Source organism: Rothia amarae (assembly GCF_042677725.1).
Taxonomy (GTDB): domain Bacteria; phylum Actinomycetota; class Actinomycetes; order Actinomycetales; family Micrococcaceae; genus Rothia; species Rothia amarae.
The window spans coordinates 381,358-439,028 of record NZ_JBHUCN010000013.1 but is presented as its reverse complement, the minus strand read 5'-3'; the positions used below and the strand labels follow the sequence as shown (position 1 = coordinate 439,028).

The 57,671-nt window shown below is 50.1% G+C and carries 50 protein-coding genes (1 of these 50 running past the window's edge); 6 read left to right on the top strand and 44 right to left on the bottom strand.

Translation table 11 applies throughout. The annotated features are described in order from the left end of the window. Positions 1 to 8: 8 nt before the first annotated feature. Positions 9 to 896, bottom strand: coding sequence for a DegV family protein (locus ACFR81_RS08830; protein ID WP_068171155.1), 888 nt, complete (start codon positions 894 to 896; stop codon positions 9 to 11). Between the two features lie 55 nt (positions 897 to 951). Continuing rightward, positions 952 to 3,447 (bottom strand): leucine--tRNA ligase, encoded by a 2,496-nt coding sequence (leuS, locus tag ACFR81_RS08825; RefSeq protein WP_068171283.1) that lies wholly within the window; start codon positions 3,445 to 3,447, stop codon positions 952 to 954. Positions 3,448 to 3,627: 180 nt separating this feature from the next. Between leuS and ACFR81_RS08820 the strand changes: the two genes are divergently transcribed. Beyond that, a complete protein-coding gene (locus ACFR81_RS08820; RefSeq protein ID WP_068171157.1) occupies positions 3,628 to 4,539 on the top strand; it encodes an alpha/beta fold hydrolase in 912 nt (303 codons plus the stop codon). Continuing rightward, complete coding sequence (locus ACFR81_RS08815; protein ID WP_343874863.1) at positions 4,524 to 5,606, top strand: glycosyltransferase family 4 protein; 1,083 nt, start codon at positions 4,524 to 4,526, stop codon at positions 5,604 to 5,606. Before ACFR81_RS08820 ends, ACFR81_RS08815 begins: the two co-directional genes overlap by 16 nt. 9 nt (positions 5,607 to 5,615) lie before the next feature. On the opposite strand, the gene ACFR81_RS08810 is transcribed toward ACFR81_RS08815, so the two are convergent. From ACFR81_RS08810 to hisS, 29 genes are all read right to left on the bottom strand, one after another. Next, positions 5,616 to 7,664: a primosomal protein N' gene (locus ACFR81_RS08810; RefSeq protein WP_343874865.1), complete on the bottom strand. Its 2,049-nt coding sequence runs from the start codon at positions 7,662 to 7,664 to the stop codon at positions 5,616 to 5,618. A gap of 9 nt (positions 7,665 to 7,673) precedes the next feature. After that, a complete protein-coding gene (gene metK / locus ACFR81_RS08805) occupies positions 7,674 to 8,879 on the bottom strand; it encodes a methionine adenosyltransferase (RefSeq protein ID WP_145176778.1) in 1,206 nt (401 codons plus the stop codon). A gap of 9 nt (positions 8,880 to 8,888) precedes the next feature. Continuing rightward, positions 8,889 to 10,169 carry a bifunctional phosphopantothenoylcysteine decarboxylase/phosphopantothenate--cysteine ligase CoaBC gene (gene coaBC / locus ACFR81_RS08800; protein WP_343874869.1) on the bottom strand — a complete coding sequence of 427 codons (1,281 nt, stop codon included), beginning with the start codon at positions 10,167 to 10,169 and terminating at the stop codon, positions 8,889 to 8,891. A 19-nt stretch (positions 10,170 to 10,188) separates the two neighbouring features. After that, a complete protein-coding gene (rpoZ, locus tag ACFR81_RS08795) occupies positions 10,189 to 10,584 on the bottom strand; it encodes a DNA-directed RNA polymerase subunit omega (protein WP_083147249.1) in 396 nt (131 codons plus the stop codon). Positions 10,585 to 10,722: 138 nt separating this feature from the next. Further along, a complete protein-coding gene (gmk, locus tag ACFR81_RS08790) occupies positions 10,723 to 11,292 on the bottom strand; it encodes a guanylate kinase (protein WP_233126014.1) in 570 nt (189 codons plus the stop codon). 9 nt (positions 11,293 to 11,301) lie between these two features. Beyond that, positions 11,302 to 11,616: an integration host factor, actinobacterial type gene (gene mihF, locus ACFR81_RS08785; RefSeq protein WP_068171176.1), complete on the bottom strand. Its 315-nt coding sequence runs from the start codon at positions 11,614 to 11,616 to the stop codon at positions 11,302 to 11,304. A gap of 223 nt (positions 11,617 to 11,839) precedes the next feature. Then, a complete protein-coding gene (gene pyrF, locus ACFR81_RS08780; RefSeq protein ID WP_068171179.1) occupies positions 11,840 to 12,691 on the bottom strand; it encodes an orotidine-5'-phosphate decarboxylase in 852 nt (283 codons plus the stop codon). Positions 12,692 to 12,693: 2 nt separating this feature from the next. Then, on the bottom strand, positions 12,694 to 15,996 hold the full coding sequence (carB, locus tag ACFR81_RS08775; RefSeq protein WP_068171182.1) for a carbamoyl-phosphate synthase large subunit: 3,303 nt from the start codon (positions 15,994 to 15,996) through the stop codon (positions 12,694 to 12,696). A 24-nt stretch (positions 15,997 to 16,020) separates the two neighbouring features. Next, positions 16,021 to 17,184: a glutamine-hydrolyzing carbamoyl-phosphate synthase small subunit gene (gene carA / locus ACFR81_RS08770; protein ID WP_343875541.1), complete on the bottom strand. Its 1,164-nt coding sequence runs from the start codon at positions 17,182 to 17,184 to the stop codon at positions 16,021 to 16,023. Positions 17,185 to 17,226: 42 nt separating this feature from the next. Then, positions 17,227 to 17,748 (bottom strand): PH-like domain-containing protein, encoded by a 522-nt coding sequence (locus ACFR81_RS08765; protein ID WP_343874875.1) that lies wholly within the window; start codon positions 17,746 to 17,748, stop codon positions 17,227 to 17,229. A gap of 10 nt (positions 17,749 to 17,758) precedes the next feature. Further along, the gene (locus tag ACFR81_RS08760) at positions 17,759 to 19,069 is read right to left on the bottom strand and encodes a dihydroorotase (protein ID WP_343874877.1); all 1,311 of its coding nucleotides are present in this window, start codon (positions 19,067 to 19,069) and stop codon (positions 17,759 to 17,761) included. 15 nt (positions 19,070 to 19,084) lie between these two features. Continuing rightward, entirely contained in the window at positions 19,085 to 20,065 is a 981-nt protein-coding gene (locus tag ACFR81_RS08755) for an aspartate carbamoyltransferase catalytic subunit (RefSeq protein ID WP_343874880.1), read from the bottom strand. Between the two features lie 3 nt (positions 20,066 to 20,068). Further along, entirely contained in the window at positions 20,069 to 20,644 is a 576-nt protein-coding gene (gene pyrR / locus ACFR81_RS08750) for a bifunctional pyr operon transcriptional regulator/uracil phosphoribosyltransferase PyrR (protein ID WP_343874882.1), read from the bottom strand. A gap of 161 nt (positions 20,645 to 20,805) precedes the next feature. Then, positions 20,806 to 21,216, bottom strand: a complete 411-nt coding sequence (nusB, locus tag ACFR81_RS08745) for a transcription antitermination factor NusB (protein ID WP_068171192.1) — start codon at positions 21,214 to 21,216, stop codon at positions 20,806 to 20,808. Between the two features lie 10 nt (positions 21,217 to 21,226). Then, positions 21,227 to 21,790 (bottom strand): elongation factor P, encoded by a 564-nt coding sequence (gene efp, locus ACFR81_RS08740; protein WP_068171196.1) that lies wholly within the window; start codon positions 21,788 to 21,790, stop codon positions 21,227 to 21,229. A gap of 127 nt (positions 21,791 to 21,917) precedes the next feature. Further along, positions 21,918 to 23,015 carry a 3-dehydroquinate synthase gene (gene aroB, locus ACFR81_RS08735; RefSeq protein WP_068171199.1) on the bottom strand — a complete coding sequence of 366 codons (1,098 nt, stop codon included), beginning with the start codon at positions 23,013 to 23,015 and terminating at the stop codon, positions 21,918 to 21,920. After that, positions 23,008 to 23,595: a shikimate kinase gene (locus ACFR81_RS08730; protein WP_343874887.1), complete on the bottom strand. Its 588-nt coding sequence runs from the start codon at positions 23,593 to 23,595 to the stop codon at positions 23,008 to 23,010. Before ACFR81_RS08730 ends, aroB begins: the two co-directional genes overlap by 8 nt. 51 nt (positions 23,596 to 23,646) lie before the next feature. Then, complete coding sequence (aroC, locus tag ACFR81_RS08725; RefSeq protein WP_343874889.1) at positions 23,647 to 24,861, bottom strand: chorismate synthase; 1,215 nt, start codon at positions 24,859 to 24,861, stop codon at positions 23,647 to 23,649. Positions 24,862 to 24,965: 104 nt separating this feature from the next. Continuing rightward, positions 24,966 to 25,862, bottom strand: a complete 897-nt coding sequence (locus tag ACFR81_RS08720) for a shikimate dehydrogenase family protein (RefSeq protein WP_343874891.1) — start codon at positions 25,860 to 25,862, stop codon at positions 24,966 to 24,968. 34 nt (positions 25,863 to 25,896) lie between these two features. Next, the gene (gene mltG / locus ACFR81_RS08715; protein ID WP_233126017.1) at positions 25,897 to 27,096 is read right to left on the bottom strand and encodes an endolytic transglycosylase MltG; all 1,200 of its coding nucleotides are present in this window, start codon (positions 27,094 to 27,096) and stop codon (positions 25,897 to 25,899) included. Then, positions 27,093 to 27,650, bottom strand: a complete 558-nt coding sequence (ruvX, locus tag ACFR81_RS08710) for a Holliday junction resolvase RuvX (RefSeq protein ID WP_083147252.1) — start codon at positions 27,648 to 27,650, stop codon at positions 27,093 to 27,095. Before ruvX ends, mltG begins: the two co-directional genes overlap by 4 nt. Positions 27,651 to 27,655: 5 nt before the next feature. Next, a complete protein-coding gene (gene alaS, locus ACFR81_RS08705; RefSeq protein WP_145176798.1) occupies positions 27,656 to 30,340 on the bottom strand; it encodes an alanine--tRNA ligase in 2,685 nt (894 codons plus the stop codon). Between the two features lie 63 nt (positions 30,341 to 30,403). Further along, positions 30,404 to 30,910, bottom strand: coding sequence for a hypothetical protein (locus ACFR81_RS08700; protein WP_068171214.1), 507 nt, complete (start codon positions 30,908 to 30,910; stop codon positions 30,404 to 30,406). After that, positions 30,907 to 31,302 (bottom strand): DUF948 domain-containing protein, encoded by a 396-nt coding sequence (locus ACFR81_RS08695; RefSeq protein WP_068171215.1) that lies wholly within the window; start codon positions 31,300 to 31,302, stop codon positions 30,907 to 30,909. The genes ACFR81_RS08700 and ACFR81_RS08695 overlap by 4 nt, the downstream gene beginning before the upstream one ends. Positions 31,303 to 31,499: 197 nt before the next feature. Continuing rightward, on the bottom strand, positions 31,500 to 32,132 hold the full coding sequence (gene rpsD / locus ACFR81_RS08690; protein WP_068171218.1) for a 30S ribosomal protein S4: 633 nt from the start codon (positions 32,130 to 32,132) through the stop codon (positions 31,500 to 31,502). Between the two features lie 260 nt (positions 32,133 to 32,392). After that, complete coding sequence (locus ACFR81_RS08685) at positions 32,393 to 33,745, bottom strand: replication-associated recombination protein A (protein ID WP_186303229.1); 1,353 nt, start codon at positions 33,743 to 33,745, stop codon at positions 32,393 to 32,395. A gap of 52 nt (positions 33,746 to 33,797) precedes the next feature. Beyond that, positions 33,798 to 34,232 (bottom strand): D-aminoacyl-tRNA deacylase, encoded by a 435-nt coding sequence (dtd, locus tag ACFR81_RS08680; RefSeq protein ID WP_068171223.1) that lies wholly within the window; start codon positions 34,230 to 34,232, stop codon positions 33,798 to 33,800. A gap of 190 nt (positions 34,233 to 34,422) precedes the next feature. Continuing rightward, positions 34,423 to 36,195, bottom strand: a complete 1,773-nt coding sequence (aspS, locus tag ACFR81_RS08675) for an aspartate--tRNA ligase (RefSeq protein WP_145176810.1) — start codon at positions 36,193 to 36,195, stop codon at positions 34,423 to 34,425. Positions 36,196 to 36,278: 83 nt separating this feature from the next. Then, positions 36,279 to 37,628 (bottom strand): histidine--tRNA ligase, encoded by a 1,350-nt coding sequence (gene hisS, locus ACFR81_RS08670; RefSeq protein WP_343874897.1) that lies wholly within the window; start codon positions 37,626 to 37,628, stop codon positions 36,279 to 36,281. A 511-nt stretch (positions 37,629 to 38,139) separates the two neighbouring features. Here hisS and ACFR81_RS08665 point away from each other — a divergent pair. Together ACFR81_RS08665 and ACFR81_RS08660 are read left to right on the top strand one after the other, a co-directional pair. After that, complete coding sequence (locus ACFR81_RS08665; protein ID WP_343874899.1) at positions 38,140 to 39,426, top strand: DUF349 domain-containing protein; 1,287 nt, start codon at positions 38,140 to 38,142, stop codon at positions 39,424 to 39,426. 128 nt (positions 39,427 to 39,554) lie between these two features. After that, positions 39,555 to 40,346, top strand: a complete 792-nt coding sequence (locus ACFR81_RS08660) for a type IV toxin-antitoxin system AbiEi family antitoxin (protein WP_343874902.1) — start codon at positions 39,555 to 39,557, stop codon at positions 40,344 to 40,346. Positions 40,347 to 40,348: 2 nt separating this feature from the next. On the opposite strand, the gene ACFR81_RS08655 is transcribed toward ACFR81_RS08660, so the two are convergent. The 10 genes from ACFR81_RS08655 to ACFR81_RS08610 all read right to left on the bottom strand — a co-directional run bounded on the left by ACFR81_RS08655 (position 40,349) and on the right by ACFR81_RS08610 (position 51,637). Further along, positions 40,349 to 42,748 carry a RelA/SpoT family protein gene (locus ACFR81_RS08655; protein ID WP_343874905.1) on the bottom strand — a complete coding sequence of 800 codons (2,400 nt, stop codon included), beginning with the start codon at positions 42,746 to 42,748 and terminating at the stop codon, positions 40,349 to 40,351. Between the two features lie 128 nt (positions 42,749 to 42,876). After that, positions 42,877 to 43,947, bottom strand: coding sequence for a protein translocase subunit SecF (gene secF, locus ACFR81_RS08650; protein WP_083147253.1), 1,071 nt, complete (start codon positions 43,945 to 43,947; stop codon positions 42,877 to 42,879). Positions 43,948 to 43,949: 2 nt separating this feature from the next. Continuing rightward, positions 43,950 to 45,662 (bottom strand): protein translocase subunit SecD, encoded by a 1,713-nt coding sequence (secD, locus tag ACFR81_RS08645; RefSeq protein WP_343874910.1) that lies wholly within the window; start codon positions 45,660 to 45,662, stop codon positions 43,950 to 43,952. A gap of 65 nt (positions 45,663 to 45,727) precedes the next feature. Next, complete coding sequence (gene yajC / locus ACFR81_RS08640; RefSeq protein ID WP_151144791.1) at positions 45,728 to 46,183, bottom strand: preprotein translocase subunit YajC; 456 nt, start codon at positions 46,181 to 46,183, stop codon at positions 45,728 to 45,730. 97 nt (positions 46,184 to 46,280) lie between these two features. Continuing rightward, on the bottom strand, positions 46,281 to 47,336 hold the full coding sequence (gene ruvB, locus ACFR81_RS08635; RefSeq protein ID WP_343874914.1) for a Holliday junction branch migration DNA helicase RuvB: 1,056 nt from the start codon (positions 47,334 to 47,336) through the stop codon (positions 46,281 to 46,283). 27 nt (positions 47,337 to 47,363) lie between these two features. Further along, positions 47,364 to 47,984, bottom strand: a complete 621-nt coding sequence (ruvA, locus tag ACFR81_RS08630) for a Holliday junction branch migration protein RuvA (protein ID WP_343874916.1) — start codon at positions 47,982 to 47,984, stop codon at positions 47,364 to 47,366. A 26-nt stretch (positions 47,985 to 48,010) separates the two neighbouring features. Next, positions 48,011 to 48,700 (bottom strand): crossover junction endodeoxyribonuclease RuvC, encoded by a 690-nt coding sequence (gene ruvC / locus ACFR81_RS08625; protein ID WP_343874919.1) that lies wholly within the window; start codon positions 48,698 to 48,700, stop codon positions 48,011 to 48,013. 12 nt (positions 48,701 to 48,712) lie between these two features. Beyond that, positions 48,713 to 49,471, bottom strand: coding sequence for a YebC/PmpR family DNA-binding transcriptional regulator (locus tag ACFR81_RS08620; RefSeq protein ID WP_068171255.1), 759 nt, complete (start codon positions 49,469 to 49,471; stop codon positions 48,713 to 48,715). 133 nt (positions 49,472 to 49,604) lie between these two features. Then, on the bottom strand, positions 49,605 to 50,336 hold the full coding sequence (locus ACFR81_RS08615; RefSeq protein WP_343874922.1) for a type 1 glutamine amidotransferase: 732 nt from the start codon (positions 50,334 to 50,336) through the stop codon (positions 49,605 to 49,607). Continuing rightward, positions 50,336 to 51,637 (bottom strand): Mur ligase family protein, encoded by a 1,302-nt coding sequence (locus tag ACFR81_RS08610; RefSeq protein WP_145176846.1) that lies wholly within the window; start codon positions 51,635 to 51,637, stop codon positions 50,336 to 50,338. Before ACFR81_RS08610 ends, ACFR81_RS08615 begins: the two co-directional genes overlap by 1 nt. Before the next feature lie 240 nt (positions 51,638 to 51,877). On the opposite strand from ACFR81_RS08610, the gene ACFR81_RS08605 reads away from it, so the two are divergent. Beyond that, on the top strand, positions 51,878 to 52,894 hold the full coding sequence (locus ACFR81_RS08605) for a hypothetical protein (RefSeq protein ID WP_343874925.1): 1,017 nt from the start codon (positions 51,878 to 51,880) through the stop codon (positions 52,892 to 52,894). 2 nt (positions 52,895 to 52,896) lie between these two features. Here the strand turns inward: ACFR81_RS08605 and ACFR81_RS08600 are convergent, their stop codons facing one another. Then, on the bottom strand, positions 52,897 to 53,445 hold the full coding sequence (locus ACFR81_RS08600; protein ID WP_343874928.1) for an HIT family protein: 549 nt from the start codon (positions 53,443 to 53,445) through the stop codon (positions 52,897 to 52,899). 88 nt (positions 53,446 to 53,533) lie between these two features. Here ACFR81_RS08600 and ACFR81_RS08595 point away from each other — a divergent pair, with 88 nt between their 5' ends. Then, positions 53,534 to 53,935 (top strand): nitronate monooxygenase, encoded by a 402-nt coding sequence (locus tag ACFR81_RS08595; protein ID WP_343874931.1) that lies wholly within the window; start codon positions 53,534 to 53,536, stop codon positions 53,933 to 53,935. A gap of 355 nt (positions 53,936 to 54,290) precedes the next feature. Here the strand turns inward: ACFR81_RS08595 and ACFR81_RS08590 are convergent, their stop codons facing one another. Both ACFR81_RS08590 and thrS read right to left on the bottom strand, forming a co-directional pair. Beyond that, a complete protein-coding gene (locus ACFR81_RS08590) occupies positions 54,291 to 55,526 on the bottom strand; it encodes a hypothetical protein (RefSeq protein ID WP_343874934.1) in 1,236 nt (411 codons plus the stop codon). A 251-nt stretch (positions 55,527 to 55,777) separates the two neighbouring features. Further along, positions 55,778 to 57,671: the 3' portion of a threonine--tRNA ligase gene (gene thrS / locus ACFR81_RS08585; RefSeq protein WP_343874937.1), read on the bottom strand. Its footprint extends 119 nt past the window's final position; 1,894 of the gene's 2,013 nt are visible here — the last part of the coding sequence; the start codon falls outside the window, past its right edge; the stop codon is at positions 55,778 to 55,780.

Here is a 57,671-nt window from a genome sequence, read left to right as displayed (position 1 = left end):
GCAGATTGTTAATAGACAGCCACCGCTAAGGCTCCTAACCCTGTGTGCGCGCAGAGTACCGCAGGTAGGGGCGAAATAAGAATATTCGACGAAAACTCGTTTGCCTCAATCCAGCTTTCTAACTCGGATCGGTTAGCTGAAAAATGTGCCCCCACAATAGCTCCGGTAGCAATTGGAGTTCGTTCATGCTCAGGATAAAACTCAACTGCATGGCGTCGATCGCTTTCCCTCTTGCAATGAGCAGCAAGGAGGTCTTTGGCTCGTTCTATTGTTCGAGGGCGCTCTAGATATATCAATTTTCCATCTTCGACCGTGGCAACAGGACGAATTTGGAGGAGCTGCCCCACACGCGCTAAAGCAGGACTAACACGCCCTCCCCTTTTTAACGCATCGAGTGTTGGAATATAAAAGAAGAGCTGAATATTCTCACAGATTTCGTGGGCGATTTCTGCCAGTTCTCGCGGGTTTTCAAGGGTTTGCGCCAACTCATGGATTTTCAGTACTGCCCACCCCAGGGCTAGCGCTACTGTCTGGGAATCTACCACAATGATTTTTGCTGAAAAATCTTTTGCTGCAGTCCGAGCTACATCATAGGTACTAGATAACTCAGAGGAAAGATGTAACGAGAGAACCGTTTCAAAGCCCTGGTTCAGCAAATCTCGGTAGGTATTTTGAAATGCACCGATTGACGGGCTGGCTGTCTTAATAGTGTGACCTAACGCATGGGCGAGAGCAATGCGTTCACCTACTTCATCCTCTGAAAGATGACCAAGACTGCTTCCTTCAATCTCTACCGAAAGCGGCACCACTGCAAAACCTCCACACTTCTGAAGTTTGAGAATCATTTCAGAAGGAAGGGCAGCAGAAGAGTCCGTAACAATCGCAATTTTTTGCATACGAAGATTAGTGGCGGATACGAATATTCATTCGTACCCGCCACTTCGCCTTTAATTAGATAACGATATTGACGAGTTTTGGAGCTCGGACAATCACCTTGCGCACCGTAGCATCGCCAATAATTTTTTGAATAGTTTCAGACGCCACAGCAAGAGCTTCCAAATCCTGCTCAGAAATATCCTTCGAGACTTCCAAGCGATCTTTGACTTTGCCCTTGATCTGGACGATAGCGGTTACCGTATCATCAATCAGTTGAGCTTCATCAATTGCGGGCCAGCCAGCTTCGAGAACCGGCTGGGTATGCCCGAGCATGTGCCAGATATCTTCTGCTGTATAAGGAGCGTAAAGAGACAGTAAAATAGCAATTGCTTCAGCGGCTTCACGCACTGCGGGATCTGCCGAACCAGCACCAGAATCAATGGCCTTGCGGGTAGCGTTCACCAATTCCATGGTGCGTGCAACGAGAACGTTGAATTTACCATTTTCAACCTGTTCTGCGGCGTCGTGCATCGTGCGGTGGACTAGCTGATGCAACTTCTTATCACCGGTTGCAAAATCGACGCCAGGTTCACTGGTGACATCTTGACCAATACGCCAGGCACGGGCCAGAAACTTCTGGGCGCCGCCGGGAGATACATCTGCCCAGTCGACGTCGTCCTCCGGCGGAGAAGCAAACACCATGGTGGTACGCACTGCATCGACGCCAAACTGATCTAGCTGTTCGCCAAGATTAACACCATTACCCAGGGACTTTGACATCGCCTTACCCTGGTTGAGTACCTGCCCCTGGTTCATTAATTTCTTAAAAGGCTCACCGTGCTCAATCAATCCTAAGTCACGCACTACCTTGGTGAAGAAACGTGCATAAAGCAAATGCAAAATAGCATGCTCGACGCCGCCGACATACATGTCGACCGATCCCCACTTCTTCATTTCTGCAGGGTCAAAAGGACCGCCCTCAAACTGTGGAGAAACATAGCGCAGGAAATACCAGGATGAATCGACAAAGGTATCCATCGTGTCTGAATCGCGCTTAGCCGGTTTGCCGCACTGAGGACAATCTACTGAGTTCCAAGCATCGTCAGCAGCCAAGGGTGACTGTCCCTGAGGAGCCAGGTCTTCGCCCTTCAGGTTATCGGGCAACGTCACGGGTAGCTGATCCTCAGGTACCAAGACCTCGCCGCAATCCTCGCAGTGAATTACAGGGATCGGCGTGCCCCAAAAACGCTGACGTGATAGCAACCAGTCACGCAAACGGTAGATAGTTTTACCTTCACCGGTTCCCGAAGCTTCAATAATCTCAATCGCTTTCTGAAGCGCTTCCTTCTGAGGAAGTCCCGAAAGCTCGCCGGAATTGATGAGAGTTCCCTCTCCGGTGGTGGCAATACCGGTTTCAGCTGGGTCTTCCTCACCAGTTTCAATAACAGTGACAACAGGAATATCGAACTTCTTCGCGAAATCAAGATCGCGCTGATCATGCGCAGGAACAGCCATAATTGCGCCTGTACCATAATCTGCCAGAACATAATCCGATGCCCAAATGGGAAGCTTCTCACCCGTCAAAGGATTCACGGCATAGCGCCCGGTGAAGACACCGGTCTTCTCGCGCTCAGTAGACTGACGGTCAATATCAGACAAAGCCTTAATAGACTCCCGATAGGCCTCAAGCTCTTCCCTCTTCTCCTCAGATACAATTTCCAAAGCTAAATCTGAGTCAGCAGCAACCACAAAGAAAGTAGCACCGTAAAGGGTATCTGGTCGAGTGGTAAAGACGGTAATATCCGTTGCGCCCTGGCTCCCTTGCGCTTCTATAGCAAAACGGACTTCCGCTCCCTCCGAACGTCCAATCCAGTTTCTCTGCATAGCCAAAACACGATCGGGCCACTGACCCTCTAGCTGCTTCATATCTTCAAGCAGCTCTTCAGCGTAGTCAGTAATCTTGAAGTACCACTGATTCAAGGACTTCTTAGTAACAGCTGTACCGCACCGCTCACACTCGCCATTGACCACCTGTTCATTGGCAAGCACAGTCTGATCCTTAGGGCACCAATTCACCTGAGAATACTTGCGGTACGCAAGACCCCTCTTATAGAACTGCTCAAAAAGCCACTGAGTCCAACGATAATATTCAGGATCAGATGTATGCAGACGACGAGACCAGTCCACCATAATGCCATAACGCTTAAAAGAATTAGCCTGAGTCTCAATATTCTTATAGGTCCACTCTTTCGGATGAGTATTATTCTTAATCGCCGCATTTTCTGCAGGCAAACCAAAAGAATCCCAGCCGATAGGATGCAGAACATCAAAGCCCTGCTGCTTCCAATAACGCGCATTCACGTCCCCAATCGCAAATGCCTCCGCGTGTCCCATATGCAAATCCCCAGAAGGATAGGGGAACATATCCAGAACGTAACGGCGCTCCTTAGCGGGATCGTTAGTGGGTGAAAAGACTCCTGTCTCCTCCCAATAAGGCTGCCACTTAGCCTCAATTTCCTGGAAGTCGTAGGACTTTTCTTGAGATTCTGCAGGTTCTACCTCAGCTGACACAGCGGTAATTCCTTCAATTCGATGGGTGATAACGCGGTACACGTTCCCGGTGCAACCGCGAACGTGTACATTCCTACACATTCTAGCTTGAAACCCAAAGACGAGCAGGCACCAAAGATGGCAGGGTAAAGTGCTATTAAACAAACTTCTACCCACATACGTGAGATGCGAGCACGCTAGATGAGTGAACAAGGCGAAATTTTTGAACCTATCCCGCAAAATGTATCTGCAGGTACAGAGCACGTTACGTGCATCCTAGGCGCTCGCACACGCTACTGGGAGTATGGAAAACTTGACGGCACTCCCCTCGTTTTAGTGCACGGTTTTCGCGGCGACCACCACGGGTTAGAACTGATTACCCACTATCTCGCGCAGTTTAGAGTAATTGTTCCTGATTTGCCTGGGTTTGGAAAAAGCGATGCTCTCCCCGGCATCCAACATCATCTCTCAACCTATGCTGCTTGGTTAGATGAATTTCTGCACCATGTGGTGAAGCAAGAAACTATTTATCTGGTAGGCCATAGTTTTGGGTCCATAGTATGTAGCTACTTTGCCGCTAATAGACCCGAACGGATCCGTCGTCTTGCTCTGATTAATCCCATTAGCCAGCCTGCTCTGGAGGGCAACCAAAAGGTGTTGTCTCGTTTAGCTGATCTTTACTATTCAGCTGGAGAAAAACTTCCGGCCCCGTTAGGGTTCAGCCTTCTGAGGTCGTCCATTGTAACTATGCTTTCAAGCAAATTCATGGCCAAAAACAAGGATAAGAAACTCCAACGGTATATTGATGGTCAGCATCATGCCTACTTTGGAAACTTCACATCACGCCGGGCTCTGCTCGAAGCCTATCGAACTTCAGTGAGTGAAACAGCTGCCCGCTATGCCCCTTCAATTCTTATCCCAACTCTCATGATTGTGGCAGAAAAAGACGATTTGGGCACTCTAGAGACCCAGCATTCTATGGCTCAGAGCATCCCCCACTGCACCCTGAAAATCATCCCGCGGGTAGGGCACCTCATCCACTACGAAACCCCCCGACGCGCGGCCCACCTGATCTCAGATTTTTTTGAAGGAAACTCATGCGATTACTCATAGACGCACGCTACGTTCGCGTTGGATTTCACGACGGCATCAGCCGCTATACTGCTTCCCTCCTCCAAGCCCTATATGACCTCAAGCAAAAAGATCACCCCCTTACCCATGATATCGACATCGTCATGGCGGTGAGTGAAGACGGTCAACTGCAGATGCTCCCCCCTTTTCCCCATCTCAGACTGCACTCTCCCACAGGTGTACTCGAACCCTTCAGCGCGCTGATTCTCAACCGATATCGCCCCGATATAGTGTTTTCCCCCATGCAAACCATGGGTAGCTGGGGTAGAAAATTCAAGTTAGTCCTCACCCTCCACGACCTGATTTACTACTCTTATCCCCAACCACCCAGCTTTCTTCCCTTACCCGTGCAATGGGGCTGGCGCCTCTTCCATCAAACTTATTCTCCCCAGCGTTTTCTTCTCAACGGCGCCGACGCTGTCACCACGGTTTCCCACACCACCGCAGCACTGATTCGCACCCACCGGCTTACCCGCCGTCCTCTCTGGATCATCCCTAATGCTCCACAACAAGTAGAAACAGGAACACCCTTACCCCAGAGTCAACGAACTAAGAAACTCATCTATATGGGTTCTTTCATGCCCTACAAAAATGTAGAAACCCTTCTACAAGCCATGCATGAATTACCGGAGTACGAACTCCATCTCCTCTCAAAAATTCCTGCCGCCCGACAAACAGAACTAGAGCCGCTCACCGCACCAAACACCCACTTCCACCACGGTGTAACTGATGCTGAATATCGCCAACTTCTTCACGATAGTTTTGCACTCTTGACTGCATCCAAGGCAGAGGGCTACGGGTTGCCCGTCGTCGAAGCTCAATCGGCGGGGTGCCCCGTCGTCATCAGCGACATAGAAATATTCCAGGAAATCGCGCCTCACAGCCTTCGATTCGACACAGATAACCCTTACGGTCTCGTCAAAAAAATCAGAGAGCTTGAAAACCCCGACACCTACGCCAGCGCCCAAAAGTTAGGACGACTCGATGCCGCTCAATACAGCTGGGAAAAATCGGCGCTAGAGTTATTGGGTCACCTCAAAAACCTCTAACACGATGGTTTACAAAATATCCAGACCATCGCATTTGATGTTGACCGGCTCCATCTTTAGTGCGGCATTTGACGCCCGGTGGGCCCGCAACGCGCCCGTTACTGCATCGCCCTGGGCGTAGCTGAAAAATAAAAGAGCCTGAAAACGGTCCTCATCTGAAAAATCATCTACTTCGATAGGACCGCGCTGGGTAACACCGGCTGGCATATTAAGAGTTTCTAAGAAGTGAATGATGCCCTTTTCAGTACCTGTAATGGTGGCGGTTCGTACAGCAGGGGGAAGCTTCAGTTCTGCTCGCTCATCTAATTCCCAGAGCGCAAATCGAGCTGGATCCCACCGTTTCAATGCCTCAACCGCAGGCGAATGGCTAGCAGTTATGACAACCTGACCCCCCTCAGCAAAGGAACGGGTCAACGCGGCCGCATTGAGCCACTTACGCAAAGCAACCTCAGGGGCGCGAAGGGAATCTCTTTGTAGCATCGAATCAGCATCGAGCAGAATGGTGGCAGCATATCCTCGCGGTGCAACTGGCTCAGCACCAGGAGTCGCAACAACTAACGCAGGATAATCCCCAATTTTTGCCACAACGTTTTCCCCGCTTGAAGAAATAACGGGAACATTGGGAAAGGCCCGTCCTAGTTCTTCAGCAGTTCTGATTGCCCCTGCCACATTGTGTCGAAATTGATCAAATCCACACTCCCCGCATTGCCAATGGCTGGCTAAGCGTCCGCACCACCCGCAGGCTGGCACTTGACCCTGACTATGGATAATCAATGGCCCATGACACTCACTACAGCGGGCTGCCATGCGGCATCTCTGGCAGGATAACGCCGGTAAATATCCGCTGCGGGAGACCTGAATCAATACCGGTCCCCGAGTGAGCCCATCTCGCGCTGTCTCAAAAGCCAAGTGAGGAATTCGCGCGGTTGCCGCCAAGGGATCCCGCGCTAGCTGATAATCGGAGCCAGTATCGACGACGCGCGGGGTGTGCTCGCGTACCACCTCACGCGGTGCTGCCAGAAAACTTGCCCATCGGCTTCTGACCAGACGCGCAGTTTCGCTACTCATGCTAAAGCCAGCAAACAGAGCTGCCGCCCGGTGCTCCGTAGCTCTGATCAGTAAAACATCGCGGGCATGGCAGTAAGGGGCTCTTTGCTCGATGAGGTTGGAGTCACCGTCGTCCCACATCATCACCAATCCCAAATTATCTACGGGCGCGTAGGCGGCAGATCGAGTGCCTAACACAACTGGTGTATTGCCCCATTTGACGTTCAGATATGCACGGTAGCGGTCCGTCGGCTTATCAGCTGAGGTAAGCCGCGCTATCAGTGATTGATCTATCCGCTGACTCACAGCAGTATAAAGTCGGTCTAAGTCTTTGATATTGGGAACTACTGCAACAACAGATTTGCCTTGGTGTGCAGTCTGTTGAATCGCAATTGCAAACAAATCTTCCCAGGAGCCTTCATCGTCTGCAGGCAAGACGGTCAAAACAGCCCGTGTGGGTGCGCCCTCCCCCAAATCTTCAATAAATTCGGGTCCACCCGTATAGTGGGAATAATTTTCTGGGTCTGCTGGCGGAGCAACCTCAGGGAGCGACTCGACTTTCTCCAAAGTTTTCTCCACGCTCGCGATACGTGGCGGAACCGCCAATCGAAGAACGTTCGACATCACATTGGCATAGCGTTCTGCCAGTCGCTCCGCTAAATCAAAGATATCCTCAGTGACTACAGAAATAGGGGAAACGACGTCGTCAATAAATTTCAGTCTACCCATAAATTTTGTGTGCTGAATTCTCCGGCGAATATATCCAGTGAGCTTTTGTTCTCCTAGATGAACGCGAACCCGCACACCGATTTGAGCACTCTCATCTAGTTCTAGAGGCACTAGGTAATCGAAATATCTATCTAGATGCGGAACATCTGTTTCTAGCAAGACCTGCGCCACGGGTAGCTCAGGTGCAACTGGACGACCACCAAAGCTCGAAGCGGGCTCCAACCCCTGAATCCCCTCAAACAAATCAGTTTGAAGGGATTCAAGGTTTTCGCTGTGAGTCATAGACCTATTTTAGCCATTAACAACGGAGAGTAAATCATCTTTTCGGTCTGTCCGCTCCCAGGTAAAGTTCGCATTTTCACGCCCAAAGTGACCGTTTGCCGCGGTTTGTGCGTAAATGGGGCGTCGCAAATCTAGATCTCGAATAATTGCCAGGGGGCGCAAGTCAAAGACTTCTCGGATAGCGTTCTCAATTTTTTCCGGAGCAACTTTTTCCGTGCCGAATGTTTCGACATACAACCCAACGGGTGATGCCTGCCCGATAGCATATGCAACCTGAACTTCTGCACGATCAGCCAATCCAGCTGCCACCACGTTCTTTGCCACCCAGCGCATTGCATAAGCAGCGGATCGGTCAACCTTAGAAGGGTCCTTACCAGAAAACGCGCCACCGCCGTGGCGGGAGAAACCGCCGTAGGTATCGACAATAATCTTACGACCGGTCAAACCGGCGTCACCCACAGGTCCTCCCTGAACAAACTGACCTGCGGGGTTAATGATGTATTTGGTGTGAGAGGTATCAAGGTCTAATCCATCAAGAACCGGAGAAATAACATGATTTCTGATATCGGTTTCAAGATCCCTCAAATCGTAATCGCGGACATGCTGAGTGGATACCACTACAGTGTCAACTGAAACGGGGCGGTCGCCGTCATATCCCAAGGTAACCTGAGTCTTGCCGTCTGGTCGTAGGCCTTCTAGCGAGCCATCCTTGCGAACGGAGGTCAGGCGTTCTGAGAGACGATGTGCTAGCCAGATAGGAGCTGGCATGAGAACATCTGTCTCATTCGACGCGTAGCCGAACATGATGCCCTGATCTCCTGCGCCCTGCTTATCCAGTTCGTCATCGGATCCCTGTCGAGTTTCCAAAGAATTGTATACGCCTGCGTTGATATCAGGAGACTGCTCGCCGATAGAGACAGAGACGCCACAGAACTCCCCGTCAAAACCATGGGTGGAGGAATTATAGCCAATATCTAAGATTGTTTGACGCACAATAGAAGGAATCTCTACATAAGCGTTAGTCGTTACTTCGCCAGCCACATGGACTTGACCGGTGGTAACCATTGTTTCCACGGCAACATTGGAATGAGGATCTTTTTCTAGGAGTGCGTCCAGAATAGAGTCCGAAATCTGGTCACAGATTTTATCGGGGTGTCCCTCTGTTACCGATTCACTGGTAAACAATCTTAAATGAGAGGTATTAGAAGAAGTCACGTATCTACTCTACTCGCTAACTCGCTGGGAAGAACTGGTCAAAGGTTCACTGAGATGCTGGGCCACTGCCAGCAACAGCTCTAAAGAAACTTCTTCCTTAGTTCCCTCACAATGAATCTCTTGATTATTAAATTTACTCAGGATAGTCAACGCATTACTATCAGTGCCGAACCCCGCATTGTTGCTGACGTCGTTGACGGCGAGAAAATCACAGCCTTTACGCACAAGCTTTTCTCGTCCGAGAGACAGATAACTCTTCTCTGCAGATCCTGTTTCTGCGGCGAACCCAACGATGACGGCTGGTTGTTGCTGTTTCTCCTGCTGACGTCGCACCACTATCTCACGCAGAATATCAGGGTTGCGAACCAGCTCGATGGTTGGAGCATCATTGGTATCGGCGTTTTTCTTTATCTTAAATTCTTCATATGCCACCGGTCTGAAATCAGCTACTGCTGCTGCCATGATAAGAATGTCGGCATCTCGGGATAAATTCTCAACCTGTTTTTTGAGTTCCAATGCAGTAGATACTCTGACCGTAGAAATATCTTCTGGAATATCAATATCAACATGTGCACAGATGAGTTTAACCTCTGCACCCATTCGTTGAGCCACTTGGGCAAGGGCTATCCCCTGCTTTCCCGATGACTTATTACCCAAGAACCTTACCGGATCAAGCGGCTCGCGGGTACCGCCTGCTGTAATAACAACACGCTTACCATCTAACGCTAAGGTATTGGAATCTGTCAGGGAAGAGAGTTCCCCACGTTTTTTGATTACTTCCAATGCGGCGGAGAAAATGTCTTCAGGTTCAGGCATTCTCCCCACGCCCGAATCAGGGCCGGTTAAGCGTCCATGCGCAGGTGGGATAATTTCATAACCAAAAGAGCGTAGTCTCTGCACATTTTCTTGCGTGGCTGGATGCTCCCACATCTGCGTGTGCATAGCAGGAGCCAAGATGACGGGAGCATGAGTTGTCAAAACCGTAGCAGTCAGTAAATCGTCTGCACGACCCTGCGCTAATCGAGACATTAAATCAGCGGTTGCAGGAGCGATAACCACTGCATCAGCTTCATCAGCTTGACGGACATGGTTTACATCCTCCACCCGCTCAAAAACTGAGGTGGAGACAGGATTCGAACTCAGAGCTTCCAGCGTGGGCTTACCAATGAACTGAAGAGCCGCTTCAGTGGGCATGGCGATTACTTCATGACCAGCTTTAGAGAATAAGCGAAGGAGCATCGTGGCTTTATAAGCCGCGATGCCCCCTCCAATACCAACTACAATACGCATCTTATCTGAGACGGTACGCTTACTCTGAAGCCTCTGCTGAAGGATCTACGTACTCAACCTCAGCAGCCGAACCAAATTCTTCAAGATAGAAATCACCGGCAAGGAAAGCCGAAGGTTCAGCATCATGAATCAAGTCGCCGTTTTCGTCGAACTTTCCATCAACAACATGGTGGTTCTGAATGAGACCTTCGTTGATTTCACGCATAGCAACGGAAAGCGACTTCTCATTGGGCTCGCTATCCACCAACGGACCAACATGATCAAATAGGTTGTCATGTAGCTGTGAGTAGTAAGCATTAATCTGGCGGGCACGACGAGCGCCAAAAATCACCAAACCATACTTGGACTCCGCCTTCTCGATGAGGGCATCCGCGCTGGGATTGATGATTCCTTCTTCATTGTGTGCGTTTGCCACGAATACTCCAATAAAAATTGATCACTGCATACTCTGATTTAAGCATGCACAAGACAAAGGACAAGTATATCGAACACTAGCTGTTTTTGCATTAAAAAACCTGTGCTCTCCAGGTGGGGAGAAGCACAGGTTTTTGTTTTAGGACCGAGATATACCCATGAGCTGAATAATTTGCTCAGCCGCTGTTGCGACGTCGTCGTTAATCACGGTGTGGTCAAATTCAGGTTCCGCAGCCAATTCAATTTTGGCAGTTTCTAAACGTGCCTCTTGTTCTTGGGCTGATTCGGTACCTCTTCCCACGAGGCGATTCACGAGTTCATTCCAACTAGGAGGAGCAAGGAAAATGAGGTTTGCTTCAGGCATGTTATTGCGAATTTGCCGGGCACCTTGCAAGTCAATTTCCAACAACACTGGACGGTTCGCTTCCAATGCCCTGTTGACCATAGACCGCATCGTGCCGTATCGATAGCTGTTATGAACCTGAGCCCATTCAAGCATTTGGCGATTCTCCACCATCGAATCGAATTCCTCATCCGATACAAAGTAATAGTGAACGCCTTCTTCTTCCCCCGGTCGCGGATCGCGTGTGGTGGCTGAAACTGAGAACCAAACTTCGGGATAATGCTCCCGAATATATTGAGAGACGGTTCCCTTGCCGACTGCCGTGGGGCCTGCCAGCACCGTCAATTGATTCTTTATTTCAGTCACGTATATCGCCTACCGTTCTAGATAATCAATGAGTGCGCGGCGCTGGTGAACACCTAGTCCACGCAGGCGGCGCGATGTTGCAATATTCAACTCCCGCAGAATTGCCTCTGCGCGAACTTCCCCGATGCTGGGCAGAGCCATCAGCAAATCGGTTACTTTGAGTCTACTCACTGCTTCATCAGAATCGGAACGCTCAAGAACTTCAGAGATGGTGATTTTACGATTCTTGATGGAATCTTTTACTTCTGCGCGGATAGTGCGTGCAACTTTTGCTTTTTCGCGAGCTGCTGCGCGTTCTTCTTCGGTGAGTGGGCGAAGTGCCATTTTTATTCCCCTTTGTAGGTATAAGCGAAGTGATTAATAGGTGCGAACCTTTCCGAAAACAAATGTGGAACGTACCCTTAGGAACGTTCCACATTGCCTATCGGTTAGCTTTAATCTAACACTTAGGGGGACATAGTTTTTTGTATTACTTGTGAGTAACTACTTTGTTTGTACTAACCAATTCAGAATTCAATCAAATAAACGACGACGCCATATTGAAGTGTCAGCTATTAGATTTCAATAAGTCCGAATTTGCTAATTCGATCGAATCAATGAGAGCTTCAACACATGGACCGTGTCGTAGGATTCCACGGCTTGAATTGACCAAAATCTGGCTCTCACTACCGTGAAAAGTAGCGAATAGCGACGCCGCACTTGCTCCTTGAGCACCATAGCCAGGTGCCAAAATAGGTCCGTTGAATTGAGATAAATCAATCTCCAGCTCACGCAGGGCTTCTCCCACCGTGGCGCCTACAACCAATCCGCAAGAGCCCATTGTTTCGAATCCTTGCCGTGAGTTTTCTTCCGTAGCGGCTTCGATGATTTGTTTGGCGACTGAATTAGTCTGCCCTACATGCTGAATGGTTTTACCCTCGGGATTAGAAGTCAGAGCTAATACAAAAGTACCTTTATCATGCTGCTGCGCTAGGTCTAATGCAGGGCGAAGAGACTCGAAACCCAAATAAGGGCTGAGAGTCACTGAATCAGTGGAAAGAGGGCTTCTCTCCCCCAGCCAGGTATCTGCATAGGCAGACATGGTAGATCCGATATCTCCCCTCTTTGCATCGGCAATCATCAAGATATTCAGTTGTCGCGCTTCAGCCAGCACCTCTTCCAAGACTTTAAAACCCTCTGAACCATGTCGTTCAAAAAGCGCTACCTGAGGCTTGACTGCAGCGACCCGTCCCCGAGCGGCGTCCAAGATCTTTTCCGAGAAAGTTGCCAGAGCTGCAGGGGTATCTTCCAGCCCCCACTGCTGCAACAATCCAGGGTGGGGATCGATGCCCACACATAACTGCCCCGATGACTTCATTGCCTGAGCTAGCCGATCCCCAAAACCTAGATTCGTGTTCATAATTAGCCACGTGCCTTCTGAGCGTCGAGTAAGGAAGATTCATGTTGCTGGAGGCTCATGACTTCCCAGCTCGGCTCACGCATTGCCTGTATACCCTGTACCGCTGCGCCAAATTCGGACACGGTGGTTACAATCGGGACACCCAAGGAAGTGGCTGCTGCTCGAATCTCATAGCCATCTCCTCGCGCCTGTCCGCCTCCGCTAGGCGAATTGAGAATCAACGCGATTTCTCCGGCATTAATCATGTCTACAATAGATTTCTCACCGTTCTGGGTTTCTTGGATCTTAGGAACAACAGTGGAAGAAATGCCATTACGACGCAGCACATCGGCAGTCCCCCCGGTAGAAACAATTTCAAACCCAAGATTCTCTAGCATGCGCACGTAAATAATAGAACTGCGCTTATCCTTGTTGGCAACCGAAACAAATACTTTACCTTCGGTGGGAAGGGGCGCTCCAATGGCTGCCTCCGCTTTAGCAAAAGCAGCGTCGAAGTTGCGGTGCAAGCCCATAACTTCGCCCGTCGAACGCATCTCTGGGCTCAGCAGGGAATCCACAACGATGCCTTCTGGAGTGCGGAAACGGCTGAAGGGCAGAACAGCTTCTTTGACCGCGATGGCGGTCTCTGCAGGCAACGAAGCGCCGTCCATTGCCGTGGGCAGAATGCCTTCTTTTTTCAGATCAGTAATAGTCTTACCCGTTCCGATGAGAGCGGCCGCCTTAGCCATTTGTACGCCCGTTGCCTTCGAAACAAAAGGAACGGTGCGTGATGCACGGGGATTCGCCTCAATTACGTAGAGAATATCCGACTGAAGAGCAAACTGGATATTGATGAGACCCTTGACGCCAACACCTTGAGCAATTTTGAATGTAGCATCCTTGACTCGATCGATGACGTCGGGAGCCAATGTAATCGGTGGCAGTGTACATGCAGAGTCGCCTGAGTGAATGCCAGCTTCTTCGATGTGCTCCATGACGCCGCCAAGGTACATCTCTTCGCCGTCGTAGAGTGCGTCTACGTCAATTTCGATGGCGTCCTCAAGGAACTTATCGATGAGCGCAGGTTGCGAGGGAGAAACCTCGGTTGCATTTTCTAAATAGCGTGCGAGCTGTTCTTCCTCATACACAATTTCCATTCCGCGACCGCCCAACACATAGGACGGGCGAACTAGTACGGGGTAGCCAATTTCATCCGCAATACGCTTCGCGTTCTCGAAAGTATAGGCAGTCCCGTTCTTGGGCGAGAGAAGATTTGCATTTTCCAGAACACGGGAGAATTCACCGCGATCTTCGGCAAGATCAATAGCTTCAGGGGTGGTGCCAAGAATCGGAATTCCTGCGTCCTTCAAAGCCTGGGCAAGCTTCAACGGAGTCTGACCACCTAGCTGTACGAAGACACCCAGGAGACCGCCGGTTCGACGTTCAGCTTCTACAATTTCCAGAACATCCTCAAGGGTGAGCGGCTCAAAGTACAGGCGAGTTGAAATGTCGTAGTCGGTCGAAACTGTTTCGGGATTGCAGTTAACCATGACAGTTTCATAGCCTGCCTGGCGCAGCACCATGGAGGCATGCACACAGGAATAATCAAATTCAATACCCTGGCCGATGCGGTTCGGACCGGAACCCAGAATCATGATTGAAGGCTTTTCGTGTTCTGCGACTTCATCTTCTAAGTCATATGAAGAGTAGTGATAGGGCGTGAAAGCTTCGAATTCTGCTGCACAGGTATCCACAGTCTTGAAGACTGGGCGGATATTAAGTGCATGACGAATACCGCGGACTACTTCTTCGCTGTGTCCGCAAATCTCGCCGATTTGTGCATCAGAGAACCCGTGGCGCTTAGCCAGATGTAGCGAACTTTCGTCGAGAGAGCCCTGAGTGATTTCTTCAGCGACTTCGTTCAGAAGCTGTAGCTGATCGATAAACCAGGGATCAATCTTTGTTGCTTCATGAATTTGTTCGAGAGTCGCTCCCGCCAGCAACGCGCGCTGTACCTGGTGAATACGCTCGGTGGTAGGGACTTTCATCGCTTCGAGCAACTCATTAATCTGATCCGCTGAAAGATTCTCCTTCTTGAAAGAGAAAGATGATCCCTTCTGCTCCAGCGATCGCATTGCTTTTTGAAGTGCCTCAGTGAAGTTACGGCCCATTGCCATCGCTTCGCCTACAGACTTCATAGTGGTAGTCAACGTAGAGTCAGCCGCGGGGAATTTCTCGAAAGCGAAGCGGGGAACCTTCACGACGACGTAGTCGAGGGTTGGCTCGAAGGACGCCGGTGTCTTCTGGGTGATATCGTTGGGAATTTCATCCAGAGTGTAACCCAAAGACAGCTTGGTAGCGATTTTTGCAATCGGGAAACCAGTGGCTTTCGATGCTAGCGCGGACGAGCGAGATACACGAGGGTTCATTTCAATAACAATGATGCGACCGGTCTGTGGGTCAACCGCGAACTGGATGTTGCATCCACCAGTGTCCACGCCGACTTCACGAATAACGTTGATAGAAATATCGCGTAGCTTCTGATATTCGCGATCGGTCAGAGTGAGTGCAGGTGCTACGGTGATGGAATCGCCTGTATGCACGCCCACAGGGTCGAAGTTCTCGATAGAGCAGACAACTACCACGTTGTCGTTCTTATCGCGCATCATTTCCAGTTCGTATTCTTTCCATCCGAGGATGGATTCCTCAAGCAGAACCTCGCTGGTGGGGCTGTACTGGATACCCGCGCCGGCAATGCGGTAAAGGTCTTCTTCGTTGTAGGCAAGACCTGAGCCGAGACCACCCATGGTAAAGGATGGGCGAACAACCATGGGGTATCCGAGGATTTCAGCAGCCTTCAACGCCTCTTCCATCGAGTGCACAATTTCAGATCGCGCGGATTCGCCGCCGGCACGTTCTACCACGCCTTTGAAGGCTTCGCGGTTTTCGCCGAGGTTGATAGCCTCAATGTTTGCTCCGATAAGCTCTACGTTGTACTTTTCCAGCACACCTGCGGCATCAAGTTCGATGGCTGCGTTCAATGCAGTCTGGCCGCCGAGGGTTGGCAGGATAGCGTCGGGCTTTTCCTCGGCGATGATCTTCTCGATAACCTCGGGAATGATGGGTTCGATGTAGGTTGCATCGGCGAACTCGGGGTCAGTCATGATGGTCGCGGGATTCGAGTTGACGAGAATGACGCGCACGCCTTCTTCTTTCAACACGCGTAGTGCCTGCGTACCAGAGTAATCAAACTCTGCTGCCTGTCCAATAACAATCGGGCCGGAACCAATTACCAGAACGGAATTGAGATCTTTTCTGCGTGGCATAATCTATTATTTCCTTCGTTCGTCTTAGTTCTTGTGCTCGAGCATGAGGTCTACAAAGCGGTCAAAAAGGTAGGCCGCATCGTGCGGTCCCGCTGCAGCTTCTGGGTGGTACTGAACGGAAAATGCAGGAATGTCGAGGCAACGGAGTCCTTCCACCACGTTGTCGTTGAGCCCGATGTGGGAAACTTCCACCCGGCCAAATTCATTCTGGGGAGCCTCTGTAGGACCATCCAAAGGAGCATCCACTGCGAAGCCGTGATTCTGAGCGGTAATTTCTACCTTATTGGTGGTTCGGTCCATCACCGGTTGGTTGATTCCACGGTGACCAAATTTGAGCTTATATGTACCGAATCCTAAGGCTCTGCCGAGAATCTGGTTGCCAAAGCAAATACCGAAGAATGGAAGTTTTTCTCTGAGAACATTCTGAAGAAGTTCTACTTGCTCATCTGCGGTAGCCGGATCACCAGGACCATTTGAGATGAAGAAACCATCAGGATTGATCGCCCGAATATCTTCGATAGTGCTGGTAGCTGGCAAAACATGCACGCGCACGCCACGTTCAGCAAATCGCTTGGGAGTCATTGCTTTGATGCCCAAATCAAGAGCTGCAAGTTCTGCTACAACAGGCTTATCCCAGCCCCAATCCGCTGGTTCAACAACTTCGGTCTGTGAAATAGAAACCGATTCCGCTAGCTTGCGCCCGGCCATGGGCTCAGAAGCCTTAACCTTTTCTACCAGATCTGCTATGGGGCGATTAGCCTCTTCCCCACCGAAGATACCTGCACGCAGGGAACCAACATCACGCAAATGGCGGGTCAATGCGCGTGTATCAATCCCCCGGATGCCTACAACGCCCTGCTCTACTAGATGGTCGTCGAGAGAAAGTTGGGAGCGCCAGTTTGAAGGACGACGTGCGGCGTCCCGCACCACATAACCAGCTACCCAAATTTTGCGAGATTCTGCATCTTCAGCGTTCACGCCAGTGTTACCAATGTGAGGGGCCGTTTGCACGATGATTTGCCCAGCATACGAAGGGTCCGTCAATGTTTCTTGGTAGCCGGTCATGCCCGTTGAAAATACGGCTTCACCAAGGGTAGTCCCCTGAGCACCGTAGGAACGGCCACGAAAGGCTGTGCCATCTTCAAGTACCAAGACGGCGTCGTTACGCTGAGCGGTTTGGTTGGTCATCATAATGTCCTAACTGAAAGTCAGCAGCAATAGCTGTTCTGTCTAAGAATGGGGAAGTACGGTAAACGCATCAGGAGCAAGATCAAGAATCATGCGCTGAGCTGTTTTTTTGTCTTCTGAGAATTGAGTGCGAAACGCCGAGTCCACCGGGTGGTTTCCAAATAACCAGCTCACGACTAGGAGCCCGTCTTTTTCCACGAATTTTCCATTAACACCGGATTCCGTTCGGACACCTCGAATCTCTGAGGCAGAGAGATAAATGTCCTGGGCTCCATCACGAGAAATAATGAGACCGTCATCAAAAATGAAGAGTTGACCGGCTGCTTTCACGCCGAGACTTTCAGCAGAAACACGTTCTAGCCAATCGCCTTCTAGAGTTGTGCACACATAGGTTCCAGAAAAAACTGCGAGAGGATTTTTCTCATCGTACTGCAGAGGAACTTCTGAGAGTTTCCCCCAGCTTTTCTGACTTTTCTGGCGGTTGCTCCATCCCCGTTTCATGAGCGCAATCACCAAGAAAATGATGGCGATGCAGATGAGGGTTGGTATTAGTTTGCTTCCCAAACTCTGTGTCCTATCGCTGGGTATGCGGGGTTGCTAGTGCGCCGTCAAGAACTGTGGGGTGTCCTTCAAAGAAGGTTGCCCGGACGGCGCCGGGAACATGCATACTCCGGTAGGGATTATTTTTACCCTTAGTTGCCTGTTCCTGAGGATTGATAATCCGCTCTGCATGAGGATCTATCAGCACAATGTTTGCAGGTTCACCTTCTGCAAGTGGACGCCCTTGATCGGAAGCTAAACCGATTTCGGCTGGTTTAGAGCTCATAATTTCTGCAACTCGAGACCATGAAATGAGCCCGGTATCTACCAGAGTTTTTTGCACGATTGAAAGTGCCTGCTCGAGCCCTGTCATACCGTTGGCTGCGCATGCCCATTCGCAGTCCTTAGCCTCAAGTGGATGCGGGGCATGATCCGTGCCAATAATATCGATGATGCCATCAGCTACTGCCCGACGCAGAGCCATTACATCTTCCTCTGTGCGAAGAGGAGGATTTACCTTATAGACCGGATCATATGTACGCACCAGTTCATCAGTTAGCAGGAGATGGTGCGGGGTAACTTCTGCGGTGACGTTGATTCCCCGTTCCTTGGCCCAACGTACAATTTCTACCGAGCCCTTTGTTGAAAGGTGGCAAATATGGAGGCGGGAGTTCACATGTTCTGCGAGTAAGACGTCGCGTGCGATGATGGATTCTTCGGCGACGGCAGGCCAGCCAGCTAAGCCAAGTTCTGCAGAAACTTTGCCTTCATTCATTTGAGCATTTTCAGTGAGGCGGGGTTCCTGTGCATGCTGGGCAATCACGCCATTAAAGGTCTTCACATATTCAAGAGCCCGGCGCATCAGGGCTGGATCCCATACGCACATGCCGTCATCGGAGAACACTCGAACCTGGGCACGGGAATCGGCCATAGCTCCCATCTCAGAGAGTTTTTCACCTTTGAGACCTTGAGTAACAGCGCCGATTGGCTGCACTTTCACCCATCCGGAATCTTTGCCCAACTCAAGAACCTGTTCGACCACACCAGCAGTATCAGCAACAGGTTTTGAATTTGCCATGGCAAAGACTGCGGTATAACCGCCCAAAGCCGCTGCTTGTGTACCGGTTTCGACTGTCTCTGCATCTTCTTGACCAGGCTCACGAAGATGTGTATGCAAATCCACTAGGCCTGGAAGCGCTATGAGCCCCTCGCCATCCATGACGGTTGCGTCATGTGCTTCCAGTGAAGATGCGATACGTGCAATTTTTCCGTCTTCAATGAAGATATCGGAGGTATTTTCACCGAGAATTGAAACGTTTTTGATGAGGTATTTTGAAGTCATCATTAGCTCTTTCAGCATTTAGTAGGTTTGAAAATCTGCGGAAGAACCGCCGGTCATCAAGAGATAAAGTGCAGCCATTCGTACGGATACACCGTTGTTAACCTGCCGGAGAACCCAAGATTGCTGGGAATCAGCAGCAATCGAAGAAATTTCTAATCCACGATTCATGGGACCAGGATGCAAAATTGCGGTCTCTTGTTTCGATTTATCCAGCGTTCTGAATCGTTCAGGGGTAAGACCCCACAAACGTGAATATTCTTCAACGCTCGGAAAGAATGCTGCATTCATGCGTTCCATCTGGATGCGGAGCAACATGACTGCGTCCAGATCTGTTTCCATTGCTTCATCGAGACTATAGAAGACCTCGCAAGGCCAGTCTTCAACTCCGATAGGTAGCAAAGTTGGAGGGGCCACGAAAACTACTTCAGCGCCCAAGGTATGCAGCAACCACATGTTTGAGCGTGCAACGCGCGAATGCAGAATATCTCCCACGATTGCTACCCGCATGCCCTCCAGCGTTGATCCTCTTGTCGGAATGCCAGTGACCGATTCTCTGAATTGACGCAAAGTCATTGCGTCCAAGAGCGCCTGCGTGGGGTGGGCATGAGTTCCGTCGCCAGCGTTAAGAATTGGAACGTCAATCCATCCTGCTTCAGCTAAACGCTGCGGAGCTCCTGACGCACTATGGCGCACTACCACCGCATCAGCGTTGATAGCTGCTAGAGTCTGCGCAGTGTCCTTCAGGGATTCGCCCTTAGAGACCGAAGACCCTTTAGCAGCAAAATTAATAATGTCTGCCGAAAGACGCTTCTCAGCTGTTTCAAAGGAAAGACGGGTTCGAGTGGAGTCCTCAAAGAAGAGATTAACGACGGTCCGACCTTGCAAAGCTGGAAGTTTTTTGACGGTCCTCGTGCCAACTTCCCGCATGTAATCGGCAGTATCAAGAATATTGAGAGCATCCTCTAGAGAAAGATCTCGAGTGTCTAAAAGATGTTTCATGGTCTACTCCCCCGCCTTCTCAGCGTGCATAATTTCAACTCGATCTTCAACGTTGGGGGTATCGCCAAGATAAACCTTTACTTTTTCATCTGAAGATGTGGGGAGGTTCTTACCGACGAAGTCTGCTCGGATTGGTAATTCACGATGACCACGATCTACTAACACAGCAAGACGCACAATATCGGGGCGTCCATAGTCTTTCAATGCATCTAGAGCTGCTCGTATTGTACGACCGGAATACAAGACGTCGTCCACCAGCACAATTTTTTTACCATCGATTCCAACAGCAGGAAGCTGAGTGGGCTCAGGAGAACGACCGGGAATCTTCAGCAGGTCGTCTCTATACATCGTGATATCTAACTGCCCCAGGCATTGGGAAGCAGAAAAAGAAGAATCTGCCTGGGCTATTTTTTCAGCCAAACGCTGAGCGAGCGGGTACCCCTTGCGGAGAATACCCATCAGAATTATGTCTTCGCTGCCTTTATTCGCCTCAAGAATTTCATGGGCAATGCGTGTCAGCGCACGGTTGATGTCGGCTTCATTGAGTATGATGCGAGCCCTCTGCTCTGTATTACTCATATGCCGGCCTCCTTCCCCGCCTCACAGGACGGATTTAAAGGTTGCTTGCTCAATTCAATAATTTACCACGCCCCAACCCCGATGAAACCACCGACTGGCGATATGGCGTACCTGCTCATGGCAAAAATGGAGTAACGCTTTGATGCGCTACTCCATTTAATCTATGCAAGCAAAGTTGGTTTAACCTGACGCAAACGATCCAGCAAACCGTTAACAAACTTAGGTGAATCATCTGTTGAAAGAGTTCTGACCAAACCTGTTGCTTCTGAAATTGCAACAGGATCAGGAACCTCGTCGTTAAACAATAATTCCCATGTTCCCAAACGGAGAGCTACCCGGTCTACGCTAGGCATACGATCCATCGTCCAACCCTGCGAATAGGTTTCAATATATTCGCGAATTTCTTCATCATGGTCACGTACACCGCGCACCATCTGTTCAGAATAAGCTGAGATTTGAGCCGAAGTGTACATACGACGGCGAACGAGTACATCCATGATGTCGTCGTTTCTTTGTTCAGCTTCGAACAATACTTCAAGTGCCCGAAGGCGTGCTTTTGTCCGTGAGTTCACAGTATCCTAATTAGTCGTTGACGCGACCGAGATATTCACCGGTGCGAGTATCTACTTTGACTTTGGTGCCAGTTTCCAGGAACAAAGGAACCTGAATCTGAGCGCCGGTTTCAACAGTCGCAGGCTTGGTGCCACCGGTTGAGCGGTCGCCCTGTAGTCCCGGCTCGGTGTAAGTAATTTCCAAAACAACAGAAGCAGGAAGCTCAATGTAGAGGGGCAATCCTTCGTGCAATGCAATAGTTGCCATCTGTGATTCGAGCATGTAGTTAGCAGCATCGCCTACAACAGTGCTGGGAACATTAATCTGATCGTAGGTCTTGTTGTCCATGAAGACATAGTCGTCGCCGTCCTGGTAAAGGTACTGGTAGTCAGAGCGATCAACGGTTGCGGTCTCAATCTTTGCACCAGCGTTGAAAGTCTTATCAACTACTTTGCCGGAGGTAACGTTGCGCATCTTAGTGCGAACGAAGGCGCCACCTTTACCGGGCTTCACATGCTGGAATTCGATGATTGACCAGAGATTACCGTCAATCTTCAAGACGGTTCCGTTTTTAATATCGTTGGTAGTAGCCAACCGACTCTCCTATGTTTGGAATTTTCAAGTATCAAAAGATTCTTTGCCATTGTAACGCGAATAGCCGGCTCAAGGCAGAAAATATGTTTTATAGTACAGCGATAATCTGTGGTCTGTGATTCACAAGTTATTCTGAAATTTCTTGGAAGGTAGCAAAGAGAATAGATTCATCGGGCACTTCATAGATACGCGGTTTCCCAATTTCTTCTAAGACAACAAATCGCAACAGGTTGCCTCTTGTTTTTTTATCTCGACGCATGGTCTCCAAAAGTTGCGCCCATTTATCTGCGCGGTAGGTAGTGGGTAATCCTAATGAAGCGCAAATCTCTCGGGTGCGGTCTACAGTTTTCTCGTTCAAATATCCCGCAGCCAGACTGAGCTCGGCGGCAAAAACCATACCTACTGCTACTGCAGCTCCATGACGCCACTGGTAGCGTTCAGCATGTTCGATGGCGTGACCGAGGGTATGCCCGTAATTGAGGAACTCCCGGCGACCGGTTTCCTTCAAATCCTCTGAAACTACCTCAGCCTTAACTCGAATAGAGCGCTCAATGAGTTCGCGCACTACCTCAGATTGTGAGTCGCGAACTTTTTCTGGGTTATTTTCAATGAGATCAAGAATCTTAGAATCCGCGATAAACCCACATTTGATGACCTCAGCCATACCCGTGAGCAACTCATTTTCCGGCAATGTTCGTAAAGTTCCCAGTTCGCAGAGGACAGCAAGCGGAGGATAGAAAGTGCCGACAAGGTTTTTGCCCTCCGCCGTATTTATAGCGGTCTTTCCCCCGACCGCAGCATCCACCATCCCCAGCAAAGTTGTCGGGATATGAATAACCTTCACACCTCGCATCCACGTGGACGCTACGAATCCTGCCAAGTCGCTGACGGCGCCACCTCCTACAGAAATGACCGCGTCTGTTCTGGTGAAATCGTTCTGACCGAGCACCTGCCAGCAAAAACCTGCCACCTGAAGATGCTTACCTTCTTCAGCGTCGGGGATTTCAGCACTAAAAGACTCATATCCTGCAGAACGTAAATCTTCCATCACGAGTTCGCCGGTAGACCGTAAAGCCCTGGGATGAATCACCAAAATCTTTTTTACCCGATGCCCCAGAATGCTCGGTAACTGTGGCAACAAATTATCACCCACGAGAACGTCGTAATGTTCCGATGGCTGTTTACCAGAAACATGGATGGTGGTGGGTGCAGAATTTTCACTCATTGATATCTTCCTCAGAACGTTCTTTCTGCAAAAACTCATAAAGTTCCGCAGCCATCTCAGTTATGGGTCGCCCACCCCGAGCATCCAGAATATAGCTTGCAAGCTCTTCATAACGGTGGGCGCGTTGCTCAAAAATCTCTGACCACTTCTGAACCGGATGGGGTTGAAGCAGCGGTCTATTCTTATTGTGTTCAATACGTGGACGAACAGTTTCAGCATCTACCTGAATATAAACAACCTGTTCACCGCGAAGTAGACGTGCTACTGCATCGGACATAGGAGCGCCTCCTCCTAATGAAAAAACACAGTTTCTAAAATGAGGCGAGGTCAATACTTCAGAGATAACTTCGGCTTCTACCTTCCGAAAAAACTCTTCTCCTCTTTCCTCAAAAATTTCAGAAATAGGACCGTATTTTTCAACAATCAGGTGGTCAGCGTCCACAAAGCGAAACCCGTAAAAGCGGGCAAAATGCGTACCAATATACGACTTACCTGCCGCCATGGGACCAATGATAATAAGAGGGCGTTTCTTTTCTAGATAATCCTCTTGGACTTCTCTTACCTTCTGGGGATCAGGCAAGTCTCGTGAAGATAAATTAGCCTGCCCGTGGGGAATCTCGGGCGCCATGTTTTAACGATCCCAACCAGTCACATTGGATTCCCACGCAAGTTCTTGAGGAATTGCTTGAAGGTAGGTATCCATATTCCGTCGCGTTTCAGCAATGGAATCTCCCCCAAACTTTTCCAGAGCGGCCTCAGCCAAAACAAGACAAACCATAGCTTCAGCAACTACCCCTGCAGCTGGTACTGCACAAACATCGGATCGTTGATGGTGGGCACGTGCAGGTTCACCAGTGTTGGTATCGATAGTTTTTAGAGCCTTGGGAACGGTAGCGATAGGCTTCATGGCTGCGCGAACACGGAGAAGATCGCCGATAGACATGCCCCCTTCAATACCACCTGCACGATTAGAATCTCTTTTGACGCCGTCGGGACCAACACTTATTTCATCGTGAGCACCCGTACCCGGACGACGAGCAGTGAGGAAGCCGTCCCCTACTTCGACGCCCTTAATAGCTTGGATACCCATCAGGGAAGCCGCTAGACGGGCATCTAGTCTACGATCCCAATGGACATATGACCCCAGCCCAGGAGGCAATCCGTATGCAAGAACCTCAACGACACCACCAAGGGTTTCGCCATCCTTGTGCGCCTTATCAATAGTTTCAACCATCCGCTCTGAAGTTGTTACATCAAAGCAACGCAAAGGATCTTGATCTAAGTAATCAACATCAGACGGCAGGGGGCGAGGAGCATCAGATGGCGCTTCGACGTCAGCAATCGCAGTGGTGTGGCTGACAGTTGAGATACCGAGTTCTCTCAGTACCTGTGCCGCGACAACACCCAAAGCTACGCGAGTAGCAGTTTCACGTGCCGAAGCCCGTTCTAAAACAGGTCGTGCCTCATCAAATCCGTATTTTTGCATACCAGCAAAATCTGCATGTCCCGGTCGAGGACGGGTCAAAGCAGCGTTGCGGGCACGGCCCTCTAGTTGTTCCTGGTCTACCGGGTCGGCGCTCATGACGTCCACCCATTTGGGCCATTCGGTATTCGCGATTTCTATGGCGATTGGACCACCCATAGTTTTACCATGACGCACTCCACCCAAGATGCGAACTTTATCCTCTTCAAACTTCATGCGCGCCCCACGACCGTAGCCCAGTCGTCGTCGAGCAAGAGCATCTCGAACCATCTGAGAAGTAAGTTCAACACCGGCAGGTACACCTTCGATGATGCCAACCAAAGCCTCACCGTGGGATTCGCCAGATGTCAGCCAACGCAACATAAGTGGGATTCCTTCTCGTCAAATGGGTGCATAGCGCACTACTGTTTTAAATAGCCTACAAAGAATCCTCTAGAAACCAAACTTTAGGTTCAATCCATGAGGAGTTAGAGGCTAGATATTGAAGCCTCAGGATCAATAGCCCAGGTTCTCAACCGATCTCTGGGTGGAATCGAAATTGAGTCGCACATTGCGTTCATCATTTCTAGTTCATGGGGAAGCTTCTGAGAGGGGGTACCACCAATGAATAACTTAATCTGATCAATTGCTTGATAGAGAAGCATATCTTTGCCTGATACAACTGAGCCCCCTAACTCATTCCATTGAAGAGCGAGTGCAGATGGCCAGGGATCATACGACACATCTAACAAATCACCTTCAAGCACATTCGTTAATTGAGGCACCCACGAATCTGCTGCACCAGCAGGCAGAGTAGAAATGACGGTAGCATATTGGGAGGCCAGGCAAGGGAAGTATTCCAGAGGGAAAACATCTAATTTAATGTCGAGTGAATCAGCAATAGGTATTAAGGACTGAGCCTTCACCTGATTCCGCACATACATATCTACTTGCCGGGAACCTAGCACCCTCAACGCGGCTAATGCTGATGCCGCGGTATTTCCGCCCCCCAAAATAGCTCGAGGAACCTGCGAGGACCTTTGTGCTCCTGCCCAATCTAAAGCATTAAGGATTCCCGCGACATCGGTGTTATGACCATATGAAATAGGTTGTCCCTTTTCTTCACGCCAATACACCGTGTTGATTCCACCAATTGCCTGAGCAAAATCTCCTACCCTGTCTACATAGTTAAAAACTGCTTTTTTCAGTGGCATGGTAACGGAGTAACCGCGGATATTTAACTGTGCTGGGACTGTGCCGAAGCGATGTGCTATATCAGATTCGGCGGTTTCCCAGCGCGCATAGTCAATAGGTACATCCAAGAAACTGTACGCTGCCTGATGCAATAAGGGTGAGAGCGAGTGTTGGATCGGTTGACCCAACACAAACGCTCTCCCCCGAATGATGTTTTCGTTTCCCCTAGGCACACTTACCTTCATTGTGAGAACACCATTTCTCATACTCATCCACATTTTGGAGGTGTTCTGCGTAGGTTTTAGCAAACTTGGTTTCACCGGTCACCGTATTGACGGTCACCCAGAAGTAGTAATCATTCTTTTCTGGATTCGATGCAGCCTTGATAGCAGCATTCGCAGGTGAACCGATGGGGCCTACAGGCAGTCCCTTGTAGTAGAAGGTGTTGTACTTATTAGATGCATCGTTCTTCTGCTCCGTTGAGATCTGGAAGGTCTTCTTACCCAAGCCATAAGCAACGGTGGCATCGGACTGAATATAACCGCTGGTTTCACCCTCGGGATTATTCATACGGTTCTCGATGGCACCAGCAATCGCCGGATAGTCTTTCTCCAGACCTTCGAATTCGAGGATTGATGCAACAGTCAGAACATGGAAAATACGATCGTCGCCCTCCACGCCTTCTTCTTTAAGAACGTCATTCGTCTTATCTACTAACGTCTGAATAATTTGCTCTGCGGAGGCATCCTTTTCAAAGTAGTACTCTCCAGGGTGCAACCAGCCCTCAAGAGACGGGAACTTAGATGGAATCCCAAATTTTTCAGGATGCTGATCTAAATCTTTAAACTCTTGAACCGAAATACCAGTAGCCTTTGATATTGCCTCATAAGTTTCGCTCGAACGCCAGGTCTGGTTGATAGCAACATAGTTCTTATTTGCCTGATCCAGATTCAGCAACGAATGCAAGGCAGCTTCTGAGCTCATTTCCTTTTCGAGCTGGTACTCACCGGGCTGAATAAACTGTTCTTTGCCCATCTGATTGTATTCTTCGAGGAATCGACCCGCATCAGCAATCACGCCGTCTGCCTCTAGATCCGTGGCAATCTGAACGTTCGTTGCGCCGTCGGGCACAACATAGCTAACAGTGGTTCCGTTGCCGTCGCCGCGATAGTCCTTGCGTTTGAACCACCCCTGCTGAGGAGCAAGGATTGCCACAATCATCACCAGTGCAACAGAAAAAACCAAAATTGCGGTAATAAGAGTATTTCGACGGCGCGCTTTAAGGCGACGACGCTCCTCTTGGGTGTATTCATCGTGCTCAACAGAGAGCCCTAGAATACCCTCGCGCTGGTCTTCGTCATTCGAATTGAGAAGCATTCTAAGGTTCTCGGGTTCCTGCGGGCGGCGCTTTGATGAATCGCTCAACTCGGGTTCTCCGTATCCTGTTCGTCGCCAGCAGTTACATGTGCTGAATCGGCGTCTTGTATAGCTAAACTCGGGTCAATCTCAACCTTATACCCAGCTACATTTTGACCAGCTTTTAGCGAATCAACTGCAAATTGCAAAATATTGATTGCTGCAACCTGATCTACCATAGTTTTGAAATCTCGGGTGCTGACCCCTGCTTCGTGCAGCGAACGGTGGGCACTTACCGTGGTAAGACGCTCATCTACTAACCACACAGGGATAGTGATTCCCTCCTCATATAGCTCGTGTACCAAGGCTTGCGCGTAGGTTTTTGCCATTTCGGTGGAAGGGCTCTCGCCACCACGCATAGTGCGGGGTAAACCGACGAATACTTCCGTTACTTCGTTAACTCTTATCAGAGTACGAAGAACTTTACGATCCGAATTCTTTTTAGCATCGCGTCGGAGAGTCTTCAGCGGGGTGGCGAGAATTCCATCAGGGTCGCACTTTGCGACGCCGACGCGGGCATTTCCCACATCGACCCCCAAACGTACACCTCGAGTAAAAGCCACAGTTTTTATTTCGTATCGGCTATTGCTGAGCGGATGGCTACAAAAGCGTCGTCAATCTTGGACGCATCTTGACCGCCGCCTTGGGCAACGTCGTCTTTACCGCCGCCTCCGCCGCCAAGAACTCCCGCAGCTACGCGTACTAGCGCACCTGCTTTCACTCCGGCTTCACGAGCGCCCTCGTTCGTAGCAACAAGGATGACGGGGCGATTGTTATTGATGCCAATAACAGCAACCACTGCGGGGTCTTCACCCAGGCGGTTGCGAAGGTCAAGCGCTAGACCACGAACCTCATTCGCAGACAGCTCACCTGCATTGTGAAGCAGTGCGCGCACAGACCCAATGGACTCAGCCTTTTCCACCAACTTGCCGGCTTCGCTCTGAAGCTTTTCCTTACGGAGTTTCTCCAGCTCTTTTTCCGCAGTTTTCAGTTTATTCAGAGTCTGATTCAGTTTTTCAGGCAAATCGGCTGATGACTGAACCTTCAACATTCCAGTGAGCTGGTTTACCAAGGTTCGCTCAGCCGCCAGATGGTTGAAAGAGTCCAGCCCAACAAGAGCCTCCACACGACGGTTACCAGAACCTACAGACTGTTCAGTGAGCAGGGTCAAAGAACCAATTTCTGCGGAGGAGTTGACGTGGGTACCACCGCAAAGTTCTCGGGAAAAGTCACCGCCCATTTCAACTACGCGCACAACATCACCATATTTCTCACCAAAGAGACTCATAGCACCTAGCTTTTTCGCTTCGTCAAGAGGCATCTCACGGGTGATTGTAGAGAAATTGTCGCGGATAGCAGTATTTGCTACTTCTTCCACCTCGCGTTGAACTGAATCGCTCAACCCTTCATTCCAAGCAAAGTCAAAGCGGAGGTAACCTTCTTTATTGAAAGAGCCGCGCTGGGTGGCTTCATTGCCCAATACCTGGTGCAAGGCTGCGTGAATAATGTGAGTACCTGAGTGAGCCTTTTCACCGTCACGGCGACGTTGTTCGTCCACGTGCGCCACTACAGAGCTACCGGTGGCTACTTCACCTTCACGTACTACACCGCGGTGGACAGACAGACCCTTCACTGGCTGCTGCACATCTGAAATATCAATGGTGAAACCGTTACCTGAAATGACGCCTGTGTCCGCCGCCTGGCCGCCAGATTCTGCGTAGAACGGAGTTTCGTCCAATACAACTTCAATTTTCTCGCCCGCTGAAGCAGCGGGAACACTCACGCCATCCTTCAAAATTGCACGCAAAATAGTCTCAGTTTTGAGCTCTGTGTAACCAGTGAAGACCGATCCACGCTCGTTAGCTAGCTGGCGAAGAGCGGAAAGATCCTCGAATGCGCCCTTCTTAGCCTTAGCATCGGCCTGAGCGCGATGGCGCTGTTCTTCCATCAACGCACGGAATGAAGTCTCATCAACCTTCACGCCAGCTTCTTCAGCCATTTCAAGTGTGAGGTCAATGGGGAATCCGTAAGTATCATGCAGAGCAAACGCTTCTTCACCTGAAACGAGGGACTTGCCCGTTGATTTGGCGTGCTTAACAGCTTCTTCAAGACGCTCGGTGCCGGATTCGATGGTTCGCAAGAAAGCTTTTTCTTCAGCATATGCAATGCGTGAGATACGCTCGAAATCTTCTGCAACCTCTGGGTAGGCACCCTTCATTGCATCGCGCGACGCGGGGAGCAAAACGGGAAGGCACGGCTCAGATACGCCCAGAAGACGCATAGCACGGATTGCACGGCGCATCAAGCGACGTAGGATGTAACCGCGACCTTCGTTGGAAGGAATAACACCATCTGAAATCAGCATCAATGAGGAACGAATATGATCGGCGACCACACGCATCCGCACATCATTTTCGTAACCTTCATCCTGAGCTGACTCGGACCCATGGTATTTCTTGCCTGCAAGCTCTGATGCCGCATCTAGAACAGGACGAACCTGATCGGTTTCGTAGAAGTTCTCTACGCCCTGAAGCAACATAGCCAGACGCTCAACGCCCAAACCAGTATCAATATTCTTAGAAGGCAACTCTCCTAGAATCTCGAATGAATCTTTACCGGTACCTTCGCCACGCTGGTACTGCATGAAGACGAGGTTCCAGATTTCGATATAGCGATCATCGTCAGCTGCGGGGCCGCCCTCTTTACCGTAGGCGGGGCCGCGGTCGTAGAAAATTTCGGAGTCTGGCCCAGCAGGGCCGGGCTGACCTGTTGACCAGTAGTTCTCAGCCATACCCATCCGCTGGATACGAGATTCAGGGAAGCCAACCTTTTTGGTCCAAATCTCGAATGCTTCTTCATCACCCTCGTAGATGGTGACCCAGAGCCGCTCTGGATCAAGCCCGAAACCACCGGATTCTTGGGGAGAAGTGAGTAGTTCATATGCCCAAGGAATAGCGGTTTCTTTAAAGTAATCGCCGAAGGAGAAATTTCCAGCCATCTGGAAGAAGGTTCCGTGACGAGCTGTCTTACCGACTTCGTCAATATCCAACGTACGGATGCACTTCTGAACTGAAGCTGCACGGCTAAAAGGAGGAGTTTCTCGACCCAAGAAGTAAGGAATAAAGGGAACCATACCTGCAATGGTGAACATCGCACCAGGTTCATGAGAAATGAGGGATGCTGAAGGCACCGGGGTGCAACCGCGTTCCTCAAAGAAATCAATCCAGCGCTTCGTGATTTCCTGTGAAAGCATGTCGGTTTTCCTTACGTTGTGAAAAATTTCGAAAAGTTTATTGAAAGTCTATTAGTCGAAGGACTATGCAAAAAAGTCTTTGCCCAGAGTCTCGTCGCGGGCTATTCGTGCGCGGGTGGCGCTGGCTGAATCGCTGTCAGCGCCCAGTGAACTCTGCTGTGCTACCTGCGTGTCTCCGTCGATGACGTCGCGAGAAGGGTGCGAGTAATCTTGCAAGTTCTGGGGAGTATACGGAAGCTGCCATTCGTCGACCGCTCCTGGTCGGGAATCAGACTTTTGTTCAGCGAACTGATTCTTGAGCTGCGCTTCTCGCTCGTCCATGCCTCGCTTTACCTTGCCGGCAAAATCCATAGATTTCAGCGCATATGGCTGAAGGCGTTGACCCAGTGGTGAATCGAAGAATCGTGACAAGGTTCCCTCCAAATTAGTGGTTTGCGCTAATGTGCCGGGGTTCTTTCGCAGAAGTGCGGAGTTATTTTCAGCAGAAAATGGTGTGGAAGCCACCTTGGATACCGCAAAGCCAGCTACAGCTCCACCCACAATCAGGGACAAATTTTTGAGAAAACTCATTGGTCAGTACCACCTGAGGTATGCGGGTTCTGGGCTTGCTCAGTCCCGTCGTCTCCACGCATTGCTTTCTTCAAACCATAAGAAAAAGAAGCAACCTTAATGAGGGGTTGTCCTACCGTAGAGGTGACCAGCGATGAAAGTGCCGAAACATTCGCTGAAGCGTCAGAAACGTTATTGGTAATATCATCAACCTTTTCAAGCTGCGAATTGGTTGTCTGGACGGTTTTAGTGAGTTCTCCGATCAAAGGAGTAGCTTCGCCATTGAGCGAGCGAATTGTAATGATTAGCTCCTCAAATACTGCGGTCAGTTTAAGGATAGGCTTTGCCAGCAATGCCACTAGTATCGCAAAAACAAGAGCTGCAATCAGACCTGCGATATCTGCTCCGCTCATAGGCTCCTTCTTCAGACCGGTTGCCGCTAGGACAAAATGACACGATTTGATAACAATACTACGACACCACGTTGCAACAACGCACCTTTCGCGCACGAAATGCGCTTTCTCTCACGTAGAGAGGAACTGTCGACTATCCACTCGATAAACAAAAGGCCCGCATTCATTCGTGAATGGCGGGCCTTTCGAGGCTTGGATTATGCCAGGCGTGAGTAGTATTCAACTACGAGCTGCTCTTCGCAGGTCACGGGGATTTCCTCGCGCTTAGGTGCACGTTCCAGCTTTGCGTGAAGCTTTTCGATTTCCACGTTCAAGTATGCAGGGGTGTCGGGCAATACTGCCTGGTGCTCACCGGTTGCTGCAACCTGGAAGGGGGTCATCTTTTCAGACTTGGGGTGTACGTGAATGAGCTGACCGGGCTTAACCTTGAAGGAAGGACGGTCAACACGAACGCCGTCAACCATGATGTGACGGTGCACAACGGCCTGACGAGCCTGAGCGATGGTGCGAGCAAAACCTGCACGAAGTACAAGAGCGTCAAGACGAGTCTCGAGAATCTCGATCATGTTCTTACCGGTCTGACCCTCAATGCGCTTAGCTTCGAGGTAGACACGACGCATCTGAGCTTCGCGGATGTTGTACTGCGCGCGCAAACGCTGCTTCTCACGAAGCTGTACGGCGTAGTTCGAGTCCTGCTTCTTGCGGGCACGACCGTGCTGGCCGGGGCCGTAAGGACGGCGCTCGAAGTACTTTTCTGCCTTAGGGGTCAGTGCAATGCCCAGGGCACGGGACTGACGCACGGTACGGCGGGTGCGGTTATGATTAGCCACAATTTACCTTTCATAGCGGTTGGTATTAGGAGACTTACTCCCCCAGCACCATTTATTCTGTATTGGCTTGGCCTCCAGAATCTGCACACATTTCGTGCAGCGGAGAGTTCGGAGCAGCCGCACTCCTCACTACAACAACCCAGTGATCAAGAATTCTCTTGCGTTTTTGATTGCTTGCCAGCCAAAGTTCTACTTTACAGAGCAGAACAACACTTAGCTAGATTAATTTCTAGTTTGTTCAGGTGGCATGACTCACGGATTTACTTCCCTTTGAGCAAAGAATAGATATTTTTTAGCCGAGCACCTATAGATCGTTCATGACCGTTTTCTGTCGGTCTGTAGTAGCGGCGTCCTTCGAGAGCATCTGGAAGGTACTGTTGTTGCGCAACAGAATAAGGAACATCGTGAGGGTAGATGTAACCTTTTCCATGCCCCATCTGGCTTGCTCCCCCATAGTGAGCGTCCCGGAGATGAACTGGAACCACCCCGGCATTGCCCTGTTTGACATCCGCCATCGCCTGATCAATCGCTGCAATTACACCGTTAGATTTGGGTGCGGTCGCTAAATGTATCGTAGCCTGAGCAAGGTTAATACGTGCTTCGGGCATACCAATGAGCTGAACCGCCTGCGCCGCGCTGACCGCCACGGTGAGTGCAGAAGGATCTGCCATCCCAATGTCTTCGCTGGCATGGACCACCAGACGTCGAGCAATAAACCGTGGATCTTCTCCCGCTGAAATCATCCGCGCCAGATAGTGTAGCGCTGCATCAACATCTGACCCTCTAATCGACTTGATGAAGGCGCTCACTACGTCATAATGCTGATCCCCGTTGCGGTCATACCTTACGGATGCCTGGTTCAGCGCTTCTTCGGCGTGTTTCAGACTTACTACAGCCTGAACATCCTCACTGTTCTCACCGTGAGCGACAGCAACTGCCGCTTCCAAGCTGGTCAGCGCTTTACGGGCATCGCCGGCAGAAAGTTTGACGATGTGATCTTTCGCCTCGTCGCTGAGCTCAATTTTGCCCCCGAACCCTCGTGAATCTTCCATCGCGCGTTGCAACAATTCCTCAATATCGCTTTCTTCTAACCCCCGTAATGTGAGCAAGATGGAACGAGAGAGAAGCGGAGAAATCACCGAAAACGACGGATTTTCCGTAGTCGCGGCTACAAGTAAGACCCAGCGGTTTTCTACTCCAGGTAGGAGGGCATCCTGTTGAGCCTTGGTGAATCGGTGGATTTCGTCCAGAAATAGAACTGTCGTGGTTCCGTGTAAATCACGGTCAGTGAGTGCCTGTTCCATGACCGCACGAACGTCTTTGACACCCGCAGTAATTGCAGAAAGTTCCACAAATTTTCGAGTGCTCCCCCGCGCGATGACGTGTGCAAGTGTCGTTTTCCCCGTACCGGGCGGACCCCAGAGAATGACTGACTGCGGACCAGCGGGACCAGAAGATTCGCCAGCCAAGACCCGCAGTGGGGACCCTGCATGGAGCAAGTGCTTCTGCCCTACCACTTCATCCAGATTTCGCGGACGCATACGGACGGCAAGCGGACCACGGCGACTCCGGGCATCAAACTGCTCAGCGTCATCCGATTCTGGTTCAGGCATATCAAATAAAGGTTGACTCACACTTTTACTCTAATGGGGCAGACCAGATTTTTTAGAGGTGTTCGCTATCAAGAATCAGCGTAAAAGGACCATCATTGACCAACGAGACCTTCATATCCGCCCCGAAAACCCCCGTCTCAACCTTTGCCCCTAAGGAACGTAGATGCTCAACGTAATGGTTGTATAGAGGCTCTGAGATATTTCCTGGAGCCGCTTTGGACCACGACGGACGGCGTCCCTTTTTGGGATCTCCATACAAAGTAAATTGAGAAACGGCTAAAATCGGTGCGTTCACATCAGAGCAGCTTTTTTCGTCTTCCAAGATTCGCAATTGCCAGGTCTTCTGGGCGAGTTTCTCCACAGTTGCTTCGTCGTCTTCGTGAGTAATCCCTACGAGAGCGAGAATACCGGGTTCGGTGATAGAGCCCACTGTCTCCTCGTCCACCTTAACCGAGGCTTCACTGACTCGTTGTAGAATGACACGCATTACTTTTCTCCTTAATTCTTCAGCCTATGCGGACTAACTTTGTGAAATTTGTTTCAAGGATTATCGAAACAAGAAAAATCGGGGGCTCCGTCTAGCCTTTTTCTGGCGGTCGTATGCGACCTCCAGAAGCGGACCAGAGGCGCGCCCCCGATTCTTACTGATGAAAAAAACTTAGAAAAGAAATCTGGTTCTACTTCTTCTCGTCTTTCTTTGGCTTGAAATCAACTCCAGCTTCTTTACGCTGCTGCTGAGTAATCGGCGCAGGAGCCGCGGTGAGCGGATCATAGCCGTTGCCAGTCTTGGGGAATGCAATGACGTCGCGGATGGAGTCGGTACCGCCAATGAGCTGAAGCACGCGATCCCAGCCAAAAGCGATGCCGCCCATGGGAGGCGCACCGAATGAGAATGCGTCTAGCAAGAACCCGAACTTCTCTCGTGCTTCATCTTCACCGATACCCATCACCTTGAAAACGCGTTCCTGAACGTCTTTGCGGTGAATACGGATAGAGCCGCCGCCAATTTCGTTGCCGTTACAAACGATGTCGTAAGCGTATGCCAGGGCTTCGCCAGGTTTCTCATCAAATGTTTCAAGGAATTCAGGCTTTGGTGAAGTGAAAGCGTGGTGTACTGCGGTCCATGCTGAGTGGCCCAACGCCACGTCGCCTGAAGCGGTGGCGTCCGCAGCCGATTCGAACATGGGTGCATCTACAACCCATACGAATGACCAGTCGCCGTCCTTAATGAGACCGGTACGGTGACCAATCTCTACTCGTGCTGCACCCAAGATAGCTCGTGATGCCTTTGCCTCACCTGCGGCAAAGAAAATGCAGTCGCCTGGCTGAGCTCCCGTTGCTGCTGCAAGACCCTGGCGCTCTTCTTCAGTGATGTTCTTAGCTACAGGACCGGTCAGCTCGCCGTCTTCCTGAACCAAAACGTAGGCAAGACCCTTAGCGCCGCGCTGCTTTGCCCACTCCTGCCATGCATCCAGTGTGCGACGTGCCTGAGAAGCGCCACCGGGCATTACAACAGCACCAACATAGGGAGCTTTGAACACACGGAAGGTGGTGTTTTCGAAGTATTCAGTCAGTTCGGTGAGTTCAAGTCCAAAACGAAGATCAGGCTTATCAGAGCCATACTTCTCCATTGCGTCCTTGTAGGTGATTCGTTCAATAGGGCGAGGAACCTTTACATCGATCAAACCCCACACAGCTTCAACGATTCGCTCACCGAGGTCGATGATGTCTTCCTGATCCACGAATGAGGCTTCAATATCGAGCTGGGTGAATTCAGGCTGACGGTCAGCGCGGAAATCTTCGTCGCGGTAGCAACGAGCAATCTGGTAATACTTTTCTATGCCACCTACCTGTAGCAACTGCTTGAAAAGCTGAGGCGACTGAGGAAGCGCGTACCAAGAGCCGGGAGTCAAACGAGCAGGAACAAGGAAGTCGCGTGCGCCCTCGGGGGTTGAGCGAGTTAAGGTGGGGGTTTCGACTTCGGTGAACTTGTCCTCAGCCAAAACGTTGCGAGCAACTCGGTTAGCTTCTGAACGCAAACGCATCAAACGAGCTGGCTCGGGGCGGCGCAAATCAAGGTAGCGGTATCGCAAACGCGCTTCTTCGCCGACTTCAACATGTTCATCAATTTGGAAGGGAAGGGGAGCTGCAGTGTTCAGCACCTCAACCTCGTTGACCTCAACTTCAATCTCGCCGGTGGTGAGGTTGGAGTTTTCGTTACCTTCCGGGCGCTCGGTAACAACGCCGGTAACCTTGAGCACATACTCATTGCGGAGGTGATCGAAGTCCTCTTCATTATGGAAAACACATTGGGTAACACCTTCGCGATCACGAAGATCGACGAATGCAACACCGCCGTGGTCGCGGCGTCGTGCCACCCAACCGGTCAGCGTAACTGTTTCTCCAATGTTCTTAGCGGTTAATTCGCCAAGGGTGTGTGTGCGTAGCACTCTTTTCCTTTCCAAATACTCCAACTGGGTGGAGCTTTTCAAATCTTGTGGTAATTCTACCGAAAATCTTGAGAGGCAGTTGGTTATTGCGCTGCCTCAATGCGCACGTGAAGGTCTTCTGTTGAAGGTGCCCAATGCTGGGGGTCGGCTTCAATCTGCTCGCCGGAGCGAATATCTTTGACCTCATGTTTAAGGGACCCGTCTTCTTTTGTGCTAACGAACCAGACGAATGGGATGCCGCGCTTTTCAGCGAATTTAATCTGTTTACCAAATTTTGCAGCAGTAGCAGAGACTTCACAGGCAATCCCGCGCTGACGCAGGGAATCAGCGACGTCCTGAGCGTCCGACCATGTCTGATCGCTAGTGAGAGCAATCAAAACAGCGGAAGGCACCTTACGGGTTGGTTCAGCCATTTTTTGGCTAATGATTCGAGATACCAGGCGAGTAACGCCGATTGAAAGACCGACGCCGGGGAAATTCCGCTTACCATTTGATGCGAGAGACTCATAACGCCCGCCTGAGCAGATAGACCCTAGTTTCTCGTGTCCCACCAATACAGTTTCATAGACCGTTCCTGTGTAGTAATCCAAACCGCGAGCGATAGAAAGATCTGCAACAATATTGCCGGGAGCTCGTTTCGCTGCCTGACCTACAACCTCTTCAAGCTCGCGGAGTCCTTCTTCAAGCAGCGCGTGTTCAACGCCCAACTTTTTTACTTCATCGACAAAACTGGTGTCTTCAGTACAAATCTGAGCCAAATTCAGCGCCGCTTGCGCCTGCTCGTCGCTGGCGCCCAATTCGTCTTTCAGCAGTTGTGCAACGGCGTCGGAACCAATTTTTTCGAGCTTATCAATGGAACGCAAAACGCCGGCGGTATCGTCCAATCCAATTCCACGGTAAAAACCTTCGGAGAGTTTGCGGTTATTAACACGAAGCTTGAAATCTCCGATTTCAAGCTTTCGCAAGGATTCAATGACAACCAGTGCCAGTTCGACGTCGTAGCGGAAGGGCAGAGCGCCGTCCCCCACAACATCTACATCTGCCTGGGTGAATTCGCGGAAACGACCATCCTGCGGGCGTTCACCACGCCAGACTTTCTGCATTTGATAACGCATAAAGGGAAAGTTCAGATACCCCGCATTTTCGACGACATAGCGGGCAAAAGGCACGGTGAGATCAAAGTGGAGAGCCAGCTGCTCCTTCTCTGATTTAGTCGTCGAGTTTTCATCGAGCAAACGGGAAATTCCGTAAACTTCTTTATCAATCTCGCCCTTGCGCAAGAGCTGCTCTTTGGTTTCTACCGATCGGGTTTCAATATTTGAAAAACCGTGAAGTTCAAAGGTCTCGCGCAAAGTATCAAGTACATGATTCTCTACCAAGCGTTCCTCAGGAAGTAGTTCGGGGAAACCTGATAGTGAAGCTTTGCGAGCCATATTCACTCCTTGATGTAAAACCGTAGATTGGCAGATTTTGATTATATTCCCTATAAGAATAACGTACGGCGGATACCGGACAGGCTGGGCAGTAGTGTGAGAGCCCGTGCTTTTCTCCAGATGGCGAGGTATCCAATTTTTATCTTTCCCCCTGAGAGAATCTCGGTTTGCGTCAAACCACTTAATAGGGGACAATGAAAAATGTGTTGTTGATTTCCAGTTTTCATAACTGGAAAAGTTATAGGACTTTTGTCCCCCACTGAGAGAAAATCCCCTAGTATCTCTCAGATGAAGACCCGAGAACGAGTTGGCTGCGAACCTCTTGCTCTCGGGTCTTTTGCATATCAAGTTTTATCCAACCGAATCTATTGCTCACATTCGATAGCGACCGGTAGTATTTGAGATACGCAAAAGTAAGTTTCGCATTCACTGATACGCAGTGAATCAGACTTTATTTGCGATTTTCTTTGTTTAATGCGCTCCAGCGCCCCGAAGTGAAAGAGTTTTAGCGGTGACTTTAAAATCCGACGACACCTCACAGGTTAATCTTGAAAAAGCACATCAGTTTGGACGCGTCACAGAAGACGGCCACGTTTTTGTGATTGTAGAAGGCGAAGAATACGCCGTAGGTCAGCTTCCTGAAGCGACCGAAGAAGAGGCTTTGAGCTATTTTGCTCGCAAGTTTGAAAATGTTGAATCACAGGTTGAACTACTTGAAGCACGAGTTGAACGCGGCGCACCTGCCGCTGACCTACAAAAGTCTGTAGAACAGCTTGGCGCACAGGTAGCAAACCGCAATATGGTCGGTGACTACGCAAACCTGCAGGAGCGTTTGATTGCACTGACCGCAAAAATTGCAGAGCTTGAAGAAGCTGAGAAAGCTCATAAAGCTCAGGCTCAGGAAACTGCATTGAAAGCTCGCGAGGAAATTGTCTCCGAAGCTGAAGCAATTGCGGCCCAAGATACCGCTACAACCCACTGGAAAAACTCTCACTCGCGCATGAACGAACTTTTTGACGCGTGGAAAGAGACCCAGCGTAAGCATCACCTGCCAAAGTCTGTAGAAGACGAGCTGTGGAAACGTTTCCGTGCAGCTCGCACCACCTTCGACAAGCATCGCCGCGCCCACTTCTCTTCGTTGGATGAGGCAAACGCTAAAGCAAAGCGCATCAAAGAAGCACTTATTGCTGAAGCTGAAAGCCTTGCAACTTCCACTGACTGGGCAGACACCTCAGCCAAGTACCGTAGCTTGATGGACAAGTGGAAGGAATCGCCCCGTGCGTCCCGCAAAGAAGATGACTCCCTCTGGGCACGCTTCCGCGCCGCACAGGATAAGTTCTTTGACGCGCGTAACGCAGCCAATGCTGAATTGGATAAGGAATACGAGCAGAACCTCACGGTAAAAGAAGCTCTGCTGGAAGAAGCACGTGCTCTCTTGCCTGTAACCAATCTGAAGCAGGCGAAGACTAAGCTTGACGACATATTGGACCGTTGGGATGCTGCCGGACGAGTTCCCCGTAACGCACTGCGTCGTGTTGAAGGCGAGCTGAAGAAGGTACAGGACGAAATCCACCAGGCAGAAAGTGCCAAGTGGAGCAAGTCTGATCCTGAAAAGAAAGCACGCGCGAACTCAATGCTCACCCAGCTAGAAGACGCTATCGCCGGTCTTGAAAAAGATTTGCAGAAGGCAGAAGCTAGCGGGGATGCTCGCCGCATCAAAAAGGCACAGGACGCACTGGATGCTCGTCGTCAGTGGCTAGAAACCTTGAAGGCATCCTCAGCTAACTTGGGCTCGTAAATAAGCTTTCCACAGCTTCACAGGTCATATTTTGACTAATTGAACTGCGAAAGACATAAAGATGCGGTTATCCACAGGGTGACCGCATCTTTGTATATCAAGACACCGAATCAGCGCAGAATGATGATATGACCAACTCTGTTTCAATTCTGCAAAATCTTCCTTACCCTTTAATGGCGCGGGCAAATTCCCGAAATGAGCAGCTCATGCGTATGCATTTGCTCCCTCCTGAGCAGGCAAAATTCTCCGAGGGGAATTTTAGTGACGTGGTGATTCAGCAAGCTCAAGAAAAGCTCATTGATATTCAACAAATAGCTCGCTCCACAGGTGAGCAAGAACGGCTGATTAAAGATCATCAGCTGCAGCATATTTATAAGAACATGTATACACTGCCCCACATTACTCTCACTCCCCTCTTGAAAGCTCAAGCAATTCAAAGCGCCGAACCCGTTTTAGCGAAGCGGAATCAGAGGATCTCACGGCTAACTGCAGCTTGGATTTGGGGTTATCTGCATCAACGCCCGCCTCTGCTTTACGTCGACTTTGAGAGAAGCTGCCGTATCAATCGCACTACACCTGGTCGAGAACATATGAGATTTCGCCAGGTACATTTCACTCCATTTGACTATGTACAGCTAGATAAGCTCTATATAGCAACACCCCGGAAGATTGCCCTTGATCTGCTAACAGTTGGAGAAGTCTCACTAGAATGTTCAGAGGAAAAGCTTCTCGAAGATATCCTTACGGACGGTGCACACAATGGGTGCCGTACATCCACCCTGCTCTATGTCCTGAAAGAAACGAAATACATCAGAAATAGAGAAAGGGCTCAGCAATGGCTTCAAGATTTTGATGATAAACAAAATCAGTTCAACACAGCTGAGCCACCCTCAGATAATGCAAGATCTATAGAGCTCTAATATCAATTAGTCTGCTCCTGAACAGGCTTAGCGCCCGTCATCCGGTATACCTTATAGACCCCTTCGACGTTCTGCATGACGTTGAGCAAATGCTCCAACATGTAGCGATCGCGGAGTTCCAAAGTAAAACGATTGATAGCAAAGCGATCGGCGTTAGTGAGAACCCGCGCGTCCACAATGTTTGTTTGGTTTTCAGCGATCACACGTACCAGATCCATAAGTAGTGATTTCCGGTCAATACCTTCAACCTGGATGATCACCCGGTAAAGCGCAGACGAGTTCTGTGCCCATTCCACTTCAGTGGCTCGCGGTTCAGAGTCAACATTTTTCATGTTGGGGCAATCAGTACGATGCACCGAAATACCGTGAGCTTTAGTCACGATTCCAATGATGTCATCTGGTGGTACGGGGTTACAGCACTTTGCAATTTTAGTAAGCACACCGTCAGCGCCTGGAACGATAATGCCGTTATCCGGTGACTGCTGATGCGAGGAGAACATGTCCTCATCGAACTCTGAAGCTTCGATCTCACTATCATCTGTTTCCCCATAGTAGATTTTGACGAAGACGTCGATGACGTCCTGCGCCTTAATCTCGTTCTCACCTAGGGCATGGTACAGGGAGGCGCCGTCATTCTTGTTAAACTCGTGGGCGACTTCCATCAACATTTGAGGAGTTATCATCTTAGTTAACGGAAGCTCATGGTGGCGCATAGCCTTAGTCAGGGTTTCTCGACCCTTATCAATTGCTTCTAGGCGGCGACCTTTAGCGAAGTACTGACGAATCTTGGTTCTTGCTTTAGAAGTGCGTACGAACTTAAGCCAATCCTCACTTGGCCCTTGATTTTCATCGCGGGTAGTGAGAATCTCAACCATGTCGCCTGAATTCAGCCGTGAATGGAGCGGCACCAAGCGTCCATTGACCTTCGCGCCAATGGTTTTCTCTCCTACCTCGGAATGAATTGCATAGGCGAAGTCAACGGGGGTGGAATCCGTAGCTAGAGTGATAGGTTCACCGTGAGGTGTGAGCACAACAATTTCATCGGTCTCCAACGTGTCTGCTAAAAGTTCATAGAATTTTTCAGACTCAGGGTTAGAGTTCGAAATCTCTGCAATATTCTGCAGAATTCCAACGTTCAAAGCGGCATTATGCGTCTTTGGATCCTTAGTAGAAATCCCGTTGGTTACGGTTTCACCGCGGGAAGCAGCTTTATAGCGCCAGTGGGCCGCTACACCGTACTCTGCTTCTTCATGCATCTTATAAGTGCGGATTTGAATCTCGAGCGGAAGGTTGCCAGGACCATTCACCGTCAAATGTAGTGACTGATAGTGATTATTTTTTGGAGATTTGATGTAGTCCTTGAACCTGCCCGCCACAGAGTGCCAGAGCGACATAACATGACCGAGCACCGCGTAACAGGTGTCTTCATCTTCCACCAAAATACGTACTGCCAAAATGTCATTAATTTCGTCAAAGCTTTTATTCTTTGACTTCATTTTTTGGTGAATCGAATAATAGTGCTTGGGTCGCCCAGTCACCGTGGCATCGATGTGAACCCGGGAGAGTCGTTCTTCAATAGTAGTTTTGGCTTCCCCGAGGTACTTTTCCAGTTTGGGGGTTCGCTCCCCCACCATGCGTACGATTTCGCGGTAGATATCCGGGGACATCGCAGCAAACGAAAGGTCTTCGAGCTCCCATTTGATGGTGTTTAGTCCCAGCCGGTGTGCCAAAGGCGCATAAATCTTAAGCGTTTCCTCAGCCTTTTTTGCTGCTGACTGGGCTGGCACAAACCGCCAGGTACGGGCGTTGTGAAGGCGATCGGCAAGTTTGATGAGCAAAACACGAATGTCTTTGCTCATGGAAAGAACAAGCTTGCGAATGGTTTCAATAGGTGCTGTATCGCCGTAGGCTACCTTGTCAAGCTTAGTGACGCCGTCGACTAGATAGGCTACTTCTTCGCCAAAATCGGCGGTGAGTTGCTCATGGGTGTAATCCGTGTCCTCCACCGTATCGTGCAACAAGCCAGCAACCAGCACAGGCCCCGTCGCACCAATCTCCGCCAAAATAGTTGTAACAGCTACAGGGTGGGTAATGTATGGGTCACCGCTCTTACGCTTTTGACCCTGATGGTACTTATTCGCAACGGTGAATGCCTTTTGAAGAATCTCCAGATTTTCTTCTGGATGATACTTTTTTACTGTTCTGATAACAGGAGCTAGAACGGGAGAATAATGGCGCAACTGATCCTGCTGATTGGGGATTCTTCTGCCAAAAACATGGCGGGTTGGAATCCTCTCCCCAGCAGACATCACCCGGTGTGATCCGCGGGGAGATTTCTTTCCGATGCTCTCGGATAGTTTCTGATCGACCATCTTCTCGACGGGGTGCTGTGAATCCGACATCGACGAGTCCTTCCCACTCTTAATGGCGTTAATCATACCTCCGCTCCGCTGTTCTTTCTAACACACATGCGGTGGCCATATAAATATGACCACCGCATGAAAGTGCTATTGAGAAGGAAGAAGTCTTATTACCCCAAATTGACGGGATTGACTTCAATCCTTACCGAACCGCCATCGCTGTCGGAGGAATGATCTCCTTCATCTTCTTCTTTAACCCGACCAGAACGAATATCTTCAATGTACTGATCATGTTTTTTGATTTTCTTTTCGCTCAAGCGCAATGCCGCGTACATAGGGGCGGAAACAAGAATCGTACCGATAGTACCTACGATAATGCCGACGAAAAGCGCAAGGGATAGATCCCGTAACGTACCTGCACCCAGGATGAACGCTCCGATGAACAAAATAGCACCCACGGGTAGAACACCTACAACCGACGTATTAATAGAACGCACCAAAGTCTGGTTTACCGCCAGATTGATTTGTTCGCCAAAGGTTCGCTTTTTCTGCTCTGAATAGCCCTCGGTATTTTCACGGATTTTATCGAAAACTACCACCGAATCATACAGCGAATAGCTCAAAATCGTAAGAAAGCCGATAATCGCGCTGGGTGTAATCTCAAAATCCACGAGTGCATAAATACCAACGGTGATAACCACAGTAAAGAGCAAACCAGCGATAGCTGACAGCGACATCTTCCATGTTCTGAAATAGAGCGCCATACCAATCAACGCAAGAATCACGAATGCAATCAGACCGACAAAAGCCTGGCGAGTAACGTCCGCACCCCAGGTAGGGCCAACGAACGACGACGTGACGTCCTGATCAGATACACCGTAAGCGTCCTGCAAAGACTTCTTAACATCAAGAGTCTGACTATCGGTGAGAGTACTCATCTGTGCACGCATAGTATTGGGTGCAATATTGGTGACCCGAACGTCGTGGGCTTCAGGAGCTTTCTCAGCAATAATTTTCTCACCCACCGAAGGGTCTTCATTCTCAACGGAGGAGACCGTAAATTCAGACCCACCACGGAAATCAATACCCAGGTTAAATCCACCCTTAGCCACTGGCACAAGGATAGAGAGAACCACCAAAAGCGTTGCGAGAAGCAACCACACGTTTCGCTTACCTACGAAGGGGTAGGAACGCTTCCCTGAATGCAGATCATTACCAAATGTTGAAAGTGCATTAGCCACGATTACTCCCCCGCTTCTTTCGTGCCAGTTGATTCAGTGGGAACCGACCCTGCACTGGATGCTTGCTGTGTCTGCGCTCTTGCAGCTCGCCGTCGTTCAGCAATGGTCAATCCATCCGAGTCTTCAGGTTTACGAATACGACCGGCACCGCGATACAACGGAACAGCACCCAACGATTCAGGAGACAAACCCGAGTGGCGGCGTCCTTCGCCGAAGTAACGGGTACGCGCCAGCAGGCTCAGCATGGGATGTGTAAAGAGGAAGACGACGATGAGGTCGGCAATTGCTGTCAAACCGAGGGTAAATGCGAATCCACGCACTGATCCGACAGAAACCACATACAGCACAACAGCAGCCAATAGGTTTACTGCCTTGGACGCCAAAATAGTCTTGCGAGCACTGACCCAGCCATGATCAACCGCCGCAGGGATGGTACGACCTTCACGGATCTCATCTCGAATACGTTCAAAGTAAACGATGAAGGAGTCAGCCGTTTGGCCCACTGCAACAATAAGACCGGCGATTCCTGCCAATGAAAGCCTGTAGTTAATAGACCAACCCAGCAAAACAATCGCCAGATACGAAATCAACCCTGCAACAATTAGCGAAGCGATAGTTACAAATCCCAGCAACCGATACTGGAACAGCGAATAGATAAATACTAAAACCAAGCCGATTAAGCCAGCGATAAGACCCATCTTCAGCTGATCCGCACCCAATGTAGCTGAAATCTGCTGTTCAGACTGAATAGTGAAGTTAATGGGCAAAGCACCGTACTTGAGCTGCTCAGCCAACGCACTTGCGCTTTCTTCAGTAAAATTACCGGTGATTTGAGGCTTACCGTCTGTAATCACTGCCTGAGCCACGGGAGAAGACAGCACCTTGCCATCGAGCATAATGGCGAACCGCGCACGGGCATCTTGCTGGTTGGCTCCGTAGAAGGAATAGAGGCGTGTAGTAACTTCCTCAAACTTCTTCTTTGCAACTTCATTGAACTGAATATTAACGCCCCATTGGCCAGTAGATACACCACTGCTGTTGGAGACCTGTGAGTGTGAAGCATCCTGAATATCAGTGCCCTTTACCTCAACGGGACCGAGAATAAACTTTTCTGAGCCGTCTTCAGAACAGGCAACGATTGCCTTTTTGGGATCTTGGTTTTCTGCTTTATCTGAACTTGCGGCAGCACAGTCAGTATTTTCAAACTGGCGCCACAAATCTGCAGTAATCCAGTTCTGGTCAGACGCATTTTCAGGCTTCTTATCGCCCTTAGGCAATTCCTTTTCAGGCGTTTTCTGATCATCAGCAACTTTTCCAGGAGCAGCCGATACTAGCACCGGGCGGAAATCCATCTGAGCAGACGCCTGAATAAGCTCGCGAGTTTTAGCATCGAGATTACCGGGAACAGAAACCACAACGTTCTTATTCGACTGCGTGGAAACTTCCGCTTCCGAAACGCCTGCGCCGTCAACACGTTGGCGAATAATTTCAACCGCCTGGTTGAGCTGATCGCTGTTGACGGTATCTGACTCTGAGCCAACAACCTGCGGCGAGAGAACCATTTGTGTGCCACCGGACAGATCAAGCGCGAGCTTAGTCCCCCAAGATCCGCCAGAGAAGGTAGAACCAAAAACACCGGCACAGAGCACAATAATAAGAGTTGCCATAGAAACTAACGCAGCTCTCGACTTAGCCAGCGGGCTTCGTTTAGCCATACTGCCCCTTTACTTCAACAAAAGCAGGTGCACCGCGTGGGGCACACCTGCTTGGAAAAATTTCTTTACTGATGACGATTGTCGCGCTCTTGCGGAAATTCAATAGAGGAGGCTCCGCCTTCGCGCTCTACCGCAGTTTCTTGCTCTACAACTGATGAGGTTCCCGTAGAACTTTCGTTCTGTTTTTCTTCATCGACCAAGGTGGTGACAGTAGAAAGGTGAACTTTCACCACGGTGTCTGCGGCAATGTTCAAGAGAACATAGTTTTCATCGCGATTTACTTCAACGACAGAGCCGAACAACCCAAAGTTAGTCATCACTCGGGTACCAGGTACCAGCTGATCTTGACGCTGTTTGAGTTCCTGCTGAACTTTTCGCTGACGACGCGCGGGCAGAATGAACAGCATCACCACGAATATGCCCATGAGCAGAATCATGAAGAGGCTATTTCCGCCAGCTCCACCGCCTTCAGCGGCGTTGAGAACTGATGAAGCGTGCAGATTTTCGATGGAGTTCAGCATATATCCCTAGGCATTGACAATACTTTCAGGCTCTATCGTAGTGGAGAATTCTGAATTATCCCTGGCTTTGGGTGAGTTAGTTTAAGCGCTTTCGCAACTAGAGGGTGGGAAACTCAGGAGCTTCAAGCCCCAGGTGTTCCCAAGCGGCGGGCAGAGCGACTCGCCCTCGTGGCGTCCTGCCCATGAGCCCTTCGCGTACGAGATAAGGTTCCGCCACAGTTTCCACTGTTTCTACTTCTTCACCTACAGCTATAGCTAAGGTTGAAAGCCCAACGGGTCCTCCGCCAAATTTATGTATGAGCGCCTCCAGTACGGCACGGTCCAAACGGTCGAGCCCTCGTGCATCCACCTCATACATATCCAATGCCGCTGCAGCTTCTCTAGCTTCAATACGATCAACCCCGTGAACCAAAGCCCAGTCTCGTACTCGACGCAGCAAACGATTAGCAATACGTGGCGTTCCTCGGGATCGACCGGCAATTTCCGAATAGCCTTCCGAAGAAACATTCATCTCCATCAGACCTGCTGACCGCCGCAGTACACTTTCAAGTTCTACTGAAGAGTAAAACTCTAAATGCCCGGTAAAACCAAAACGATCGCGCAGAGGTCCCGGTAGCAAACCGGCGCGCGTCGTCGCTCCTACCAAGGTAAAGGGAGGTAATTCCAACGGAATAGAGGTAGCGCCAGCGCCCTTACCGACCACGATATCTACGCGAAAATCTTCCATCGCCATATACAGCATTTCTTCTGCAGGGCGTGACATACGGTGAATTTCATCGAGGAAAAGAACTTCACCGGGGGTGAGCGAAGAAAGAATTGCTGCTAAATCACCTGAGTGCTGAATCGCAGGACCGGAGGTGATACGCAGGGGCGCATCCATCTCAGCGGCAATAATCATCGAAAGAGTGGTTTTGCCCAAGCCGGGAGGACCAGATAAAAGCACATGGTCAGCGCTACGTCCGCGAAGTTTAGAAGCCTTTAGTAACAGAGAGAGCTGACGACGTACCCTCTGCTGCCCCACAAAATCATCAAGAGATTTAGGGCGCAGAGCCGCCTCAATCATCTTTTCCTCGGGCTCTTCTTCCATAGCGACCAAGCGCTGACCAGGAACCTGACCGGGCGCTTGATTGAAGTCATAGGGTTGTGAAGTCATAGAACGAAAAAATTCCTCAGATGAAGATTAGTGGCGAGTGTTAGAGTGCTGCGAACCTAGGGTTGCCAGAACTGATTTCAGCGCTTGTGCAACGCCCATGGTTTCGGACTGCGGATTCGCTTCAACGAACGAATCAACTGCAGCCACGGCGTCGCGCTCAGTCCAGCCTAGTCCCATCAAAGCATCAAGAACCTGTGGCTTCCACGCAACATCGTGGGAAAGAGGCAACTGGTCTGAATCTTGGTCAGTGAGAATAAGCTTGCCGGCAAGTTCTAGCACGACTCTGCGGGCGCCCTTAGGGCCAATACCCGAAACTTTGGTAAATGCCTTGTCGTCCCCAGTTGCCACTGCCTTAGATACTTCTGCAGGAGTCAACGCCGCTACCACTGCAAGCGCAATGCGAGGGCCGATCCCTGAAACGGTCAACATCAGGTCAAAGACTTCTCTCTCTGCCGGCTCAGAAAACCCGTACAGTGTCATAGAGTCTTCGCGCACAATCATGGTGGTAAGAATGGTGGTCTGCTCCCCCGTCCGTAATGAACTAGCTGTCTGCGGGGGGACATTGACGAACATACCGAAACCGTTGACATCAATGATGAGGTTATCCAGGCCAACATGCGTGACCTTACCAGTGAGGGAGCTAATCATGCTCTTATCCTATTCGAATATATGTACTAATTCCACTTTCGAGGATTTTTCCGAGCAGTTTTAGCCGCAGCTTCCGCCCAAGCCCGCTGAGCAGGAGTCATAACGGTAGACCGTTGTTGTGCGGCAGGTCGTGATCCCTGGTGTGTCTGGACGCCCGCGCTGGTATCAATTGCCCCACCGGTGGTTCCTCCACGCCAGCCGTGGCAAATCGCAATGGCGAGAGCATCGGCGGCATCTGCAGGTTTGGGCATAACATCCAACCCTAAGATGCGCGTGACCATTCGCCCCACCGATGCCTTATCCGCTCGACCAGAGCCAGTCACCGCTGCTTTTACCTCTGAGGGAGTATGAAAATATACGGGGATACCGCGGCTGGCTGCAGCTGCAATGACGACGCCCGACGCGTGAGCGGTGCCGATGACCGTATTAACCTGCTCCTGGGCAAAGATTCGTTCAATAGCTAAGGCATCCGGCTGATAGGTATCCAACCACTCCTGAGCAACCTGAAAGATGGTGAGGATACGCTGATCCAGGGTTTCCGCCGCGATAGTGCCGGCAACGCCAACGTTCACAAAGCTTGCCTTGCGATTAGGCAACATATCGATCAGTCCAAAACCACAGCGAGTCAGACCGGGGTCAACGCCTAGAATACGGGCAGCGCCCGGAACTCTCGCAACAGAGGAAAGTTCCGGGCGCTTTGTGCTTGAAGAAGGCACTATGTACTAGTCCTAGTCTTCTTCGAGTTCTGCCATGACGGATTCGTTGATATCCGCGTTGGAGTAGACGTTCTGAACGTCGTCCAATTCTTCAATTGCATCTGCAAGCTTGAGGAACTTCCGTGCGCCTTCGGCGTCCAATTCCACGTTCATAGTGGGGCGGAATACGGGGTCATCGTTGTTGTAATCCAAGTCAGCTTCAGCAAGAGCCTTACGAATCTCGGGAAGGTCGGTTGCTTCAGATACAACGGTGAAGACGTCGCCGTCGTCGATAACTTCATCAGCGCCGGCATCAAGGACAGCCATGAGGACGTCGTCTTCAGTCAAGCCGTCAGTCTTGGTTACTTCAGCAACGCCCTTGCGTTCGAACATGAATGCAACAGAACCCGCATCTGCCATCGTGCCACCGTTACGCGTAACTGCGGTACGAACTTCAGCTGCGGCACGGTTGCGGTTGTCGGTCAAACATTCGATGTACAGCGCGGTTCCCTGCGGACCACGAGCTTCATACATAATCTCGGTGTACTCAATGGATTCACCCGTGAGACCGGCGCCGCGCTTAATCGCACGATCGATGTTGTCGTTAGGAACAGAGTTCTTCTTCGCCTTAGAAACAGCCAAATCGAGTGCCGGGTTACCCGAGGTATCCGCGCCGCCCATGCGAGCTGCTACTTCGATAGCCTTGATGTATTTAGCGAATGCCTTTGCGCGCTTAGCGTCAATAGCAGCTTTCTTGTGTTTGGTTGTTGCCCATTTGGAGTGACCTGACATGGGACCTGCCTTTCGTATCGGGGCGCATCAGCGCAAATTTTTACTGGTAAGTCGGCTTCCATTGTAATACTTCGTACAGTGCTCAGCTGATTTTTTGAGTTGTTAGCTCGGTGACCGTAGCACGAGCGAAGCCTTAACGGGGACGCTGGGATGCGGACGCGCGGGCTTTTTCTACCAGTTCATCGTTAATTGTGGCGGGAGTGAATTCACCGTATTTATTTTCAGCCGCCTTCTGAATCAAGAAATCTGAGATGGCAGGATTCTTGGGCAAAAGAGAGCCGTGAAGGTAGGTACCTACAACGTTATGGACGCGTGCGCCCTCAAATTCGTCGTCCTTGTTGTTGCCCTCACCCTTAGTCACTTTAGCCAACGGTTCGGTAGTACCGCTAAGGGTTGTCAAACCTGAGTGGTTTTCATAGCCAATAATGGTGCCGAATTCAGAAGATTCTTCGACGATATTGCCGATGAGACGTTCTTCGCCGCCCACAGTGACTGCATCAAAAATACCGATGCCGGGTAGCGCCTGACCGCCGATGGTTCGGAATTCGTTTCCGAACAACTGATACAGACCGCAGATGACGAGCATGGGAGTACCTTTCTCTGCCATCTCGCGCAGAGTGGCAGCAATACTTTGGAGGTCATCACCAATCACGCTCTGCCCAGAGTCCTGACCACCGCCACCCACAATAATGTCGGCGTCGGTGGGGAAAGAATCCTCGGGGTTATAATCCACAATCTCCACGTCAAAGCCGTGAGCTTTAGCGCGGCGGGACAGGGAAAGAGTGTTGCCCCAATCCCCGTAAATATTCATATCTCGGGGGTAAAGCTGTACGATTTTGAGGCTCTTGCCTGAATTGGAAGTCATTAGGAGATTTCCTCCACGTCTGTAATTTTGGAGAGGTTCTTGCGGATGGCGAGCATGGCAGTGTAGGTGCAGAAAATGCGCATTGGCTTGCCCTGGGAGTTCTTGATGAATTGGTCAAGTGCTGAATCGAGGTCTTCATCAACAGCGGCTACTGACACGTCTTCGTGTTCCAGACGGAGGGCCATGTCATAGGCACGCACGCCCGATACCATATTCACTCCCCCGGTTTGCAACGAGTGGAAGTCAACGTCCCAGAGCCAGCTGACGTCGCGGCCGTCTGCATAAGCATCATTGATGGTAATCATGGTGGCGTAATCACGAGCATCTGCTGACGCCAAGGAGAGGCGGAAACCCGAAGGGTTCTTGACCAAAAGAAGCTGAAGGGTCTGGCCATTCACCGTGAGAGTTTCACCGCGACCAAAAGCCGGAGTGATGTTCGCAAGCTCTGCCATGAGGGCGCTACGGTCGGCGTCGTCGCCCATGACGTCCAAAGTTAGCGCCATTGCAGCAGCGGCGTTGAAGATGTTGTACACACCGTAGAGGTTAATGGTGCCATTAAGCTCTTCCGAGCCAAGTTGAAAAGTAGCTGAGGTGCCCGCAAAGTCTTTAAGAAGTACGTCTGCTGCGGGTAGCTCAGGGGCGAGCTGTGCCGTATTAACGGGTGATTCAGCAGCGCGCATGTCATCATCCGAAGGGAACATCTTGCGCAGTTTTTCGGAGAGACCAAAGTATTTGACGGCAGTTCCTTCAGGAGCGTTCTCCGCCAGAGAGCGAATGCGAGGGTCCTCGCGGTTAAGAATGACGGTGCCGGTGGTTGCCCCTGCAACGTGTGCCAGCATGCGGCGCGTAGTATCAATCTCACCAAAGCGATCAAGCTGATCACGCAAAACATTCAGCAGCAACGCACGCTGAGGCTTCACACGCTTCACAAAATGAACCGCATGCGCCTCATCCAGCTCAAGGACGGCGATGTCCGCATCAAGTTTGCCCGCCAGGTTCATCTCGCCTAGCAAAGCAGCGGCAACACCGCGCACAAAGTTAGAACCTGTGCGGTTCGTGAAAACCTTCAGCCCCTGCGATTCCAAAAGTTGCACGACCATCTTGGTGGTGGTGGTCTTCCCGTTCGTGCCAGAAACAACCACCACCCCACGAGGGAGCTTAGCTAATTCTTCAGCAACGAAATCTGGGTGAAGTTTCTCCATCACCAGGCCGGGGAAAGCTGAACCTCCGCCGCGCAATTTAGTGGCGTAACGAACGCCCTGGCCAATGAGTCGTGTAACAGGTCTGGACATGCGTTTCATTTTAGCGGGTTAAAAGACGACGTGGGACAAGAGGCACGCTATGGGATAGCTGCGCGCCTGTCGTCACAATGCTCCAGCTCAAACATTGCTCGCTTCGCTCGCAAAACTCGCGAGTCGTATTCAACGACAGGCACGCTGTCAGCTTCCAGTCACCTCCCCATCCCTGCGCGCTCTACGCCCGCTTGGAAAGAAAACGAGGTCTTTATGCACGTCTTCTTCTACTCCGATAAGCTAATCATCATGTCTAACCTGCTTTATCCCGAGAATCACCAGCACCCCATCATCTTCCGCGACCTCAAATGGGTCGACCGCGTGCCCACCGCCGTCATTGAACCGGTTGTTGATGGTGTTCCACTGGGTAAATTGAAGCGCACTCGTTTGGAGCCGGGTGCCTTCATCGGCATTGACACCCGCGCCGAAGCGCTGGAGGCAGAGGGGCTTCCTACCTCAAAATATTGCTCAGGTTATGCTCGCGCAATGGAGGAGGAAACGGGTTTCGAGACCGTGTCTTGCCCCGAACATGCGCTCATCGAAAAAGGCAAACAGTGTGCCCGGTGTGAGGCTCGCGATGAGTTCTCAGCTATGCACGGCATCCACCGCGGCGCACGGTTGGCACCAGCAGCGCAGGCATATGCAGATTTGGAACACTGGCTCTATATTGCAACTTTCCCCGACGGCACGTCGAAGGTGGGTACGTCTTCGCTCTTTTCCAAGCCACGCCGTCTAGATGAACAAGCCGTTGCGCTGGCAACCTACGTGGCTCACGCCAAAGACGGCGCGCAGGTGCGCGTATGGGAAGATTTGGTGTCCAAGGAGGCAGGACTCGTTCAGGGCAAACTGGTTTCCACTAAGTACAAGGCGTGGACTAACCCGCGTTCGATAGCCGACATTCAAGCAGAGCACAAGAAAGCTGTCTCGCTGGCGAACTGGGCGCTGATGGAAGCATCGCTGGATGCCTTTGACGCCGTCATCGACGAAGAACAAATGATTGACGAACCCTGGGTTCCCTCCCCTGCGATGGAACCGGCTTACGAGTCGATTCTTGACGAATCAGCGCAATCACTCCCCGCGTACCCGTCTCTGTGGAATGCGGCAAATGGTTTCTACGTGGTGGGAGCAACCGGCAAGTTCCTGGTTGCGCATTTTGGTGACCCCGAGGTGAAGTTCCTGCTCAATCTTGCGGATCTGACGAACCGCGTTATGCTCCCCCACTGGGATGTTTCAGCACAACCAGATGTGCAGAGTTCGCTATTCTAAACCTATTCGGTAGGCCACCCATCTGCTAACAAAACGCGAATCTCGCTGAGCGTTTGAGTCACTGTTTTGGTGCCTGCCACGATCGGGAGGAAGTTCGTATCGCCTGACCATCTCGGCACAATGTGCTGGTGTAGGTGGTCGGCGATGCCCGCTCCCCCAATTTTTCCCTGATTCATACCGATGTTGAACCCTGCCGCCCGGCTTGTTGTGCGGAGAACTCCCATCGCGGTCTGCGTAATGGCAGCGATTTCGTTGGCTTCTTCAACGGTTGCGTCGTCATAGTTAGGAATATGGCGGTATGGGACTACCAATAGGTGGCCAGGGTTGTAGGGATACAGGTTCAGCAAAGCGAAGGCGTGTTCCCCACGGTAAACGATGAGCGATTCCTCATCTGAGTGTGAAGACGCGGTGCAGAAGGGGCAGCTGTTTTCGTCGTAGTCCTTTTGCCCGCCGCTGGTGTAAGCACGACGATGCGGCGTCCAGAGTCGCTGAAAGGCATCGGGGACGCCGGGGAGTTCGAAATCATCGGTGGTGTAATCGGGAGTTTCCATAGAAATATTCTACGTGGCTTGGTTAAAGAGTGAAATAAGACTCAGTAGAGTGGAAATTGAATCGTTCGATTCCAAGCTGAGGATATAGATGTTTAGTTATGACGATCTCACCACCCCTATAGTCGGAGCCCCCATGGCTGGTGGACCAACCACGCCAGAGCTAGTTGCCGCAGTATCTAATGCGGGCGGATTGGGCATGCTGGCAGCTGGATATTATTCACCTAAACAGATTGAGGCGGATGTTCTAGCTGTTCTTAAACTCACCGATAAGCCATTCGGCGTAGATCTCTTCTCTCCTACAGAACCTGATGAAAATTCCGAAGAAGCTGAGACTCTTCTTCTGGATTATCGTCGGGCGCTTGCTCCTGTCGGTGAAAAGTTCGGCTTAGATTTGCTCAATTATGAATTGGATATCCCGGACTACTTACAGGCAAATGTTGATTGGCTCGTGGAGAACCCGGTTCCAGCGGTCACTTTTACTTTTGATTGATATCGCTCTGGCGACTTACCACATCCGCATTATCTAGCTGTCCCGCTTTGGGATAACGCGAAGAAAACAGGTGATAAACCTATGCTTAATTTGTGGACTGGGTCTGGCATTATTAATCCAAAAGAAACCTCATCGAACGAAGCCCTTACCCGAGTAATTTTAGCAAATTCAAATCAAAAAAGAAATAGATTGGATAATCTTTCGATAGAGGTATTAGAAATTAGATACAGAGTTTATCCCGCCTACTCCCTGCGTAAAAGTTCACATCCTGACGGGAGTTAAACTAGCAAAGAAAATATATCACTCAACATTACATCCACTTCGAATTCAATCACCTCTAATAATATATATCTGATTAAATAGTATCAATCAATTGATCAAACCTTCTTCTAATTGCTTTATTTTTGGTTATTGCAGATTTTATTTCTTCGTCATCCTCTAGCACATCGATATAGGCTTCTCCCCATTCCGGGATCTCCTCAAATAGTTTAATAATGATTGGAGCAGCGATATTACTATAAAAAACATCTCGGGACTTTCCTGCGCCATAGCCCCCAGGTTCCCCTATGTAGCAAAGACACATCCATTTCAAAAAGGGGTACCTCAAATCTTCAGACATATACTTGAATAGACCTATTTCATCTATATTTCTCAGAAGTTTCGCTAAAGCCTCATTTTTATTCCATCGATATCCACAAGTGGTTAATTTATTTAAATATTCTTCATAGAATTCATGAACTAAACTTCTTTTTAAATAAGGTAAAATATTTGCACTTACAGCAATTCGAATCTGAAATTCATTTAATTTGTGAGGTCGTGGCAACTTTTCTATTTTATCTTGCAAATACTTTCCCAACTTCATCAGTACTGAGGATGAAACATGAGGTGAAAACTGCTTAAGTACGTTATTTGCATTTTCTCTAGTAATTTCAGGTAGATCTTTATTAATCGCTTTTGATAGCAACATCAACAAGATTTCATATTGTCTTTGTTGTGGGGCGCTCTTAAAATCTTCCAGCTCCTGATTTGAAGCGAGGATTGAATCAGGCGATTCAATGAGTGTAGAAATTTCACCAATTTTAATTGCAACAACTGGATCCTTAGAAAGAATTGATTCTATACAAACAGAAAAAATACTATAAACATCCGCTATATCCGCCTCATATTCTATATCTTCATGCTCTAAGTCCCTTCGAATTTCGTAAGCTCTGTGCAGTTTTCTCCAATCTTTCCTCTCTAAAATTCCCATTCGATAAGAAAGATCAATTATACTAAATGTAGAATAATTTTCTTGAATATCATCTTCACTCTGCACCGGCGGTAACTTATGTGTTTCCGCCGCTTGCTTTGCAATGTCGATACCTGCATATAATATTTTTGATTTTAAGTCAGCAATCGAAGCGTTTAATAATCTTTGGCATGCGCTACTCGGATCCACTGGAATCAAACGGTTTACGCGCTGAATCAGATTTTTTGATTTCCATTCTGGGCGAATCTGATTGAGCATAAATTCGACAGATTTAGGCTGGATTCCTTTTACATTCTGAGAGAGAATCTCATCGGTAGCAGTTTCGTATTTTTGAATAGACATAAATTTCCTTAATATATTTTAAATTACAACGGAGGTTATTCGAAAAATTTATAGCAACTCAAGAGTAGCGCAATTGGGTATTATTCATTAGGGGCGCTTTTGATAGCAGAGAACGATGGCGGCAATCTAGCTGCGTCTAGTATGAGTTGTCTTTTGCGAAACGCTAGCGAAGCAGGCGAAATCGAAACTTGCCGCCGTCGTTCTCCACTGTGATTATAGTTTCCCTCTGAATATGACTCGATATTTATATTTTATTTAGGATCGCTATTCACACGCCCACGCACGTGTTCCACGATGCGTGCGACGGCGTCGTCAATCTTCACGCCGTTCTCCTGAGAGCCGTCACGGAAGCGGAATGAGACGGCGCCGTTTTCGGCGTCCTCTCCCCCGGCAATGAGAATGAAGGGTGCCTTCTCCTTCGAAGCATTACGAATCTTCTTGGGGAAGCGGTCAGTACCGTAGTCGACCTCAACGCGAATGCCCTCAGCACGCAGTTTCTGCGCAACCTCAGCCATGTAATCGTTGAACGCCTCAGCTACGGGAACACCAATCACCTGAACCGGAGACAACCATGCGGGGAACGCCCCAGCGTAATGCTCGGTCAGTACACCCATGAATCGTTCAAACGAACCGAACTTAGCCGAGTGAATCATCACGGGTTCTTGGCGGGAACCATCTGATGCCTGGTACTCCAAACCGAAACGCTTGGGCTGGTTGAAGTCATACTGCACGGTGGACATCTGCCAGGTACGACCAATCGCATCCTTCGCCTGAACCGAGATCTTCGGACCGTAGAACGCAGCTCCACCGGGGTCAGCCACGAGTTCAAGACCGGTCGATTTCGCGACGTCCTCAAGTACCTTAGTGGCCTCGTCCCACTGCTCATCGGTACCAATGAACTTATCTTTCTTGTCGCCCTCGGTATCACGGGTCGAAAGCTCTAGATAGAAGTCGGTCATACCGAAATCTTCCAGAAGGGACAGCATGAACTTCAGCAGGTGGCGAATCTCGTCCGGCGCCTGTTCTTTGGTGACATAGCTGTGCGAATCGTCCTGAGTAATCATCCGAACGCGGGTCAAACCCTGCAGAACACCCGACTTTTCGTCACGATAAACGGTGCCGAATTCGAACAAACGCAAAGGCAACTCACGATATGAACGACCACGTGAACGGAAAATCTCATTATGCATGGGGCAATTCATAGCCTTCAAACGGTAAAGTGCAGCGCCGTTATCGGGATCCATGGGCGGGAACATGCCGTCAGCATAGTAGGGTAAGTGACCTGAAGTGTAGAACAGGTCTTCTTTGGAGATATGCGGGGTCTTCACATATTCAAAGCCTTCTTCGATGTGGCGTGCGCGCACATAATCTTCCATTTCGCGCAGAATAACGCCACCCTTGGGGTGAATGACGGGAAGACCGGGACCAATGGTCTTGGGGAACGAGAACAAATCGAGCTCTTCGCCCAGACGACGATGGTCGCGACGCTCTGCCTCAGCAATGCGCTCCTTGTAGGCAACCAATTCATCCTTGGTGGGCCAAGCGGTACCGTAAATGCGCTGCAGCATGGGGTTCTTTTCCGAACCGCGCCAGTATGCACCGCCGGCACGCATCAGAGCGTAGCCGTTTGCAATCATTTTGGTGCTAGGTAGGTGAGGACCGCGGCAAAGATCTTTCCAGATAATTTCGCCGGTCTTGGGGTTCACGTTGTCATAGATGGTGATTTCGCCGCCGCCGACTTCCTGCGACGCACCTTCTGCGGCTTCAGCGCCAGAACCCGGGCCCTGCTGCAGGTTGAGAAGTTCTAGCTTGTAAGGCTCATCTGCCATCTCAGCTACAGCTTCTTCATGGGAGACTACGCGGCGCTGGAATTTCTGACCCGACTTGATAATTTTCATCATGGACTTCTCAAGTTTTTTGAGATCCTCGGGGGTGAAGGGTTCTTCGACGTCGAAGTCAAAGTAGAAACCGTCAGTGATGTAAGGACCGATGCCGAGCTTGGAGTCTTTGCGGTATTCCTGCACAGCCTGCGCCATCACGTGAGCAGCCGAGTGGCGCAACACGTTGAGTCCGTCTTCTTCATGGATAGATACCGGAACTACGGTATCGCCGTCCGCAAGGGTGTGGGATAGATCCACCAGCACG

Excerpts from the sequence above, each read along its gene's own strand:
- ACFR81_RS08830 (WP_068171155.1), bottom strand. The coding sequence starts at position 896 with ATGCAAAAAATTGCGATTGTTACGGACTCTTCTGCTGCCCTTCCTTCT.
- ACFR81_RS08820 (WP_068171157.1), top strand. The coding sequence starts at position 3,628 with ATGAGTGAACAAGGCGAAATTTTTGAACCTATCCCGCAAAATGTATCT.
- ACFR81_RS08815 (WP_343874863.1), top strand. The coding sequence starts at position 4,524 with ATGCGATTACTCATAGACGCACGCTACGTTCGCGTTGGATTTCACGAC.
- ACFR81_RS08810 (WP_343874865.1), bottom strand. The coding sequence starts at position 7,664 with ATGACTCACAGCGAAAACCTTGAATCCCTTCAAACTGATTTGTTTGAG.
- coaBC (WP_343874869.1), bottom strand. The coding sequence starts at position 10,169 with ATGCGTATTGTAGTTGGTATTGGAGGGGGCATCGCGGCTTATAAAGCC.
- mihF (WP_068171176.1), bottom strand. The coding sequence starts at position 11,616 with ATGGCACTTCGCCCACTCACCGAAGAAGAACGCGCAGCAGCTCGCGAA.
- pyrF (WP_068171179.1), bottom strand. The coding sequence starts at position 12,691 with ATGAACACGAATCTAGGTTTTGGGGATCGGCTAGCTCAGGCAATGAAG.
- carB (WP_068171182.1), bottom strand. The coding sequence starts at position 15,996 with ATGCCACGCAGAAAAGATCTCAATTCCGTTCTGGTAATTGGTTCCGGC.
- carA (WP_343875541.1), bottom strand. The coding sequence starts at position 17,184 with ATGACCAACCAAACCGCTCAGCGTAACGACGCCGTCTTGGTACTTGAA.
- ACFR81_RS08760 (WP_343874877.1), bottom strand. The coding sequence starts at position 19,069 with ATGATGACTTCAAAATACCTCATCAAAAACGTTTCAATTCTCGGTGAA.
- ACFR81_RS08755 (WP_343874880.1), bottom strand. The coding sequence starts at position 20,065 with ATGAAACATCTTTTAGACACTCGAGATCTTTCTCTAGAGGATGCTCTC.
- pyrR (WP_343874882.1), bottom strand. The coding sequence starts at position 20,644 with ATGAGTAATACAGAGCAGAGGGCTCGCATCATACTCAATGAAGCCGAC.
- aroB (WP_068171199.1), bottom strand. The coding sequence starts at position 23,015 with ATGAGTGAAAATTCTGCACCCACCACCATCCATGTTTCTGGTAAACAG.
- aroC (WP_343874889.1), bottom strand. The coding sequence starts at position 24,861 with ATGTTGCGTTGGCTGACATCTGGCGAATCCCACGGTGAGGCTTTGGTT.
- alaS (WP_145176798.1), bottom strand. The coding sequence starts at position 30,340 with ATGCTTTCACAGGAAATCACGAAGCGCTGGATTGATTTCTTTGAGGAA.
- ACFR81_RS08700 (WP_068171214.1), bottom strand. The coding sequence starts at position 30,910 with ATGAGTTTTCTCAAAAATTTGTCCCTGATTGTGGGTGGAGCTGTAGCT.
- ACFR81_RS08695 (WP_068171215.1), bottom strand. The coding sequence starts at position 31,302 with ATGAGCGGAGCAGATATCGCAGGTCTGATTGCAGCTCTTGTTTTTGCG.
- ACFR81_RS08685 (WP_186303229.1), bottom strand. The coding sequence starts at position 33,745 with ATGCCTGAACCAGAATCGGATGACGCTGAGCAGTTTGATGCCCGGAGT.
- dtd (WP_068171223.1), bottom strand. The coding sequence starts at position 34,232 with ATGCGTGTCATTCTACAACGAGTCAGTGAAGCCTCGGTTAAGGTGGAC.
- hisS (WP_343874897.1), bottom strand. The coding sequence starts at position 37,628 with ATGGCTCGCAAAGCTTCACTATCAGGTTTCCCCGAACTACTTCCTGAG.
- ACFR81_RS08660 (WP_343874902.1), top strand. The coding sequence starts at position 39,555 with ATGACCAACTCTGTTTCAATTCTGCAAAATCTTCCTTACCCTTTAATG.
- ACFR81_RS08655 (WP_343874905.1), bottom strand. The coding sequence starts at position 42,748 with ATGTCGGATTCACAGCACCCCGTCGAGAAGATGGTCGATCAGAAACTA.
- secD (WP_343874910.1), bottom strand. The coding sequence starts at position 45,662 with ATGGCTAAACGAAGCCCGCTGGCTAAGTCGAGAGCTGCGTTAGTTTCT.
- yajC (WP_151144791.1), bottom strand. The coding sequence starts at position 46,183 with ATGCTGAACTCCATCGAAAATCTGCACGCTTCATCAGTTCTCAACGCC.
- ruvB (WP_343874914.1), bottom strand. The coding sequence starts at position 47,336 with ATGACTTCACAACCCTATGACTTCAATCAAGCGCCCGGTCAGGTTCCT.
- ruvA (WP_343874916.1), bottom strand. The coding sequence starts at position 47,984 with ATGATTAGCTCCCTCACTGGTAAGGTCACGCATGTTGGCCTGGATAAC.
- ACFR81_RS08620 (WP_068171255.1), bottom strand. The coding sequence starts at position 49,471 with ATGTCAGGTCACTCCAAATGGGCAACAACCAAACACAAGAAAGCTGCT.
- ACFR81_RS08615 (WP_343874922.1), bottom strand. The coding sequence starts at position 50,336 with ATGACTTCCAATTCAGGCAAGAGCCTCAAAATCGTACAGCTTTACCCC.
- ACFR81_RS08610 (WP_145176846.1), bottom strand. The coding sequence starts at position 51,637 with ATGAAACGCATGTCCAGACCTGTTACACGACTCATTGGCCAGGGCGTT.
- ACFR81_RS08605 (WP_343874925.1), top strand. The coding sequence starts at position 51,878 with ATGTCTAACCTGCTTTATCCCGAGAATCACCAGCACCCCATCATCTTC.
- ACFR81_RS08600 (WP_343874928.1), bottom strand. The coding sequence starts at position 53,445 with ATGGAAACTCCCGATTACACCACCGATGATTTCGAACTCCCCGGCGTC.
- ACFR81_RS08595 (WP_343874931.1), top strand. The coding sequence starts at position 53,534 with ATGTTTAGTTATGACGATCTCACCACCCCTATAGTCGGAGCCCCCATG.
- ACFR81_RS08590 (WP_343874934.1), bottom strand. The coding sequence starts at position 55,526 with ATGTCTATTCAAAAATACGAAACTGCTACCGATGAGATTCTCTCTCAG.